The following is a 57,671-nucleotide window of genomic DNA, read 5'->3' on the forward strand; positions in this document are numbered from 1 at the left end:
TACTCTTGGATCGCACGCCCCTGAAAGGCTTAAAAAAGGTAAGGGAACATGGCAGAAAAATCGAACTTCGATATATTGTATACCATTGTAGACGAAGCGCCGGAGCTGGCGAGCGCCTCGTTCCTGCCCATCATTCGCAAATTCGCATCCGCTGCGGGTGTCAGTGTCGGCACCAAGGATATCTCGCTGGCCGGTCGCATTCTGGCGACCTTCCCCGAGAATCTGACCGATGAGCAGCGTATCACTGATGATCTGGCCGCGCTGGGTGAACTGGTGAAAACCCCCGATGCGAATGTGATCAAACTGCCCAATATCTCAGCCTCGGTCCCGCAGCTGGTAGCGGCCATCGATGAGCTGCAATCGCAGGGCTATGACATCCCCACCTATCCCGAAGAGCCTTCGACCGATGAGGAAAAGGCCATCCGCGCGCGCTATGACGCGATCAAGGGCTCGGCCGTGAACCCGGTTCTGCGCGAAGGCAACAGCGACCGCCGCGCGGCGAAGGCGGTGAAGAACTATGCCCAGAAGAACCCGCATTCGATGGGGGAATGGGCGGCATCCAGCCAGACCAAAGTTTCGTCCATGTCGGGCGATGATTTCTATGCCAACGAGAAATCGGCCACCATCACCGCCGCGCAGGCAGGCGATGCAAAGATCGAATTTGTTGGCAAAGATGGCAGCACCACCGTTCTGAAAGACGGCTGGCCGCTGGAAGAGGGCACCGTAGCGGACGCGACCTTCATGTCCGTCAAAGCTCTGTCGGCATTTCTGGCCGATGCCATCGAAGACACCAAAAAAGACGGCACGATGTTTTCGCTGCATATGAAAGCCACGATGATGAAGGTCAGCGACCCGATCATCTTTGGCTATGCGGTCAAGGCGTGGTTGGCCCCTGTGTTCGACAAGTATGCCGCTGAACTGGACGCGTTGGGTGTAAACCCGAACTCGGGCCTGGGTGACCTTCTGGAGCGGGTGAAAGGCAATGCCGAGATCGTGGCGGCCATTGATGCGCTGAAGGGCGACCGCCCGTCGATGTATATGGTCGACAGTGACAAGGGCATCACCAACCTGCACGTGCCATCGGATGTGATCATCGACGCCTCGATGCCTGCCGTGATCCGTGCGGGTGGCAAGGGCTGGGATGAAACCGGCGCCAAGGGTGACACCAATTGTGTGATCCCCGACCGCTGCTATGCACCGGTCTATGATGAGGCTATCAAGTTCTTCAAAGCCAATGGCGCGTTGAACCCCGCGACGGCTGGTGCGGTTGCCAATGTGGGCCTCATGGCGCAGAAAGCCGAAGAGTACGGCTCGCACCCGACCACGTTCCAAGCCCCTGCGGATGGTACAATCCGCATCGTTCTGGCCAATGGTGAGACGCTGCATGCGCATGAAGTTGAGGCCGGTGATATCTGGCGCGCCTGCACCGTCAAGAAAGCGCCGATCGAAAATTGGATCCAACTGGCGATGGACCGTCAGCGCCTGACCGGGTCCGAGGCGATTTTTTGGCTGGACGCAAACCGGGCCCATGACGCCGAGCTGATCAAATACGTCAAACCGGCGCTTGAGGCTGCTGGCGTGGCCGACAAGTTCCAGATCATGGCCCCGCGCGAAGCAACGCATCAGACGCTGACAACGATTACGGCCGGTAAAGACAGCATCGCCATCACCGGCAACGTGTTGCGTGACTATCTGACCGACCTGTTCCCGATCCTGGAACTCGGCACGTCGGCCAAGATGCTGTCGATTGTGAAACTGATGCAGGGTGGCGGTCTGTTTGAAACCGGCGCGGGTGGCTCGGCACCGAAGCACGTGCAACAGTTGGTCGAGGAAAACCACCTGCGGTGGGACTCGATGGGTGAGTTCTGCGCACTGGGTGAATCGCTGAACTTCCTGGCCGACAGCAAAGGCAATGCCAAGGCCGGTGTTCTGGGGGCTGCAGCCGAAGCGGCAACGCAGCGGATCCTGGACAACAACAAATCGCCCAGCCGCAAAGTGGGTCAGCCGGACAACCGCGACAGCCACTATTGGTTCGCCCGCTATTGGGCCGAAGCCCTGGCGGCGCAGACGGAAGATGCCGATCTGGCAGCGGAGTTTGCACCCATTGCCAAAGCGCTTGCCGACAACGAACAGCAGATCTTGTCGGAATTGGCAGCAGCCCAAGGTCCTGCGGTTGATCTGGGGGGGTATTACCACACAGACGCAGCAAAAACGGCCAAGGTCATGCGCCCCAGCGCCACGCTGAACGCGATCATCGACTGATCTTGCCAGACAACGAAAACGGAAAAGCCGGCCTGCTTGGGCCGGCTTTTTTCGACCGTTCCCTCAAATACACACGAAAAAAGGCCGGCCCCCATAGCCAGCCTTTTTCTGAGTGAGTGGGGCGGCCCTAAGCCGACACCGGTATTGTTAAGCCCAGTCTAGAACATTGGACCCGAAAAAATATTCGGGGTTTCCCGTAGACATGAACGTTGTAGGTTCGCGGAAAGACCAAAATTCGTCCGAATTATGGTTAAAGTTTGCCGCTGCAACTTTTGACTGTTCTCGGCAGAACGTCTTGTTCATGAGCGAAAAAAGGGCCGGTTCAACAACCGGCCCCAGTGAATGCGTAAACCGAGGGATCAGTTCGACGCTGCAATCAGTTTTTCGTTATGCTCACGCAGAGTGTCAGAGATGATGGCGTACCATTCTCCTGACTCGCGCATTTCGTTCAGACCTTTGTTCATCATCGCGATGTACTCTCGCGCGAATGGGTTTGTACGGTGCGCCAGGAAGCTCATCGACGACAACGTCGACACATAAGGATTCTCGACAATGTCAGACGAGGTCAAGCCCATGTCCTTCATCGTTGCCGCAAACAGTTCCACTTCGAACGCTGCAACATCGGCTGTACCTGTTAGAACAGCGTCGAGGCACTCGCGTGCCGAGTTAGGCTGGACCACAGTCGTGTTGTTGTAATTCAGGCCAACCTCTTCCAAAACCACCATGCTCCACCCTTGCATGCGGCAGATCGTTGAACCTTCAAGATCGCTGAACGTGGTCGCATTGGTATATTCGCTCTCAGGCAGAGTATAGAAACCGCCGACAACGTCATAAACTGGAACTGAAGCAACAAACTGCGTGCACCGTGCTTCGGTCTCTGGGGACCACTCATAAGACCGGTTTGTACAGTCTGGCACGGTCCACGCGATCGAAATGTCAAACGCGCCCAGGGGCAGAAGCGTTTCCAAGTGCGAGGTCCAGTCATCAACAAAGCTGACCGAATAGTCACGGCTGTTGCCCGCCCGCTGCAAGCTCGTTGTAGCCAGGCGTGTCATGATGCCACCACCAGCAAGCGACTCTGTTGTGAACGGTTCCCAGCCGTTGCCTGCAACCATCTTGATTGGCGGAGCATAAACGTTTGAGCGTTGCACGCTCGCGGCACGCTGCTCTTCTGCGGCGATGATGTCCTGAGCCGAACGGCCATCCGGCAGGCTGCCGTCTTCGCACGGCAAGGCTAGAACAAGACCCGGCTCTAGCGACCCAGGGTTCGTTATTGCGTTCCGATTTGCGTTAAAAATCGGCTGATAGTTCGATGTTCCATAGGCCGCGATCGCGATGGTGGCCATCGTATCTCCGTCCTGAACCGTGTAGTTAGTGCAGGCCTCTTGTGCTGCCGCTGCGCTTGCACTGAGAGCGGTGAGGGCAGATGCCGACAGTACTGCTTTCTTCAGTTTTTTGTTAAACATGTCCACTTCCTCCAGACTATTGTTTTGCCCGGCCAACTTGGGCCTTAGCCATTTTCCATTTGGTAACGAAGAGCTGTTGACACGATGTCGCGCCATTCGCCCGATTGCTGCATGATCGCCAGACCCTGGTTTAGCGTCTCAAGGACAGCTACCCCATCTGGATTGTCTTTGTGGGTCATGACGTTAAGTGACTTGATTGCCGCCAGATTGGGGTTTTCGATTATCTGATGCTCATAGCCCAGACGGCTGATCGCCTCGTCGGCCAGATGGGCTTCGATGGCGATGATGTCAGCCTCACCTTGCATGACCGCGTGGAAGCAATCATCCGGAGAGACTGGCCGCATCAAGGTTATGACGGGTTCATACAAGCTGACCGCATCCATATGAGACAAAGACCAACCTTCGGGGCGACAGATCGTTGTCCCTGCGAAATCCGCGTAGCTGAGCGTCTGTTCATAGCCAGAGCCTGACAACGCGAAGAACGTATCAACGACTTCATAGAAAGGGTTCGAGAAATTGTAGGTCTCGCAGCGGTTACGGTCGTTTTCAGACAGGCTTTCGGCTGCTTCGCAATTTGGGCGCGACCACGGGAATGTGCCGTCAAAAGCCAGTGTCGGCATGAGCAAATCGAGATGCGAAGACCAGTCATTGACGAACTGGATCTTGTATCCCTGCTCGGGCGCGGCCCGCAACATGGCGGTCTCAACAAGCTGCGTATACAAACCGCGATGGGGCAGGGCTTCATCCGTGAACGGGGCGTAGTTTCCACCTGTGATCAACAGCAGCTGACGATCACGGATTTCAGGACGTTCACTGTTGGTTGCGTTCCGGATCAACGCAGCACCTTCGACCCGCGCGGCCTCAATCTCGGCCTTGGCGGCGGCCTTGGCGGCAATGACCGCGTCTTCGCTTGATTTTTTGGCAGCTGCTTCGGCGGCGGCGACACGGGCTTCCGCCTCAGCGATTGCCTTCGACGCGCGCTCTTCTGCAGCTTTCACCAATTCCGAAGCCATTTCGACCGCCATGCGTTCTGCTTCGGTATCCGGCTCGGGCAGGGCCCGTCCCACGTCTTCCAAACAAGGAAAAGTCAGCACATCACCGATCCGGATGATGTTGGGGTTTGACCCGATGACGTCACGGTTCGCGTCATAGAGAAAACCATAGTCTTCCGTCGCATAAACCGCGATTGCCAGTTCGCGCAGACTGTCGCCACGCTGAATTTCGTAGGTTGAGCAGGCTTCTTGTGCCGTTGCTGCGCCAGTTGCGGCTGCGAGCGCAAGGCTGGATATGATCAGATGGTTTCTCATGTGTCCTGTATTTCCACCAATTTCACGAAAGGGCCGGCTTAACGACGGCGATTGATATGTTGTCCTGATCCGGGTCGTTTTTTGCGTGAAGCGCTTGCAACAAAGCATCTGCGATGTCGCGCGCCGGGGCATTCAGATGCGCATGCATCAGTTGCTCAATTTCGGTGTCACTCAGAAACTGAAGCCCGTCGCTGCTCAAGACCAGGATGTCGGAAGATTTCAGTTCAAACGGAACTTCACGGCTATCGACCTTTGGAATCTCTGCACCCATGATCACCGAAGTCAGCTGATTGCGATCCGGGTGCGCCTTGGCTTGCGCCTCTGTCAGCGAGCCGTCGGCAACTTGGGCATCGATGACTGGGGCCATCGAGTGATCTTCATTGATCTGCTGCAATTTGTCGTCGCGGAACAGGTAGAGCGGGCTGTCACCAATCGAGATCCAAAACACGTTTCGATCTAGCAGCAACACACCCAAAAGGGTCGACCCAAGCTGAATACCGTGATCTTCGCTGTGGCTTGCTACGGCAGCGTTGGCCTGCATAGCAGCCAAGGGCAAGACATCGACAAGAGCGTCCTGCGAAAGCTCTTGGTCTTCCAGCAATCCGTCGAACGCCGCACGCCAGGTCGAGACACATAGGCCAGATGCAACTTCGCCTGCATCGTGACCTCCCATCCCGTCGGCCACAACGACATAGCCCGCCTGCGCCGCGTCGAAAACACGGGCTGCAATCGCATCCTCCTGCGTATCTCGCTGACCCTTATCCAGGATCAGCGCAACATCATATGCAGGGGTTGCCAGCATCAGTCGGTATCCCGCCAGTCAAAGCCATCGTCGCAGAAGGCTGCAAAGCGGAGAGAGGTTTCACTGATGCGGATCAGGTCACCGCTGGACAGTGCGATGGTGCTGAGGACAGGCTTGCCATTCAAACGCACAAGGTTGGCCTTGCCACCATGGCCCAGATAGCATTTGCGATCTTCAGGGTCGTAGGCAATCACCGCATGGTTACTGCGCGAGATGCCGGTATCGCCGAAATCCAGCTGAATGGCCTGATCATCGTTCCGACCGATCTGCATCAGACCTTCGGTCAAGGTAACAGCTGCGCCGCGACCCGGGCCCGAGGTTACAACAAGCCAGCCGACGGGGAATGTGGGCTCTGCCGCTTCGGTCTTGGCGACCGGAGCTGCCGTTTCCATCAAGTCCTGTACCTTGGTGTCACCGCGCTCGAACCCAAGGAAGGTAGTTTTGACGCGAGACCGGCGGTCACCAGTCGGAGCAGTTGCCGGGATCGGCGTTGGCTCTGGTGCTTTTGCGAGAGGCTCGGGAACACTCAGCTCCTCTTCTTGCTCGACTTGCTCGACGATTTCGGCAACCTCTGTGATGCTTTCAATCTCAGCGGTTGGCTCCGCTTTCTCTTCAGCCACCTCTATCGTCGCTTCGGCAACGGCTGCCATGACCTCTTCTTGGCTGGAAACGCCCTGTGCCTCGGTCAAATGCAAGGTGACAACCGGATCATCTTCTGACGCGATTTCGCTTGCAGCAGGTTCCTCTTCCACGAGGTCTTCCTCGGGAAACTCTTCCATCTTCTCTTCTGGAAGCAACTCGTCGGCGTCGTCATAGCTCTCTGAGCTAAGATTGCCACCAGCAAGCGCGTTTCGCAGCGCGTTGAAATCCGCGATGGGCTCAGGCTGGCTGTTGTCTTCGGCCTGTACCTCGCTGACGTCTGCGAGATCATCGTCCTTGGCTTTGCCGGCACCTTCCAGAAGCCGGCTCAGAGGGCTTTTATATTTGAACATGGTGTCGACACCTTCTTCGCTAATGATGCGGGGCAGAGCCCGCGGGTTAATTCAGTTCTCAGCGCCGAAGCGCGGGGTTGAGGCAGACGCGCCGCGCGCTCAGTTTCCTGCCAGTTGCATGGTTGCGGTTGTTTCGGTTCCGTTACGCAGCACGGTGAATTTGGCTTCGGGCGTGTTCTCGGCCACCAGCGTCGCCAACACGGCGTCCAAAGCTTCGGGCTGGTCAATCGCTGTATCGGTGTTGCTTTCACGCAAGACGATGTCGCCGACCTGAAGACTTGTCTGACCTTCATTAGCAATCGAGTTCACGACAGTTTGCCAGCCGCTATCCGAAACATGTGACGCCTCAAAGGTCAGGCCGTTCTCCAACCCGATGCTGCGCTGTGCGGGAAGCGCCAAAAGGCCGTTCTGAGCACGCGTCTGCCCAAGTTCGCGATAGCGCGCGGCCTTGCGGATATGGCCATCAGGATCAACGGTAAAGCTGTCCAGAAAGTGAGCGGCAAGAGAAAGATCTGCGCGCACCGGGTCACCATTCAGCGTGAAAATGGTCGCGCCACGCTGCACCCATTCACCAATGACCGACATGTCCAGGTTTGGGTTCACAGCGGTGACCGCGATTGTATTGCCAGTGGACGCGCGCCGAAGCGCCGTTTGGAACGGAATGGTCACATCCCAATGCGCGAACGACACCTGTTTTTCGGAAAGGTTGACCGGTGTTGACGCCGCCTTTGCAACGGGCGTCACGTCTTCAGCCACGGTTTCATTAAGCTGCGGTGCGGCCGCAGCTTCGATGGGAAGATCTTCGGCCGCTGTCTCGTCGGACGCTTCTTCCAGCGCCCGCGCCAAAGCAGCGGCCAAAGGTTCTAGCGTTGCCGCAACCTCGGGAGTAACAAACTCTTCCTGCTGGGCAGGCTCGGTCGGTGCAACATCTGAATCCGCCGCCGGGGCCGGCTCGGCCGGTTTCGGCTCTGTGATGGCCTCGGCGGTCTGCTCGATCGGTTCCCCGGCGACCGCAATGGCATCGTTGGCCACTGCCGCTTCGGGGCTTGCCTCGGGCGTACCAGTGTTGCCCGACATCACATAAAATCCGCCTGCGGCCAGCGCAATCAACGCAACACCTGCAAGCAGCACAAATTTCTTGGTACCCCCGGTACCACTTCGGACGACGGTATCTACCGCCACCTTGTTGTCATCGTCCGAGGAAAATTTGGCCAGATCTTGATCCGCCTTATCCTCGTTTCCGAGGGTCAAGTCAGCGTTTCCGGCCAGCAGCGCAGTGACGACGGCCTCGGCGTTTTCGCTCTCGGCCTTGATCCGCGCTGCCTCTTCTTCCTTGTCCTTGCGGTCCATCCCGACAATGACCGAGATCGGGCGATGCTCGAACGTGTCGAACATGACGTCCGGGCCACGGAACATACGCAGCCAATCCAGCGCCGATTGCAGACGGTCGGTGGCATGTACCTCCATCGCCTTGTCGATCGCTTTCAGAAAGTCTTTGGGATAGCCGACAAAACGGCCGTCGAGCGGCGAATAGGGATCGGCATGGCCACTGTTGAACGCGTTCAACCGTGTCTGACCGTCAATCGGACGCTCACCGCTGATGGCGTGGTAAAGGGTTGCCGCAAGCACATAGAGGTCGCTGCTGGGCCCTTGATCTGCACCCCGCACGTAGAATTCGTGTGGCGAATACCCGTCCTTGATCACCCGCAACGTCATCAGCGCCGCGGATTTATGGGCCGCCTGCTCGCGCGCCGCGCCAAAATCGATCAACACCGGCTGATGATGCTCGTCGATCAGAATATTGTCCGGCGAAATATCACGGTGCAACATTCCGCTTTGGTGGATGAATGCCACCGCAGACAACATTTTTTCGGTCACCTGAACGATGAAGTCCGGGCCCCGGTCGTTTTCGGGGTTCTCGACATATTCAAGCAGATCACACCCACGGATCAGGTCCATCGCGATGTAGGCGGTGTTGTTGTCTTCAAACACCTGATGCACGTTCACGATATTGGGGTGCACCAAACGCGCGTGATTGCGCGCCTCGAGAATGAACAGGTCTATGATGGCGCGCAGGTCTTCTTTGTATTCAGGATCGGCCGGTTCAACCAAATCACCGCTGCGTTTACACAGCGCCCCGGGGAAGCACTCTTTGATAACCACGTCACGTTCAAGGCTGTCGCGCGCCAGATATGTGATCCCAAAACCGCCATTGCTCAGAAAGCGCAGGATTTCGTATTGCCCGCGCAACAGTTTGGCGCCTTGTTGCAGACCTTCAATTTGAGGTTCGTCGTGCGTCGTGCCGACAGCCTGGTTGTGGCTCATTTCTTCCCGCCCATTTAATACACATTGCGGCAAAGCTAACTGGGCTTTCAGCCCGCGAACTCACAACCAAACACAGCCGCAGAAACTTAAGACTGTTAGACGGTTCAAATCTGACTTTATTGGGGCCGCCGCATGGCTTCACTATGGACTTAAAAATGGGTGAATCAATATATTGAGATATCGACCTTTTCGACGCCATATATAGTGTTGCTGAGTTGGGTAAACCGCACCATACCCCGCATTTCCCGGCTATTGGTCACTGAATTCGAAACAATAGCAGCCCGATTCTTGACACCGCGAATCGGGCTGTAACAGTGCAATCTATGCGGGAGTTCAGGTGCCTGTTCGGGAAGCCGCAGAAGCTTCGGAGCTGCCAGCCCAGGCCAGAGTATCGCTCAACTGGGCCAGAATCCGTACCGCATCTTTCAAAGGCGCGGAACCGGTTTCGAATTGCAGCAGCAGCAAAAGGTCCGTCGCCTTTTCAAATTCAGCTGGAACCCAATCTGCGTCTGGGTTGATTTCTTCACTTGCCTCCAACCGCTCGGCAAAATCCTCAACAATCTCCTGACAATTCTGCAGAAATGCTGCAGGCTCGGTCTCGGGGCTTTCGCTGAGATCATGGTGAATGCTGGCAATCGCTGCCAGCCAATCCTCGAGGATCGGGTTTTGCAAGGGCGAGTGATTTGCCGCGACGCCAGGTTGAACAGATGCATCGTCAAGCTGTTCTTCTGTTTGCGCGTCGTCAAACTGTTCCTGATAGGGCTGGAACACAGTCTCGATGTCTTTTCGCGCCGCGTCCAGATCGGCCTGGCGATGAACCGATGCCATGCGCAATACCTGCTCGGCCAAATCCTGACCACCGCAGTTGTTCCAAAGATCAAAGTCAGGCTCAGGTTCTTGTGCCATCGCGCGTACCGCGACCGGAGTGCCAATCGGAACAACGGCTTGAAACAGGCCGTTCTTTTCTTTGTCCAGCCGCGCGGTGACACGCTCGAGCGCGGATTTGTCCGTCAAAAGATCAGCATGGGTGACCGCAAGCACACTGTTGTCACGCAGCTTTTGCGGAACCTTCATCCACAGGTGACGCTCAGTCTCACGCCAAGCGGTGGTTCCATTGGTGCACCAGATCGCACAATCGACGTAGCTCAACAGGTCCAACGTCTGCTTATAGGTGTCATCCAATGCGCCGGCACCCGGCAAGTCGAACAGTGAGATTTCCTGCAGGGCAGGGGTGTTTAGCCCAACCGAGATGAAATCTGGTTCTTCCTTGGCGGCTTTTTCGAGAACGATCCCCGAGTAAACTTTGGGCTCTCGATCCCACCAGCCAACTGTGGTTTCCGGAGACTCGGAATAAGCCACAATCACCAGCGGCAGTTTAAGATGCTGCGGACCTGTCGGCAGAATGTCGGCACCTGCCAGCATATTGGCAAGGCTTGATTTTCCAGCGCCGAACTCACCCGCGAAGCCGATTGAAACGGCGTTCGAGAGCTTCTCGGCATGTGCCATCGCTTTGGAACGCAGATCGTCCAGCTCTGGTGTTGCCGGCAATTTCTCAGTTGCAGTCAGAAACCGTTCGAGCTGTCTTACCTCTGCATCGGTTCCGGGGAAATCGATCATTCTGCGGCCTCTGGCTGAAGATTGTCTGACAGGGCAGCGCCCATGGTGCTGTTCAATTCATCGACGATGTGGCGGGCGCGGTCAACCGCAGCTTGTGCTTCGACACGCGGGTTGCTGCTTTGCGGCCCAACGCGATGCTCTAGATGGCCTGTGAGAAGGGCCAGGTAGTGATCCAGCACAGTTTTCATCCGCTCGACCAGATCACCGCGCGCGGTGTCGATCAGATCATCACCGATCATCTCGAATTCCTGAATGATCATTCGCTCAGCCCGATTGACGACGCTTTTGCGCGAAATCAGACGCGACAGCCAGGTGACGCGAAGTTCGACTGTTATACCTCGGGTCAGAGCGGTCATGTTCGGGCGGAACCAGCGTACAGCACTGGTATTCATGCGATTTTCAGATTGGTCGCGCCATCCAGGCAAGGCGCGGAGTGCCGCGTTGCTTTGCATATCAATCGCATAAAGCTCGCTCAACATGCGTTGGCGTACCACTTGAGTTGCGCCTTGAACCAATTCGCGCATGCGTTCGCGCAGCGGTCCAAAATTCAACTCGGTCTCGTTGTTCTTAGCAAGCAAAGGCGATTGCCCGTCAGGTCCACGGACCACCAAAGAGACAGCCTCGGCCACTGTGTCATCCATGACACCCCGCAAATTGGCCAGAACGTCGTCCATTTCATTGGTGATCGTCTCCGACTTTTCGACCACAAGCGCCTTGAGGTCTGAAAGCGCCTGATTGCTTTCCGTGATATCTTTGGTTTCGGGCCCCTCTTTCGCTTCCAGCGCGCGCAGGTTCGCTTTGCTGCGATCCAGCTCGCCCTGAGCGAAGCTGTTCAAGTGCTGCCACGCCATACGCAACTGCTCATTACGCGGCCCATTTGTCAGGGCCTGAGTTACATGGTGCCGCAGGTCTGGCAGACCCGAAGCAACCATAGCGGCATAGCGCAAAATAGCGGCGCGGCTAACAGGGCCCGAGCCCTGCTTGATCTCTTCCACACCAGACAGGTACTGACGCATCTGCTCAGGGTGCGCCCGAAGCCAGGCAAGGATCTGGTCGTGATCAATCCCGGTTTCATCACCTGTCAGAGCGTAGTGCGCCCATTGTGCGCTTCCCATCAGAACATCGATGTCCGAGTTGCCAAGGGCACGTTCGAGCCCTTCCAATACATCGGCACGTACTTTCGTCGCGTCTTCTGCACCACCACCCAATTCGTCGACACGGTTGATGAAAACCACGATCTGACCAAGTTCCAACGCCTGCATCAGGCGGAACAGCTTAAGGTCCGCCCGCGAGAGTGCTTGGTGAGCAGACAGAACCACGACGAAGAAGTCCGACTCTTTCAGGTATTGTCGCGAAATCTCTTCCCGGATCAGCAAAGGGTCGTTGACGCCGGGTGTATCTGTGACCGTCAGGGGAAACGGAAAATGGCCGAGGTCAAAGTAAACTTCGGCCTTGCGGGTAATGTCGCTATAGAGGCCACGATCAGACCCGGGATCATGCCCGTCCTCTTCTGTCGGGTCGTCGCCTGCGCAGACATACCGCGCCAAATCCTCGGATGTCAGATCTTCCAAATCATGGTGTTGACCCAGCAGGTGTTTATAACTTTCACCCAAACGCAGCTTGGCGCGCGTTTTCATCGCCTCAACCTGCTCTTCGATCATCTCGCGCTTATAGCTGTCCTCCTCATCGGGGAACATGTTGCGCAGCTCTTCGCCTTCGGCGATCAGCGATTGCCATTGGCGGTTGTCGAAGAAATGAAATTCGGCGCCAGACGTTCTGCCCGAAGGGTGACCGAAATGCATGTCGGTAATCACCGTCGTCCAAGGGTTTACGTCCGAGGGCAAGTATTCGGCATGACCGGTAAACCCGTTGATCAGGCGAGACTTGCCGGCTTTGATCTGGCCGACAAACGCAATCGAGGGTTTCAGGTTTGTCAGGTCGTCAACAATGCGTGAGATGAAATGACGGGTTTCGTCATTGCTCATCTCATTCATATCTTCAGCGATGCGAATAAGTTCGTTGCGTTTCTGCTCGCTCATTAGGTTCACCTGGTAACTCATATGCACTAATATTAAAGAATAAAGAACAGGATAGGGCAGGATCGCGGTTATTCAGCGACACCCTGCAGTGATCTCCATAGGTTTACGACTGCACCCAGCTTGCGCGCCTCGTGCAATGTGATTGCTGTTTGCGCACCGTCGCACAGGATCGAAAGGCCGGTGCCTTGCCCGCCCGAAGCGCGCACAACAATCAGTTGTGGTTGGGTCAAGGCACCTTCGCTGTCCGATTTCCAGCCGGCAAGGTCCTTTGCAAAGCTTTGCAAAAGCTCTTGTTCGGGAAAACCGCTCTGACCTTCGGCGCAAAGCCCGTCGAGTTCGAGCCCTTCGCCGTCGTCGTCACTTAGAAGGATGCGACCCTCTGCAAAGCGATCAGAGGCCGTGTAGAAACCATGCGCCATACCCGAGGGGCTGGTGGGTTCGGTTTCCACGGCTTCAACCGGTTCCACGTTTGGCTCGGGCTCGATTTCTTCCTCGGGCGCGTCGGGCACGATCGTCATTATAGGTTCTTCGGAAATTTCCATCCCGGCACAGGCTGCAGCGATCTCGGAATAGGTGATCCCGACATCGTCAGCCTCAAGCTGGTTGTCCGGGCGCAGCGATACCAATTCGAGGGGGCCAGGGGCCATCGCGATGTCCGTCACCATCCGTGCCAGAACCTCGGTCAGTGCTTCGCGCGACTCCGTTTCAAAATCGGGCGTTGGCTCGTCGCCAAAGCTAAAGATATCGGTGATGCGAGAGCTATTGACCTCAATCGCCAGCACCAGGTCGTTGGCGGCCGTAAACTCCAGCCTGCGCGGAAGAATGGTGCCACGAATGGCTTTCAAAACGCCGTTTCTGCGGTCCTGTGCGGTGTCACCGTTCAGGTAGACAGCAGGCGTCAAACGCGCGAGTGAGTTGCGTCCAATACTGTCGAGCATCTCAAGAATGTCGGTATCCATCGTGTCTTGACCCCCTTTGGACCTGTCTAAACCGCCGCCGCAACTGGCCCGAGGCTGAGATGTGATTTCGTCAGCGCCAAGCCCGCTTTTTCGTCACTGCGGCAGACATAACAGACTACGTGATCGGGATATTCCCGCGTCCGCAAAAAGATATGCAGCCGATCATCCGAGAAAACGGCAATTTCCCCAAAGCCCGGGTTGTCATCTTCTTGGGTGCCGATCATGCGCAACAATGATTCAAAGCCACGAACACCGCGCCCTTGAAACAAGTTCGCAACGGCCAATGCCAGGTTCTCGAGCAGGTTCGTGTGATCCGGTTGATCCGATTTCAACCCGAGCAACATACCCGTTTCCATATCAACATACCCGGCTGCAACGCAGTCGGGTATGGAGTCCATGGCAGTGGAAAGCGCGTTCTCAATTGACATGTTCTAACCTGCCTTTGGCGCGAGCGAACCGGAACAAACTACAAAGCATGTCGTTCCGCCGCCGAGTTTTCTTCAGATCGTCCAATTGGGCTTACCGGCTGATCTGAATTGGGTTGGTAATCACGGGATATCTGATCGAACTCGGTCAGGAAAGCCGAGAAGACACTGCGCAGCCCATTGGCATCGTCGGGCAACTTCTCTTTCGAAACAAATTCGTTCCAGAGATCGACCGCGCTGATCGGCGTTCCAGGCACAACCTGAATGAGTGATTTCACGTCCGGTTCTGGGGCGTCCGCGATGTCATCCTCAAGCTGCATTGGTACAACTTGCCCGTCGGTCAGCGCATTGGATTCGGGTTCGGGCTCGTAGTCTTCTTCAGACTTTTCAGCCAATAGGGCCGTTATCGAGGATACAGACCGTTCGATATCGGATTCGACGCCGCGCGCGATTTCCACGATTTCGATCTCTTCTTCAACCGGATCATCTTCACTGGTGTCCGAAACGGTCAGTTCATCTTCGGGTTCCGCTTCTTCTTCGCCTTGGAACTCGAACTCGTCAACATCCGTGGCCGGGTTCGGCAGGAAGTCCAGATCCATTGCCTCGTCTTTGTCATCGCTGAACGAAACATTCTGATCCTTCGCTGCGACCTCGTCTTCTTCGACGATCATCTCCTGCCGCAGCTTTTCGGCTTCTTCGGCATCGATCCTCGGACGCTCGATCTCGTCCGAACGCCGTTCGACACGCGCAGGACGCACCGGAAAGCTTGTCACGGTTTCGGTGTCCGCGTTTTCGGGAGGGATCACTCGGACAGTGGTCACGTCGTCCTTTGCCTCGCCCGGCTTGGCCGGGCGCAGCGGCTTGATCTTTTCGATCCCAGGTAGGGTCGATTTTTCCATTTGGTAGCGCGACAGCATTTCGGCGCGGCTTCCCATAATCTGCTCGGTGATCTCAAGGAAGCTGTCGACCATCTTGCCGCCACCGCTGCGGCCCCACATCTCGGCATCTCCGGTCTTGTCCCGGGCAATGATGGCATCGCGTGCCGAGAAAAGGATAGACCGATTGAACAGATGTCCGGCCTCGCGGTTCACGCGACGCAGCACCTTTTGGCGATCTTTCGTATTCAATGCGTCAGCACGGGTGACCAACAAAAGCGAGTTGGCTTGCAGACGCTCGGGCAAGGACACCCAAGTGGCACGCTCGGTCTCGCGCCATGCTTGAGTAGAATGTGTACACCACAGCACGCCATTGGCCTGACCAACCGCACGACGCCAGACATCGTTCGAGATCTTGGGATCAGATATACCGGGGGTGTCGATCAAGTCGACGGCCTCAAGAATATCTGCCTCAAGGAAAATGCGCACGAACTGCACATCGTTGACGCCAACCTGATCAAGCTGATCCAGAGTGATCATTTCTTTGCTGCCATCATGACGCAGAACATAGGCCGAGCCTTTTCCAAAGCTGAACCAGACCGGCGGCAACTGCGTCGCTGTGACTTGTGTCGGCAACGTTTGTTTGCGCAAGAGAAAGTTCATCAATGTCGATTTACCGGCACTGAATTCCCCCATCAGCGCAAACACGGGCTTGCGGCGCGACCACTTTTCAATGCGGTCCCAGGCTTTGGGGGTAACGAAACGGGTTTGTGCTGTATTTATCATAACTCTTCTTATGCCGCTTCGTTGCTAAGATCTTTGAGGATGTCACCGAGGATATCGTCGCGCGATTTCTGAGGCTTCTGTTCGGCCATCAGCTCTGCACTACGGGCTTTGCTTTGCTCTCCGGATTGAGAGATGCTGAGCAATGTCTCCTTCTGCTCGCGCAGGAAATCAGACAATGTCGCCCGGACATTTTCCAGAACGGCTGCGATCTGGTTTTCTTCGATGTCCTTGGTGATCGAGTTCGCCTCAGAGGCGATCAGACGGGTGTAATCCGCGGCATAAGCTTCAAAGCCCTTGCGCTTTTGCCACCAGCGGCGCCACCAGGTGCTTTGCAGGTCAAGCGCAATGGTCTTGCCGATGCCCAATGGCGGCGGTACGCGCGGCACAATCGGCGCTTCGATCGTGAACTCGCCCAGATGGTTACCCAACAGCTTATGGTACAGTTCACCGATATCCGCTGCAGCGGCTTCATAGAGCGCACCAGCATCTTTCCGCATCGCGCGGGCAAAGCTGAAATAGGCCGCTTTCTGTAGGGTCCGAAGGCCAGCGGGATCGTATTGCCAGGTCCCCTGCTCGCCGTTTTCTTCCAGATGCGCGATCAACGAGTCCGTCGCGCGTTTGACAAAGTTCGTCTCTGCCGAGGTCAGGCGTTCGAGTACCTTGTCGCGCAGTTTTGCGGTCAACTCGGCCGCTTTCTTCTCGTATTCGTCTGAAACGGTGGCGATCGCCTCTTCGGGGCTGGCGCCTTCCAAGTTGTGAACGACCCCTTCGCTGTCCGACAGCTTTTTGGCAACCGAGGTGGCACGAATCTGGCTGGCGATGTTGCGCGCACGGTGGCGCACGCGGTCGATCAATCGCTTGCCTGTACCTTCAGCGATCCGTTCATTCATTGCCAACAGCAGATCCGGCAATCCGGACAATGCCCAAATCTTATCCAACGACGCGGCTTCATCCCCAAAGCCGGCCGCCAGATAGAACGTGTTCAGGGTCTGCCGCGATTCTTCCGTGAGGATGTCAGGATTTCCTGTCAAAGCGGCTTCTGCCCAAAGGGCACTTCCGAACACGATACTTGTTGAGGTGTCGATGTTGTTCTGTTTCAGCGTTTCCTGAATTCTGTCACGAATTTCAGGCACTTGGTTGATCGGATCCGACAGTTCATCAATCCGGTTCACGAACAGGATGATCTGACGGTTCTCAAATTGCGCGATGATCCGCATCAGCGCCATATCCATCGTGGTCAGCGCCTGACTGGCGGCCAGAACCACGATACACACTTCAGACCCGCGCAGGCTGCGCAGGGTGATTTGTTCGCGCACCATGAACGTGTCGTTCACACCCGGCGTATCACAAAGGCGCAAAGCCAACGGATACTGCGGAATATCCATGTAAAGCTCGGCCGACTTGGTCACATCGGCAAAACGACCTGTCTTCGGGTTGATGTCCGGATCGTCTTCATCGCCCAAACAGACATAGCGTTGGATCAACTCGTCGTCGAAATAGTCGTACTGGTGGCTTTGCCCCAGGATCAGGTCAAAATGCTTGCCCAGACGTTCTTCCGACTTGGCCTTCATCTCGGCCACCTGGCGACGGATGTCCTCCATCTCGTCATCGGCACCGGCCCGGTTAGCCAGTTCGCCCAGACGGCCGCCACCGACCATCAGGTTGTCCCACTCTTCTTGTTCAAAGAATGTGAATTTCGACTTTGTGTCGCCTTCGGTCCGAGTGTTGATGTTGAGCGTGGTCACCACCGAGGTCCACGGGTTTACATCAGAAGGCAGCAAATCCGGGCGCCCTGCCAGAATGTTCACGATCGACGATTTGCCCGCCTTGACCTGCCCCACCAACGTCACGTTGGCGGTGAAGTTTTCCATTCGCGTCTTGAGTGTGGCCAAACGTGCCGAGGAGCGCGCATCCGCCACCTCTGTCAATTGGTCAATCTGCGCCGTCAGGGAAGTCATCGCTTCTGTCACGGGGGACAGAGCTTCGTTTCCAACGGACAAAAGATGGTCGTTGCGCGCCATTATTCAGCCTCCGGTGCCAGTTGCGGCAATTTCTAACGGCTGGCCACCTTTCGGCAGGCCCGCCAATGTGTCGATTCGCGCGATCAGATCCAGCGCATTGCCCAAGATCTCGGCCTCGGTCAGAGGCGATATCGATTCATAGGCCAATGAATCGGCCAGAACTTCGATCGAGCTGAAATGCTCTCCATTTTCCATACGCGCGACGCGACGCCCTGTTGGAAAGTCCTGGGATTTGTGTGCGGGTAACGGCATACGCGCATTGGCCAGCAAATAGCGGTCACCCGAAAGGGTTTTCAAAGCAATCCCAAACCCTGTTCCAGGGTGATGACGATTTAGAACTTTGAGCTCGTCGACAAAGCTCTCACGCGCAAGATCGATGACATCCTGCTCGCTTACGGCGTTGTTCATCTGGTTGGTCACGACAGAGACCCCTGTTGTTGGAGTTGAGCGGGAACTGGCAAACGCGCCACGCGGCAAAAAAGACTCATTAACTCGTTGTCGTTAAACAAGCGCGATTACCGCGGTGTTATTTTGACGCGAATAAGATTTTTTGGCGTTTGAATTGTGGCGCGATTGTGATGGCTCTTCGCATAAATGTCTCAACCCAGGGTGGAGTTGCGTGAATACGCCGGGAAAAACACGGACCAAACACCGTAACTGGCTGGCCGGAATGAAAAAAAATGACCGAGGCACCCACTCGGTCAAAGAAACACTTCTGATAACCCTGCTCGTCCCGGTGAGGGTCATAACGTGATACACAAACTTGCGCTGGTCTTCATTTTCCCTCTCGCACTCGACAGGAAGCTTTGTTATTCAGCGCGTCATTGCGGTGCACATGCACCACGGTTGCGGGTGTGGCGAAATTGGTAGACGCACCAGATTTAGGTTCTGGCGCCGCAAGGCGTGGGGGTTCAAGTCCCTCCACCCGCACCAAAATTTTCGAAAAATATTAAACGCCGTAGCGCGACATGAACATATCGACCGCCTGCGTCGCGACGGCCTCGATTTCGTCCTGGGTGAAGGACACCTGAATGCCAAAGACCGACCGATTCCAAATCCGGACTTTGCAGAGCTCGGACAGCTGTTCAGCTGCCAAGTGGACATCGTCGATCTTCAACTCACCTTTGGCGACGGCCTTGTCCAAATAGGCTGCCATATGTTCCTGGCCGTTTTTTGGGCCAGCCTGGTAGAACGCTTTGCCAAGTTCGGGGAACCGGTCACGTTCGGCCACACAAATGCGAAAGACCTGCTGAGCAAATTCAGAAACCAGAAACCCGGTCAATTGCGTGGCAGCAATCATCAAGACTTCGCGCGCCGGTTTCGTTTCATCGATCATCGCGATCACCCGCTCAGCCATCCGGCTGCATTCGGTCTGGGCGACTTCGGAAAACAATAGGCGTTTGTCTGGGAAATAGCTGTACAAGGTGGCCTTCGAGACCCCGGCGGCGCGGGCGATATCGTCTACGCTTGCGCCTTCGAACCCGTCTGCCATGAAAACCTCTCGCGCGCCGCGCAGCACCTGATCAAATTTGCGCCCGGTGCGTAGAATCGTGGCAGTTTGGGTCATGACACCTCCTTGAGTATCCGTCGAGAATATAAACCATTTAGTTTAGTATCAACGATTTTTGATAACCACGTGTCTCGTTTCAATGCGGTAAAGGCCCTTGCGGCACGCGACAGCTGTGCTAGGGACACTTTCATGGTCGAGATTTTTTTGCGCACTCTGCCCTTCTTTGCGATCATCGGCTTGGGCTATTGGGCTGGGCGCACACGGTTTTTTCCGGCCGAGGCGACGGCCTATCTGACGAAGTTCGTTTTCTATTTCGCCCTGTCCGCCATGCTCTTCCGGTTTTCGGCTACGCTGCCCTTTGACGAGATATTCGATGTGAAACTGGTGATCGGGTACCTGGTTGGCACATTGGCGGTCTATAGCCTGGCAACGCTGGTGGCCTATCTGCGCGGGCTCGACATCCCCACCGGAGCGGTCGAGGCTCAATGCGCAGCTATTGGGAATGTGGGCTTTTTGGGCCTGCCGATGCTTGCGCTATTGTTCACCGAAGCCGCGATAGGCCCGGTCATGGTCGTTTTGACCGTGGATTTGGTGGTGTTTTCTTCGCTGATCGTCATCCTGATAAACGGTGGCCGGGACGGCCGGCTGTCATGGCGCATGGTGCGGCAGATCGGGAAAGGGCTGCTGACAAACCCAATGATCCTGTCGATCTCGGCAGGTGTGGCATGGTCTGCACTAAAGTTTCCGGTTCCTGCTCCTCTGACCGACTTTCTGACAATTCTGGGCGGAGCCGCTACCCCCGGTGCTTTGTTTGCCATTGGCGCGTCGTTGGCCGGGAAGTCCGCTGAACGCATCCAGGTTGCGGGTTGGCTGAGCTTTTGCAAGCTGGTGATCCACCCGCTTTGCGTCGCCATCATGTTGCTTTATGCGCTGCCAATTGCCCCGTTCTCGGCGGCTATAGCAATTTCTGCGGCCGCCCTGCCCGTGGCAGGTAACGTCTATATTCTGGCAGCGCATTATGGCATTGCACCGCAACGGGCATCAGCTGCAATTTTGCTTTCAACAATGCTCAGCATTTTTACAGTCCCGGTCGTCATCGGCTGGATTAGCGCTCTCTGATCTTCACCAATGGTAAATTATGCGCGCTTTCTGCACCTGCACTTTACCTTGCGCTTGCAGGCCGTTAGCCATGTCCCAAACTCATTGCAAGGAAGAGCGTGATGGAAACCCTTTCGGAAAATGCATGCTTTGGTGGTGTACAAGGCGTCTATCGCCATGCGTCGTCAGCCTGCCAATGCGATATGACTTTCGGGCTATTCCTGCCCGCCGAAGCAAAAGACGGCCCTGTCCCGATTCTGTGGTATCTGTCTGGCCTGACCTGCACGCATGAAAACGCGATGACCAAAGCCGGGGCGCAGGTCTGGGCTGCGGAACAGGGGATCGCAATTGTCTTTCCTGACACGTCCCCACGTGGCGCGGGCGTCGCCGATCACGACGACTATGATCTGGGACAGGGTGCCGGGTTCTATGTGAACGCCACACAAGAACCCTGGGCCCCGCATTTTCAGATGTGGGACTACGTCGCGACCGAGTTGCCCGAACTGTTGGTCGAAAACTCCGCCATAGACGCCGATCGCCAGGCCATCACCGGGCATTCGATGGGTGGGCACGGCGCCTTGACGCTGGCGATGAACCTGCCAGGTCGCTACCGTTCGGTCTCGGCTTTTGCACCGATCTGCAACCCGACCGGGGCCGATTGGGGCCGCAAGCAGTTGAGCGCGTATCTGGGGGATGACACAGCGGGCTGGAACAAACATGACGCCTCGCTGTTGATGAAGGAAAAGGGGTTTGACGGGCCGGTGCTGATAGATACCGGTGCCAAAGACCAGTTCATGGATCTTTTGCGCCCGGAAACGTTGGCACTGGCCATTGCCGAACGTCGCCAGCAAGCCATTTATCGGCTTCAGCCGGGTTATGATCATTCCTATTTCTTTGTGTCCACCTTCATGGAAGACCACATCACCTTCCATGCCGATGCGCTATACGGGGACTGAAGCATGAGCGATTTTGACTATGATCTGATTATCATTGGATCGGGTCCCTCTGGGCGTTCAGCGGCAATTCAGGCTGGGAAGCTACAACATCGGGTCTTGGTCATTGACCGCCATGACCGGTTGGGTGGCGTTTCCGTTCATACAGGAACAATACCGTCGAAAACCCTGCGGGAGACTGTTCTCAACCTGTCTGGCTGGCGCGAACGGAGCTTTTATGGGCGCTCGTACCGTGTGAAGGACCAGATCCGGGCAGAAGACCTTAAGGCACGGCTGCATATGACGTTGGATCATGAAGTCGATGTTTTGGAACACCAGTTCAACCGCAACCATGTGGACACGCTGAGCGGTCTGGCGAAATTCATCGGCCCGCACGAGGTTGAGGTTGCCACCGATTCCGGCGACACCACGCGCCTGACGGCGGCCAAGTTTCTGATTGCAACCGGCACCAAGACCTATCGCCCGGATTATGTGCCATTCAATGGCAAGACGGTTGTGGACGGGGATGATTTCCTAGAAATGGCGGAAATCCCACGCTCGCTGGTGGTGATTGGCGCAGGTGTGATCGGTGTGGAATATGCCACCATGTTCTCGGCGCTCGATGTACGCGTGACGCTGATCGAGCCGCGCGAGACGTTCCTTGATTTCATCGATACCCGATTGATCCACGAGTTCACCCATCAGATTCGCGAAAATGGTGTGGATCTGCGGCTAGGTTCGGCGGTCGAAAAGATCGAAGATGCGGGCAGCCATGTGGAGGTGACGTTGGAAAACGGGCGCCATGTGCGGGCCGAGATGCTGCTATTTGCAGCCGGTCGCATGGGTGCCACTTCAGCGCTGAACCTGGAGGCTGTGGGGATCGAGACCGATCATCGCAACCGGATCAATGTCGACCGCAAGACCTATCAAACTTCGGTTCCGCATATCTATGCGACCGGGGACGTCATCGGTCATCCATCACTGGCCTCGACCTCTTTGCAGCAAGGTCGTGTGGCCGCTTGCCATGCGCTGGACACGCCAACCTTGCCGGAAAGCCCGTGGTACCCCTATGGCATCTATTCGGTACCCGAGATGTCGACCTGCGGCATGTCCGAAGAAGAGCTGCAGGAGCGTGGAATACCCTATGAGGTCGGCGTGGCGCGGTTCCGCGAAACCTCACGCGGGCATATCATGGGGCTGGAACATGGCATGCTGAAGATGCTTTTCTCGCTCAAGACCCGCCGCGTCTTGGGGGTGCAGATCGTGGGCGAAGGGGCGACCGAGTTGATCCATATCGCCCAAGCAGTGCTGAACCTGAAAGGCACCGTCGACTATTTCGTGCAGAACACGTTCAACTATCCGACGCTGGCCGAGGCCTACAAGATCGCCGGTCTGGACGCCTTTAACCGGATGCCGATCCCGGACGAGTTCAAAGTGCGCAAGAAGCCCGCCGCAAAGAAAAAGGCCAAATCGGCGTGACAACACTTTATATCGACGGCGATGCCTGTCCGGTGAAAGCCGAGGCAGAGCGCGTGGCAACCCGCCACAAAGTGCCACTGGCCCTAGTTTCGAACGGAGGGCTGCGCCCGTCACCCAATCCGCTGGTGCAGGTTGTCATCGTGTCCGAGGGTGCCGACGAGGCGGATAAGTGGATCGCCGAGCGCTGCGGTGCGGGAGATGTGGTGGTGACATCCGACATTCCTCTGGCCGCCAAATGTGTCGAAGCCGGCGCACGGGTGTTGCGACCCAATGGCGAGGCCTTCACCGCCGCCAATATCGGCCAGCAATTGGCGATGCGTGATCTGATGGCCGATCTGCGTGCAGCCAACCCTCTGGGACAGGGGGGCGGTGGCAAACCCTTTGGCAAGGCGGACCGGTCGCGGTTCCTTGACGCTTTGGAGCGAGAGCTGCGAGCCGCCAAGCGAGGCTGACACTCCCGCCGGTCATCGACGCATCAAAGATGCGCCTCTTCCCGTTGGGCCCGGCAGCGCTGCGCGCTGCAGTCGGTGCTTGCATCCCAGGCTTAGGATTGGTTCAGTTCCGGGACCAATGGCATTCAGGCGCCAAGGCGCTGTCGGGCAGAAAGCGAGGCGAGATGAAGGTTCTGCAAATCCCGTTTGAAGAGGGACAAGCCAATCTGGATTGGCTGGAGCTGACACAGGCGTTGGCAGAGGGGCATACCCGCCCCAAGGCCGAGATTCAGGACAGCTTCCTCTATCGCGGCAAAGATACGCTGCTGTCTCGGGCGGCCTGGATCGATGGACTGGGGCTGGCCGTCAAATCCGCCACCGTGTTTCCAGGCAACGCCGAAAAGGGGCAGCCACCGATCAACGGGTCGGTCAGCCTGTTTGATGACAAGGACGGGCAATTCACGGCGCTTTTGGATTTCCACCTTGTGACCAAGTGGAAAACCGCCGGTGACAGCCTGTTGGGCGCGTTGCGGCTGGCCAACCCTGACAGCCAGTCGGTGCTGATTGTGGGGGCCGGGCCGGTTGCCACCTCGCTATGTGAGGCGTTCTCGGCAGGTTTTCCGAAGGCGCAATTGTCCGTTTGGAACCGGACAACCGCCAAAGCCGAAGCGCTGGCGCGCGAGATGGGGCGTGTCGACGTGGCCTATGATCTGGCAGAGGCGGTACACCAAGCCGATATCGTCCTGACGGCCACTATGAGCACCGAACCCCTGATCAAGGGCGAATGGCTGCGCCCGGGGCAGCATTTGAACCTGATCGGCGCCTATCGCCCGGATATGCGCGAGGTCGACGACGCGGTGCTGAGGCGCTCGGCGATCTATGTGGACAGCTTTGAGTCGACCGTGGAGCATATTGGCGAGATCAAGACCCCGATTGCCGAGGGGGTGATCTCGCGCAGTGACCTGATCGGCGATTTCTACGGGCTGGATCAGTTCCGCCCCGACCCTTCCACCGTGACGCTGTTCAAGAATGGCGGTGGGGCGCATCTGGACTTGATGACCAGCCACTATATCCAAAGCAAATTCGCCCCGTGATCACGCAGCGGCGGGGATCGACGGCCTGTTCTCGCGAATGGGAAGGTGGACAATGGCGCTGAACGCGCCGATGGCAACGCCGATCCACCAGACCAGAGAATAGTCGCCGAACTGATCATACATGCGCCCGCCCAGCCAGACGCCCAAGAAGCTGCCGATCTGGTGGCTGAGGAAGATGATGCCATAAAGCGTACCCATATAGCGCACACCGTATAGATGCGCCACAAGGCCCGAGGTCAGCGGCACCGTGGCCAGCCAGAGCGAGCCCATCACCAGCGAAAACACGATGACCGACATGGGCGTGATCGGGAACAGGATGAACAAGGCGGCGGCAACGGTGCGGCCCGTGTAGACAGCGGCCAGCAGGTATTTCTTGGGGAAGTGATTGCCCGCCCAACCGGCCAATAGGGTGCCACCGATGTTGGCCAAACCAATCAACGATATCGCCACAGCGCCCAGAGCAGAGGTCGAGGTAATTCCCATGGAGTGCAAAACGCCGCCGGGTTGAATCGGGCCGCACATTTCGGTCACGAAGGCGGGGAAATGGGCGGTGATAAACCCCAATTGATAGCCACAGCTGAAAAAGCCAATGAAAATCAATGAATATGAGGGATCGCGGAAGGCGCGGACAAGGATTTGCCCCATGCTTTCTTGCAGTTCGGCCTTGTTGGCGGGCTGCGGCGCGCGCATCAGCGGCAGGGTCAGAACCAGCGCCAGAATGGCAACGGCAAAGACAATGAACACCTGCTGCCAAGGCATGAAGGTCAGCAACCACTCTGCTGTCGGCGCCCCGATGACCTGACCAAAACTGCCTGCGGCCGTGACAATGGCGAGCGACATTGAACGGTTCTCATCCGTTGCCGCCCGCCCGACCACCGCCAGCACAACCCCGAACCCGGTGCCTGCGATTCCGAAACCGACAAGCCAGGCGTACATCTGATGTTCAAACGGGGTGACAGACCACGCGGTCAGCACCATGCCCGCCGCATAGGTCAATGCCCCCAGCACAATGGCACGGCGGTCTCCGACTTTTTCGGCGATCGCTCCGAAAATCGGCTGTCCGATGCCCCAGGCCAGGTTCTGGATCGCAATCGCCATAGAGAATTCCGAACGCATCCAGCCGAATTCTTCGGCGACCGGGATCTGAAACACGCCAAAAGAAGCCCGCACAGCAAAGCTGACGGTGATGATGATGCAGCCGACAATCAGGATCGGGTTCAGAAGACGCACGGTATGGGGCATGGTGTCCTGCGAATGAGTGGTTTGGTGAGCCTAATTGCTAGTTAGGCCGCGTCAAATCAGTATTTATGGGCGGTCAGATCAGAATTTCTGATGTCACGCGGAAAAGGCCGCTTTTCAAGGCTGGAACGGCGCGTTATGGCTCGGGTCCATGACCGATCTGATTTCGCTTTATGAAGCCCGTATCGCGGATGGCAGCCTGACGCGCGATGACGCACAAGAGGCGGTTCTTCCGCATTTCGAGCGGATCAGGGCCGAGCTTGCGACCCCAGTCAAACGCGGTTTCTTCCGTAAAGCTCCTCCGCCCCCAAAGGGCCTGTACCTGTGGGGCGGTGTCGGGCGTGGCAAATCCATGTTGATGGACATGTTTGTTGAAACTCTGGGGGATATTCCTGCCCGGCGCGTGCATTTTCATGCCTTCATGCAAGAAATCCATTCAGGCCTGCACAAAGCCCGCGAAGACGGCGTTGAAGATGCGCTAGCCCCGGTGGCCGAGGCGGTCGTGAAGTCGGTTCGCCTGTTGGCATTTGACGAAATGCAGATCACCGATATCACCGATGCGATGATCGTCGGGCGGCTGTTTGATCTGCTGCATGCGGGTGGGGTTGTGGTGGTCACCACATCGAACCGGCATCCTGATGATCTTTATAAGGATGGACTGAACCGTCAGCTGTTTTTGCCCTTTATCGCCCATATCAAAGAGCAATTGCAGGTCTGGGAGCTGGTCTCGCCCACCGACTATCGACAAAACCGTCTGGAAGGCTCTCCGGTGTATTTTTCACCCATTGGCCCGGAGGCGCGCGACAAGATCAGGGCCGTCTGGGCCGATCTGTCCGGTGGACCGGCTGAACCGTTGGCGTTGCAGGTCAAAGGCCGCGAGGTTGTTCTGCCTGCATTTCGAAACGGGGTTGCGCGGGCTTCATTCTATGATCTGTGCGGTCGGATGCTGGGTCCGGGGGACTATCTGGCAATTGCTGAGGCCGTGAAGGTGCTGGTTCTGGAGGATATCCCGCGGCTGTCGCGCAACAATTTCAACGAGGCCAAACGGTTCGTTACGTTGATTGACGCGCTCTACGAGGCTCGGGTGCGGTTGATCTGTTCTGCGGCAGCGGAGCCAGAGATGCTCTATGTCGAAGGCGAAGGGACGTTTGAATTTGAGCGCACGGCCTCGCGGCTGCGGGAAATGCAGGATCAGAACTGGGGAACTTAGGTGGTTCCAACCTTTCTCGCTGCGCGCGGATCCGTCTAGCCGTTTTCGCGCAGGATATTGCCCGCCAGATAGAGCGAGCCGCAGATCAGCACGCGGGCTTGCGGATCGTTTTGCGTGATTGAGGTCAATGCTTCTGACACGGTCCCCGCGGTGGTTGCAGGCAGCTTGACCCTGGTGGCGGCAGCGGCGGTTTCATCCGCGCTGAGCGTTGCGGCCTCGCCCGGAATCGAGACGGCGGTAAGGCTTTGGGCCTGAGTGGACAGCGGGCGCAGATAGCCGGTCACATCCTTGGTTTTCAGCATTCCGCAGATCAAATGGGTCGGTTTTTTTGGCAGTTTCGCCAACAGATCGGCCAATGCGCTGCCTGCGGCGGCGTTGTGGCCACCATCCAGCCACAGCTCAGCCTGTGGCGCCTGGTCGACCAGTGGACCGGTTTTCAGGCGCTGCATACGGGCAGGCCAATCGGCTTTGGTCACGGCGGCCTCATAGGCGTCATCGCCCATTTTCAGGTGGCGCAACACAGCCAAAGCAGCACCCGCGTTCTGAAACTGATGCGCACCCAGCAGGTTGGGCAAGGGAAGATCGCGCAGCCCGGTTTCATCCTGATAGATCAAACGTCCGTTTTCTTCGTGCACATGCCAGTGCTGGCCATGGACCAACAACGGCGCACCAAGGCGGGCGGCGGTGTATTCAATGACTTCAAGCGCTTCGTCTTTTTGCGGCCCCACGATACAGGGCACACCAGGCTTGATGATCCCGGCTTTTTCGGCAGCGATTTTGCCCAAAGTGTCACCAAGAAATTGCTCGTGATCAATCGAGACCGGAGTGATCACTGTCACCGCCGGCTGTTCGATCACATTGGTGGCGTCGAGACGCCCGCCCAGTCCGACCTCTAGCAAGGTGTAATCCGCCTGGGTGCGGGCAAAAGCCAGCAAGGCGGCGCAGGTTGTGATTTCGAAATAGGTGATGTCCTGACCGCCATTTGCGGCATAGCATTCGTCCAGAACAGCCGTTAGCGCAGGTTCCGAGATCAGCTCTCCGGCCAGACGAATACGTTCGTGGAAACGTGCCAGATGAGGCGAGGTATAGGCATGAGTGCTGCGCCCTGCCCCTTCCAGCCCCGCGCGGATCATCGCCTGTGTTGATCCTTTGCCATTGGTTCCGGCAATATGGATCACCGGCGGCAGGTCAAGCTGCGGGTTGCCAAGCGCGGACAGAAGACGCCAGACGCGATCCAAGGTCAGGTCGATGATCTTGGGGTGCAAGGCCATCATCCGTTCGAGGATGACGTCAGATGTCTGCTCGGTCATGTCTGATCGGGCTCTGCTGCCTGTGGCCCGGGGGTGGTGTCTTCGGGTTTTGGCGCTGGCAGATCGCCCTTGATCGCAGGAGGCTGGTTCATCAGCATCCGGGTGATGGTGATCAGCTCTTCGCGCATCTCGGTGCGTTTGGTCACCCGGTCCAACATCCCGTGATCCAGCAGGTATTCGGCGCGTTGGAAACCTTCCGGCAGCTTCTCGCGTATGGTTTGTTCGATCACGCGCGGGCCTGCGAAACAGATCAGCGCGTTGGGTTCGGAAATATGAACATCGCCCAGCATGGCGTAAGACGCGGTTACACCGCCTGTGGTCGGGTGGGTCAGGACAACAATATAAGGCAGGTTTGCCTCTTTCAGCATCTCAACCGCAACAGTCGTACGCGGCATCTGCATCAGGCTCAGGATCCCCTCCTGCATACGCGCGCCACCTGCGGCGGAAAACAGGATCAACGGGCGCTTTAGCCTAACTGCCTCTTGTGCTGCAGCAATAATGGCATTGCCGACATACATGCCCATCGAGCCACCCATGAACGAGAAATCCTGTGCGGCGGCCACAATCGGAGTGCGCCCGATCTCGCCAGTGGCGACCAGCATCGCTTCTTTCTCACCCGTCTTTTTCTGAGCAGCTTTCATACGGTCGGGGTATTTCTTTTGGTCCCGAAACTGCAGCGGATCGTCCTTGGGTGCGGGCACTTCGATTTCGGTGAAGATACCGCCATCGAACAGATGACCGAACCGGTCGCGTGGCGTGATAGCCATGTGGTGACCGCATTGGGTGCAGACATTCTGGTTCTCGGCCAATTCGCGATGGAACAACATCGTTCCGCATTCGCTGCACTTGTGCCAAAGGTTTTCGGGCACTTCGCGGCGCGAAAAGATCGAGTTGATCCGGGGGCGGACGTAGTTTGTGATCCAGTTCATGTCGGAACCTTGTTTTACGGTTTTGACGTCAAATAAGACTCTGGGGACAGAAATGCAATCAACGCCTGATGGCAAGCCGGACGGTTAGCCAACTAACAATCATGATCGCGAAATCGACGTAAAGCCAGGGCCTGAGGCTTGCTGTATCAGCAGAGTCGAACGGCCAGTGGTACAGCGCCAAGCCACTGAGCATATCTGGCATCGAGGTGCCCAGGATGACCCAACAGTTGTTGAAGAAATGCAAGGCTATCGCGGGCCCAAGTGTGCCGGCGCGTGCGGTTAGGTCCGCTGTGATCAGACCGAAGATCATGGCCCATACTGCGACGATCATCGCGTTTCCACCGGCCACAGACGGCGTGTAATGCCCAAACCCGAACAGGACCGAAGGCACCAGCATCCAGATCCAGGGCGATCGGAACCGCGCCGCAAGGCTTTGCTGAAGATAGCCTCGAAACAGGATTTCTTCGGCACTGGTCTGGATCAGGATCGCTACCAGCCCCAGAGGCAGCAACAACACCCACTGACCAAAGGCCAGATTGGGCACCAAAGGTGCACCGAACCCGTAAGGCGGCAGCAATAGCAGGATCACTTGCAGCGCCAGCAATGCCACAAGCACTTTTACGAATTGGCGCATTGCCCTTGAAGAAGGCCCGATGATCGACCGCAACGCTCGACGCTGCAACAGACGTGCGGCCAGAGCCACCCCCATGGTGACGAACACAAAGCTCGCCAAAATCACGAGCACAGCGACAGGGAAAAGCCCGTTCAGAAAACCGTCAACCCAAGTCGGAGGGCCCTGATTTGCGACAACCGAAAACAAGGCGAAATTCGCCAATATGGTAAAGGCACCCACCACCAACACGCCGACCACCAACCGCCATATTTGCGGATAGCGACGCGCATCGGCGACCAATTCTTCATGAGCGACATAGGACTGAGGCCCTTCAACTCGCATTGTGTTGCTCGACTGTGTCTGGGTGTGGATGCAACAGAGCATTCGAATCTCGCAGCCGTTCTGCAACAGATGTCAAATGGCCTGCGACCCGTTCCAGCAACTGTACGGCAACAGTTGCGTCGCTTTCGATCACCGCGCGCAATTCCTCGGCTCCGATCCGCAGGAATACACAGGGTTCGCTTGCGACAAGATCCAATTGTCGTGTATCGCCGGTTATGATTGCCAGATCTCCGATCAGCCGACCCGGTTCGATAACGGAAATCGCCTGCGGTGCACCGTCACGAGTGTCCATGTACAATGTCGCCTTGCCGGAAATACACAGATACGCGGCATCCGGCGACTCTCCTCGGGCGAAAATCGTTTGGCCAGCGCTGGCCTCATACCATTGCGCCGAAAAGGCCAACAGTCGTTGGTTGCGACCGTCGAGTCGTGAAAACAGCTCGGTGGTGGATATGATCTTTAGCTTGCGGCTCAGATCATCGGACGGTCTGTCGTCGGACTCGGCCGACGTGCGAGACACACCGTCGATTCGACCGTCTTTGATTTCGATAAACAGATCGTAAGCTTCGGGATGGGCAAAATGATCTTCCATAAAGATCATGATCGAATCCGGCAGCAATTCCCGCAGTTTCAAACGTGTCCGCAAACGGCTTTCGGAATCGTGACTGGCCAGCGCTTTGTCGAGGATCAAAATATCTGGGCGTTTGATACTGGCACGCGAAAAGGCCGCGCGTTCCTGGAATACGGTGGGCAGGTTGTTCCCACCAAGACCTGAGGGCAAATCAAAGATGATCGCTGCTGCCCGACGGCGCAATCCGGCTTCGTTCAATACCTCGGCCACGACGTCCTCGATTTCGTCCGCTCTGGCACCCGCGGTTAACGACACCCGCCCGTAAAGCGCGTTCTCCATCGCGGTCAGCCGCGGCAGATACACATCGGGAGAGACCGGAGTGAACATGTCCCCCAACGCTGCGCGCAGCTGTTCCGCCTGGCTTTGGCGGATCGCAAGGATCTTGTCCTTGTATTCATCCGGAAAACTTGGGCCAACCTGTTCAGCGGTCAGCATGAACGGAACCGCAAGCAAAAGCGCCCGGTCTCTTTCACTGATCGCATCGGCGCCTTTCGAGATGCGTTCTTCCTCGATATCCAGCAAACGATGGTACATATCCTTGGACAAGCCAAGACGCAGGAAGAGCGGGTGATCGGCACCATCACGTCCAAAGGTCTGGCGCAGCGTGTCAAGAACTGCTGTCGCGATCACCAAAGCATCATCGTCAAGGTCGTGATCCTTGAGCATCGACAGGAAACGGCCATCCTCAACAAGATTGTCAGCCGAAATTCGGCGCGACGGGGCCGAGAAGAGAAGGTTTCCGCCCAGGGGTACGGCCGGGTTGAAACGATCGGGATCAAACCGATAGACATATTCATCCAGGCCCTTTTCACGCAAACGATCTGCGACAACTTCCCTTAAATTGACGATTTCTTGGGCCAGAACCGGGTGCAGCTTGGGGTCGAACTGCGACCGCAAAGTGCGACGGAACATAAACTCGTCAATCCCCATCGCCTCGACCAGTTGGAACCACCAGTCACGAATACCGTCAGTGTCGTCCAACCCCGCCAGTCCGGGGTCAATCCAATCGGTATCGAGCAGATCGGAAGAATTCCCCGACCGCACCGCTTCGATCTGTCGCTGCGATGGAACTGACAGTTCCTTCGAAGGATGCGGGTGGGTTCTGAGCGGCATCATCAAGTTGTCGCCCAGCGTGCCGTCAAACAGATAAGGGCGGGAATAGGCATAGCCGATCCGCGCCGCGATGACTTTTTGGTGCATCTCGTTCAGATCATGGCCTGCCATGATCACCTCTCCCTGCGCGGGCAAAACCTCTCGGGTCAGCAATTGCGCCAGGGCCGAGCGTTCCGAGGCATGGGTCGATTGGATCGCAACCCGCGCGCCTTGGGGGATCGTAAGGTCGATATCTTCGAGAATGGTCTTCCCGTCGTCATCGCGCACGGTGACGTTCCGCAACTCGATATCGCCAGTCAGGCGTGGAATGGTTTCGGGCTCACCTTCAAAAAGCTCTTCGCGGATCATGTTCGAAGGGGCAAACCGCTCGGTCACCACCTCCCAGCGCAGCGACATGTCCTGCACCTGGTTGTAGTAGGTCAGAAGATCCTTCCAAGGGCCGCTCAGATCTTTGTAAGCCCCTAGCGCCGCGACCAAAGCCCCGACCGTTACCTCACCCTTGATCGCCAGATAACCACCGACTGAATAGAACAGAAACGGCGTCATCTGAGTGATCAGATTGTTGAGGAACTTCATGAAGAACTTCTTGTTGTAGATCTTGAAGCGGATCTCGAACAACGTGCCCAGCCTGTGGCTGAACTGCGCCAGACGGTAGCGCCACCCACCGTTGGTGCGCAGATCACTGATGCCCGCAGCGCTTTCGCCAATCTCGGAACTCAGATGGCGTACTTCCTGAATACGCTCTTTGTTCAACAAGTTGATCTGGCGTTGCAATTTGGGGATCAACCAGGCCTGAAGCGGGATCAGCGCGATACTGGCCAGACCAAACCAGACGCTTTGCATGAACAGGAACGTCACAATGGTCATCATCTGACCGAACTGGAACACCGGCTGCGCAATGGCATCGCCCATCAGGCCGCCCATCGGCTCGGCCTCTGACGTGATCATCGAGACCAGCTCACCCTGGCTGGTCGATGCAAAATAGGATTTCGGGAAGCGCATGGACCGGCTGATCAGCGTATAGCGCAACCGCCGCAGCATCCGCTCGGCCAAGACGCCCTTCATCGTGTTGATACGCATCTTCATCAGACCGCTGGCAATCACAGTGGCCAGGAAGGCAAAACACAGGATCAACAGGTACTGTACCTGCGAAACCGAATAGCCAAACAATGACACCTCGTTCGAGGGCGCGCCGATGGCGTCATTGATGATTTGCTTGGGCAGTTCCAGCGAAGCGTAGAGAAACGGGAACGACAATACTGTCAGGACCAGCAGCACCAGCTGCTGTTTCTTGGAATATTTCCAGATGAACGAGAATAGGGTGGGTTCCATGCCCTGCCTTCTTATTGGAAAACGCTTGTATAGGAAATGATACACGCCGGACAGCGGAACTTAGGGCGCACCCCGCGCCTTTACAAGAACTGGTACAGGCCCAGACCTCGATTTTCTCATGCCCCGAGAGAATTCAGGAAATTTTTACCACCTGACGCGCAGTCTCGGGCTACCCCTTTGCGTAAAAATAGCTAAACAGGGCTGAAAATCGGATCAGGCGCAATGGGAAAACTTCTGGATCGCTATCTTCACCGCAAAGCGCTGGCGCGCTGGACGCGTCTGGATCGCAATGCCGATCTGACACCCCTGCCCGACCTGCGGCGACAAAGGGACCAAGCGCGCCAGATCAAAACTGCTGTTGAACGGTTGATCCGGAACGCAGACGGGCGGTTGGTTCAGCCCGAGATCGGATCGACGCGATTTTCCAAACCCTTAGGGTCGGATTGGTCATGGAGACCGGATCTTTGGCGATTGCCGCTGAATTCCCAGGGTATTGCTTCGGCCCCGCGCCGCGCACCAATCGATGGTCAGTCCACCTTGTTCCATGACTGTGAGCTGCGTGAGATCGCGCTGCGACAGATCCGGAACCGAAGTGACAAAGACCTTGCCCCGTTCAGCCTTGCAATCGAAGTTTTTGCCTTTGAGGGGTCGTTTCTGTCCCTTGCCGTTGAGTTGCCAGCCGAGGCCGCGAACCAACTGACCCAACAGCATCTCATTCGATTGGACATGCTGACCGAAAGCGAACGGCCTTGCCGTATCTTTGCCAGGCTCAATGTGCAGCACGGTCCCAATACCGACCATGTTCTGCGGGAACTTGATCTGACCAAGACAGAAGCCTCAATCGACTTCGATCTGGCGCATCTGGATCTGAACGAACGGCGGATCGAAAAACTCTGGTTGGATATCATCCTGGAACACCCCGCCATGAATCGAGTGATCTTGCGCGATATGACCTTTTGCCGCCACCACAGAGCCGATTTGTAAGAGGGCCAAAGCATGACCCAACCCATTCTGACTCCAATCCGGCTGAATAACGGCGTTTGGGAAGGTCGTCTCACAAGCGACACTCCCCCAGAAGTCGAAATTCTGTATTGCGGCCAAACCCTGACCGATTTCGAACTTAAGCAAGACGGTACCGAGTGGGTTTTGCAACTAACCGTGCCGACTGAAACGTTATCGGACGGGGTTCACACGATCCTTATCCAAAACGCGGCAACACATGAAAAGCTAGGGGACATCACCATCATCGCTGGCCAGCCCGCCGACGACAGCCTGCTGGCAGAGCTGTCCCTGCTGCGAGCCGAGGTTGATTTGCTGAAACGAGTGGTCCGCCGCCTGCACGTGTCCGACAGCTGAGGTAACGGCAAATCCGGGTTTTATATGTCTTTTTGACACGTTTCCGTGCATCAATAGGACATCACGTTCAATCCGGGTGGACCTATGGAACGCAAAAGCATCGTAATGCTCATCGCCCTCATGGTGACGGGTTTTGGCATTGGCATCGACTTTACTGGCGCCTTGATGCTGGTTCCGGCGATTGAAAACAGTTTTGACTCGGACATCACGGGAACCCAGTGGGTTCTGAACATCTATGCCTTGTTCTTTGCCATGACGATGGTTGCCGGAGGACGGATGGGCGACATGTTCGGGCATCGGAAGATGATGATTATCGGACTGTCGATCTTTCTGTTCTCGTCGATCATGTGTTTTGTCGCGCCCGGTTTGGACTATCTGATCGTCGCGCGGGCCCTTCAGGGGATTGGTGCAGGCTGCGTTTGGCCTTGCACATTGGCGTTTGGGGCCACCAAAGTCTCGAAACCCGAACATCGGGCTCTGATCATGGGGATGATCCTGGCCGGGGTGACCACCGGGAACGTCTTTGGACCGATGATCAGCGGTGCGGCTGTCACCTTGGGCGAATGGCGGCTGTTCTTTCTGGCCAATGTTGTGTTTTCAGCGATCTCGATGGCCACCGCGATCTTTGTGATGGAGAAGGAAACCCAGCACAAACAGGGCGAACGGATCGATTTTGCAGGCATGGCAATCCTGTCCTTCGCTGTTCTTCTGTTGCTGTATGGATTGGACATCGGCGCAGATTGGGGGTGGACCTCGGTCCCATTGCTGCTGCTTTTCTTTGCCAGCGGCGTTCTCTTTTTCATGTTCCCAAGGATCGAAAAAAAGGTGCCCGAGCCTCTGCTTTTGCCGCAGCTGATGCAGAACCGGGAGTTTCTGATCACGCTGGGACTGAACATGTTCAACGTGTCCGCGGCCTTCGTCGGCTTGCTGTATTTCCCGCAATACATGCAAAAGGTGCTGGGCTGGTCGACCTTTGAATCCGCTCTGGGATTGGCCCCTTTGACCGTGTTGCTGGCGGTCGGATCTGTGGTTTCGGGGACATTATACAACGATTTCGGGCCCAAACGGCTGTTGTTCTGGGGATATCTCAGCGCCACTTTGGGCTCGGCGAGTATTGTGTTGATGCCTGACGGCCTGGGCTATTTCCAAATCTTGCCGGGCATGGCTTTGATCGGCCTTGGGGCAACTCTGACCGTGGGTCCGTCAGGCACAGCGGCAGTATGTGCCGTGAAACCGGAACGCGCAGGCCTGGTTGGCGGGCTGAGTTTCATGACCCATCTGGTCTATGGCGCCATTTCCGTCGCCTGCGCCACAGCGGTCATGTATGTCAGCAGCTTGAACAGTCTTGGCAAGCAGCTCAAGGCAGATGGTATTGATCTGTCTCTTGCAGATCAAAAGGCGATCAATGGGGGCACTTTGACCACCGATACGGCCAAGGCGATCATGCAAAAACTCAGTTCTACTGAGGCCGAAAAAGTTCAGACCGCGATCGCTAACGCCTTTGACAGCGGAATGAACATGGCCTTTGTCTTCGCCACAGTCTCGGTGTCTTTCGGGCTTGTTCTGGCGCTGTTGCTGGATGAGAAGAAACTGCACAAGGTCGAAGGCTGACCGGCAGGGAAAAAGGGCCGCATCTGCTGCGGCCCTGATCTGGTTTACTGAGACGGCCCGTTTGGCCGGAAGGCGGACAAGCCTTTCAGAATATCGATGGCATAGGCCAGTTGATAATCCTCTTCGCGCAGTTCTGCCGTGGCTTCGGCCTTGGCGCGGTCCTCTTCGATTTGACGGATTTCGTCTTCGCTGAGGCTGTCATTGTTCAGACTGCCGCGCAGATCGGCCTCCGACCGCGTGCGTGTGTTCGAGGCTTCCTCTTCTTCGGTTTCAGGTGCAGGACGCGGTTGTTCGACGATGATGTCCGGGCTGACACCCAGCGCCTGAATCGAGCGACCAGACGGCGTGTAGTAGCGCGATGTAGTCAGGCGCATCGCACCGTCACCCCGCAGCGGCATCACGGTCTGGACCGAGCCTTTGCCAAAGCTTTTTGTACCCACAACAATGGCCCGATTGTGGTCTTGCAGCGCACCGGCCACAATTTCCGACGCCGAGGCCGAACCGCCATTGATCAACACCACGATGGGTTTGCCATCTGCCAGATCGCCCAGCGTCGCGTTGAACCGCTCGCCTTCGGCGGGGTTGCGGCCACGGGTCGAGACGATCTCGCCTTCGTCCAGGAACGCGTCCGACACTTTGATCGCCTGGGTCAACAAGCCGCCTGGGTTGTTGCGCAGATCCAGAACGATGCCATTGATGTTTTCGATACCACCGGCCTCTTCGATTTGCTTTTGCAATCCGGCTTCGAGGTTGGGATAGGTCTGGTCGTTGAATGTGGTCACCCGCAGCACAACGCTGGTGCCTTCGGTCCGGGCCCGCACAGCGGTCAGCTTGATGGTGTCGCGGATCAGCGTCACGTCAAACGGGTCTTGTTCGCCCTCGCGGACCACGGTGATCACAATCTCGGAGCCAACCGGGCCACGCATCAGATCAACGGCCTTGTCCAGCGTCAGGCCCAGAATGCTTTCGCCATCCACATGGGTGATGAAATCGCCCGCTTCGATCCCCGCCGCATCGGCTGGCGTATCGTCGATGGGCGACACAACTTTGACAAACCCCTCTTCCTGAGTGACCTCGATGCCAAGCCCGCCAAATTCGCCGCGGGTCTGCACCCGCATCTGTTCCGCGTCATCGGGCGACAGATAGCTTGAATGCGGATCCAGCGACGTGAGCATCCCGTCAATCGCCGCTTCGATCAGATCTTCGGTCTCGACCTCTTCCACATATTGCGCGCGAATGCGTTCGAAAATATCGCCAAACAGATCCAGTTGCTCATAGACGCTGGCCTTGCTTTCGGCCTCTTGCGCCAACAGTGGGCCTGCGACCTGCGTTGTTGCGATCACACCTGCCACGGTTCCGGCCAATCCGGCCATCAGAAAATTCTTCATACTCGTTTATCCATCCTTGTTCGTCCGAAACCACGCTTCCGGATCCACGGGGCTGTTCTCTTGTCTTACCTCTATATAGAGCGTTTCTGAGCGATCAGTTCCAGTGCCTTCACCGCTTGTTGACATAATAGCGCCAATTTCAGGCGTTTCCCCCGGCATCAGCCCCACCGGAGTGCCCTCTGGAATGACCTGCCCGGGCTCGCCATAGACATCCTGCAAACCAGAAAAAACAAAGAGAAGACCGGGTTGCGGTTCGAGAATGATCAAGTTTCCCAGGTCGAGAAGCGGCCCGCGATAGCGGATCGTTGCAGCGGTGGGCGCTGTCACAAGCGCGCGGGGTCGTGTGCCCAGAACCAGACCGGGGCGGGTCACGCCAGCGGCATCCGTTTCACCGGCGCGGTGCAGAATCACCCCTTGGGCCGGCAGCTCAAGCCGCCCCTTGAGGTAAGAGATGTCGGCATTGCTGGCGATGATCTCACCATCCGAAATCTCGGACAGCCCGCTGGCGAAGCCGTCCAGCGTTTCTGTTGAAGAGATCAGGATCGCGGTGCGCACGGGGTCTTCGACAAAGCGGCGCGGCAGGTCGGTGCGTTCGGCAATCGCCTCGCTCAGCTTTGTGCGGGCGTCCTGCACGCCGGTCAGACCCTCGGTCAGTGTCGCTTGCGCGTTTTCCTGCAGCTTGCGCAGGGTCTGAACCTCTTGCAGATCAGCGGACAAGTCCTGCGCCCTTGCGTTCAGCGCTGGGGTGACATCCGAAAGGATCATGCCCGTGCGGGCCGCGCCCAGGGGCCCCGACGGATGCAGCATCAGGATCGGTGGCGCTGTGGTCTCAATCGTTTGCAACACGCCCAGCAACTGCGCCACTTCGGCCTCACTGGCGCGCAGCTCGGCCACCAGTTGCGCCTCGCGCAGCGACGCCCCGCGCAACCCCTCGCGCATGGCCGCAAGACCGGCCTCATAGGCTTGCACAGTTTCCGTCAGTGCGCGAACACGGTCACGCGCCGTGTCGGCCTGAGACAAGGACACAGACGCCTGTTCCAACTGCTGCGCCGCCGCCAAAGCCGCATCCGCCGGGCTGGTTTGTGCCGACGCGGTCCCGGCGAGGAGGGCAAAGGCAACAACAAGCGCGGCAAGCCTCATGACAAAAGGCTTTCTCCGGTCATTTCAGGTGGTTTGGGCAGTTCCATCAGATCCAGCAGCGTGGGCGCCAGATCAGACAACCGCCCCTGCCGCAATGTGGTGCCCTTAGGGCCGCCAACCAATGCCACCGGTACCGGGTTCAGCGTATGCGCTGTGTGCGGGCCGCCGGTTTCTGGATCAACCATTACCTCGCAATTGCCATGGTCTGCGGTAACAATCATCGCGCCGCCGACCTCTTCCAATGCGGCAACAACCTGCGCCAGCCCCTGATCCACCGCCTCGCACGCCTTGATCGCCGCCTGCAAATCACCCGTGTGACCGACCATATCTGGATTGGCATAGTTGGTGACGATCAGGTCATAGCCGCCCTTGATGGCTGCGACAAATTTCTCTGTCACCTCAGGAGCAGACATTTCCGGCTGTAGATCATAGGTTGCCACTTTCGGCGATTTCGGCATGAAACGGTCTTCGCCCGGTTCGGGTGTTTCCTTGCCACCATTCAGGAAGAACGTGACATGGGGGTATTTCTCGGTCTCGGCCAGACGGAACTGGCGAAGGCCCTGTTTGGCCACCCATTCCCCCAACGTGTTCACAATCTCACGTTTCGGGAAAACGGTGGTCATATAGGCGTTATGACCATCCGAGTATTCGACCATGCCCAACAAAGCCGACAGGTTCGGGCGCGGGCCGGTGTCGAAATCGGCAAAACCCGGCTCGGCAATGGCTCGCAAAATCTCACGCGCCCGGTCGGCGCGGAAGTTCAGGCAAAAGAACCCATCGCCGTTTTTGACGCCGCCAAAGCCATCAAGGACGGTTGGAACGACAAATTCATCGGTTTCCGACTGGTCATAGGCCTGTTCGATCGCCGCCAAAGCTGTGGGCGCTTTACGCCCCTGCCCTTTGATCATCGCCTCATAGGCCTGAGACACCCGTTCCCAGCGATTGTCCCGGTCCATAGCGTAGTACCGCCCGCATACCGTCACAACACAAGCGTTTTCCGGCAGAAGCTTTTCCAGCTGGGCAATGAACGCATCAGCCGATTTAGGTGGCACATCTCGACCGTCGGTCACCGCATGCAAGGCCACGGGCACGCCTGCGTCAGTAATGGCCCTGGCGGCGGCCACGATATGGGTCAGATGGCCGTGCACACCACCGTCCGAGACCAAACCCATCAAATGTGCCGTACCACCCGCCGCTTTCACCTTGGCAATGAAATCCTGCAAAGCCGCGTTTTCAAAGAATGACCCGTCCTCGATTGCCAGATCGATCTGCCCCAGATCCATCGCCACCACGCGACCCGCACCGATATTGGTGTGCCCAACTTCGGAATTGCCCATCTGACCGGTAGGCAGCCCAACATCCGGGCCATGAGTGATCAGCTGTGACGACGGCCCTTTTGCCATGATCGCGTCAAATGTAGGCGTTTTGGCCAGCGCCGGGGCGTTGGCTTGCGTGTCGTCAGACAATCCCCAACCATCGAGAATGCACAAGACTACGGGTTTGGGGGCGGTCATGAGGGTCTCCGTCTGCTGCTCTGCGCCGATCTTCTACCCTCTGGGTGACCAAGGGTGAACCGGCATTCAGGGTCTTGCCCTGATTTATTCTGTCTTGCCTCTGATTTCTTGGTATGGGCGCGCCTTTCGGTTGCGATATTTCACCGTCAGCTCAAGTGGCGTGTCGTTTTCATCATAGATACCGATCACCACACCTGTGCCACTGCTTTTGGTGCGCCGTTCCATAAGCTGCTCTGCGGATCTTGTTGTCCGCTGTGACGGGCGACGAGCCCAGGCAAAAAGATGATCATACATCTGCGCAATTACATCTGCATGCTTAGCGCTGTCGCCCAGATCGACCAGCTCATCGGGATCGTTCTCAAGATCAAACAGCAAGGGCCGATAGCCGCCCTCGCAATGGATCAGCTTCCAGCGTTTGTCGGCCACCATGAACATCACTGCATCACGCACCGAAGCGTTCAGCATCGTCGCGATGGGCGAGGCCGAGTAATCATATTCGCAGATCGCCACCTCACGCGGGGTTTCCTTGGCTTGCCCGCGCAAGATCGGCAGCAGAGAGTGCCCTTCAAGAATATGGTCTGGAATCTGCGCACCGGCCACATCGACGAAGGTCGGCGCCAGATCGATGGATTCGACCAGCGCGTCACAGGTGGAGCCACGGGTTGCGTCCGCGTCCGGGGATGGGTCGTAAATGATCAGCGGAACTTTGGTGGATGTATCGTGGAAAAAGGTCTTTTCGCCCATCCAGTGATCGCCCAAGAAATCCCCGTGATCCGAGGTCAGGACAATCATCGTGTCCTTCATCCGGCCGGTTTGCTCCATCCAGTCAAAAAGCCTGCCCATTTGGTCATCTGCCTGCTTGATCAGGCCCATATAGGCCGGGATCACCGCCTCGCGAACATCCTGACGCGAAAAGGTTTTGCCGATTTTCGTGTCCATGAAGGCGCGCAGAACGGGGTGGGCGTTCTGATGCTCGGCCTGTGACCGGACAACAGGCAACACGTGTTCTGGCCCATACATCGAGGCATAGGGTTCAGGCACGATATAAGGCCAATGCGGTTTGATATAGCTCAGGTGACAGCACCACGGGCCGGACTGGCTTTCCATGAACTCCATGCCGCGGGTCGTGAGGTAGGGCGTTTCGCTGTCTTCCTCAGCGATATTGGCGGCCTCAGAGGAGTTCTTGAGAAACCAGCCCGACAGGACATTGCCGTCCTCATCCAGACCGGAATTCGCAAAATCGTGCCAGGGATTGTCACCCTCATAGCCTTTGTCATTCAGATAGGCGTTGTAGATTTTGGCACCATTGGGGTCATAGAAACCATTGGGGCCTTCGGGGCGCATCCCGTCATCGCGCTCGAACACGTCAAACCCGCATTCCGCAACCCGCGCGCCGATCAGGCTGTCGGGCTCAAGCCCCAAACGTTCCATCCCCTCGGCATCCGCGACCATATGGGTCTTGCCCACCAGCCAACAGCCCATTCCCGCCTTGCGCAGGTGATCGCCCATCGTCATCTCGCCAACTTTCAGCGGAATGCCGTTCCAGGACGCCCCATGCGAATGCACATAGCGCCCGGTATAGGTGGACATGCGCGAGCTGCCGCAGATTGGCGATTGGATATAAGCGCGGGTAAAGCGCACGCCCATTGATGCCAGCCGGTCGACATTGGGGGTGTGAAGATGCGGGTGGCCGTTGCAACTGAGGTAGTCCCAGCGCAACTGATCGAACATGATGAAGAGAATATTCTTGGCTTTGCTCATGCCAAGAGGGTTATCCTAGCCTTCCATCCGTTGCAGCATCTTTTTCGCTCGCTTGCACTGCAACTGATCGCGCAGAGGACTGTTCGGGTCGACGTCCTTCTGACACACAACGCATTTATCCGCGCCCGAGATTGCGTTCAGGCCACCGCAGCTGCCTTTGATGGTCTTGCCCATCAACATCACACCCAGCGCCATACCGACCATGACGATCAACAGCAGGAAGAAGGCGAGAATAAAGGTGCTCATAACGGTTCCTAGCGGTCAGTTGGTGTCCAGCACGTCTTTGAAAGCGCTGCTTTGGACGGTGATATAGGCATCTTCGCCATTTGTCACATCCCGCGAGATGAAAAACACGGCAAGTTTATGCTGCTCGGCCAGTTCCAGCCCCCGCTCCTGGCCCAGGGCCAACATGGCTGTCGCCCAGGCATCGGCCATCATCGCGTTTTCGGCCAGAACAGTGACCGACGTCGTGTGATGGGTGATCGGACGCCCGGTGGTGGCGTCAATGATATGGGAGTAGCGAATGCCATCCTGCACAAAGAAATTCTTGTAATCGCCCGAAGTTGCCATCCCGCGATCATTCAAGGGCACAACCAGTTGGATCGCCTGTGTTCCGGTTTCCGGTTTCTCGACCCCGATACGCCAGCTTTCGCCCTTGTCGTTTTCGCCTTTGGCCACAAGATCGCCGCCGATCTCAACCATATAATCCTCGATCCCCGCATCAGCCAACGTGGCCGCAACCGCGTCGATCCCATAGCCTTTGGCGATGGCTGACAAGTTGATGCCGACGCCAACATCAGACTTGGCAAGTGTCCCGGCCTGACTGTCCAGGGTCAGCAGCCGATCTTGCCCGACCGCATCCAGCGCAGCTTGAATGTCGGCATCGCTGGGCACCGGGTCTTCGGGTTTGCGCGGGCCAAACCCCCAAAGCTCGATCAGCGGCCCCAAGGTCACATCAAAAGTGCCCCCGGATTTGCTGTGCACCTCATTCGCCGCAGCCAGCACGAGCGCAAATTCGTCCGAGACCTGCACGGGATCGGTGCTGCTTGAGGCCGAGAATGTCGAAACTTCGGAATTGGGATCCCAGTTCGACATCTTGCCATTGACCCGATCCAACGTGGCCTGCACATCAGCGGCCAATGCATCCTGATCCAGGTCTTCCCCGATTGCGACAATATTGAAGGTCGTCCCCATGGTTTCGCCAGACAGCCGAACAACGTCGGGTTCTTTGTCGAACCAGCAGCCGGTGACCAGAAAAACCCCAGCCAGTGCTGACAAGATACGCATGTTTGACCTCCTGCGGGACGTGGTGCCCGGCATATGCCAGCGGGCTTTGGCAGAGTCAAACGACCTCAGATCTTCATCGGCAGAAAGGCCAAGGCCATAAGGCCGATACCCGCCGGGACACCAAAGAGCCAAGCGCGCTTTTGCCAGCCTTCGGGCTGATGCTTCCACAGCATGCGAAAGTTGTGGCCGCAAATGACCACACCGATAAAGATCACAACCGCCAGGGTTGGGGTCAGATAGAGTTGGCTCACGTCTTCGCGTTTCCTTCTGATGCGCCACCTTGGGAGATTCTACCCTATACAGGGCTCATCATCACGCTAAGGTAGAGGAACCCGCCATTTCCGGTAAAGGAGGAGACCGCCCATGGCCCCAAGCTCTTACCAGCCCCCGACACGCGGCGACAAGCCCGCTGCACCCACCCGCAGTCAGTCGGTTGAATCCAACCTGTCGCACTCCAATACGACAGTAGCCAAGTTGCTGGAAGGCAAAGGGGATGCGGTGTTTGCGGTACGGCCCAACGACACGATCCATTCGGTGGTGAACCTGCTGCGCGACAAACGTATCGGTGCTGTTGTGGTGACTGATCAGAACGGTGCGCTACAGGGCATCTTGTCCGAGCGTGACATCGTGCGTCGCATGGCCGATACGCCGGGTCAGACCCTGCCTCAGTCTGTCGAAGAACTGATGACCCGCGAGGTTCAGACCTGCGCGCCCGAAGACAGCCTAAATGCTGTTTTGAAAACCATGACCGAGGGACGCTTTCGCCATATGCCAGTGATGTCCGACGGACATCTGAAAGGCGTTATTACCATCGGAGATGTGGTGCAATTCCGTTTGAAAGAGCTGGAATACGAGGCGCTGCGGATGAAGCAGATGATTGTCGGCTAACGCTCAGACCGTATCGTAATATTGTCCATAGGTGCCATAGACCAGATCGGTTTTGGCGCCTTTGGTCGCGCTGACACGCGACATTACCAACCCCCTCACCTGCAGGTTCACGCTTGAAAACTCACGCAGCGCGTTTTCGACCAGGGAACGGTTTGTGTCAGAGGCGGTAACGGTCAGCATGATGGCGTCGGCAGATTGTCCGATGACGCGAGCGTCGGGCACCACCAGAACCGGTGGGCAATCGATGACGATATGATCATAGCGCTGCCGCAGGTCTTCAAACAGCGCGTGGAATTCGGGAGACGAGAACAGATCAGCCGCGCTGTCGGCGCTGCGCTCGCCCATCAACACGTCCAGGCCGGTTCGCGCATCGCGCTGGATCAGATCCTGCACAGGCACTCGATACGACAAGGCGGTCACCAATCCGCCTTTCGGATTCTCAGGGAAGTAATGCTGGAACGATAGGCGGCGGATATCAGCCTCGACCAGCAACACCCGTTTGCTCAACCCCGCCAGGCTGTGAGCCAAGATGATCGCGGTGGTCGTCTTGCCTTCGCCCGGCACGCAGGAAGAGCACAAGATCACCTTCGGTGGATCCGTTTTGTTGCGCCAAAGCAGCGAGGTGCGCAGGTTGTGCGCCGCCTCGACCAAAGGTGAGGTCGCGCGCGCGGTTAGATAATCGATCAGTTGAGCCCGAGACCGGACCGGCGCTTTGGGCAGTTGGCCAATCACGGGGCGGCGTGTCGCAGCCTCGATCGTCGCCAGTGTTGGCGCTCTCGCCTGTTGGGCCTGCCGCAGCAGCAAGGTAGCGATCCCCGCAACGGCCCCCGCCAAAACGCCGAAAACGGCCAGTTTTGCGGTGTTCGGCGCAGTTTCCCGCCCCTCAATGGCCGGTGAAATGATACGGCTGTCAGGTGTTTGCAAACCACGGCGCAGGGCAGTTTCCTTTAGGCGCGACAAGAATGTCTGGTGTAAAAGTTCGGTTGCCCGTGCATCGCGTTCAACCTGACGCAACTGCGCCAGTTGATCGGTCTGCGCCCGATAATCTGCCTCAAGCTGGCGCAGCCCCGATTGCAAAACGTTGGCTTGGCGGTCGGCCAGCGCCAGTTCGCGGATGGTCTGGTTTTGCAGTTCGGCCACCCGCACAGCAAAGCCATGCAGGGCTTTGGTATCCCCGGCCAGCGCTGCTGTGGCTTGACGCTGCAACAGCTCATCTTCGAAAGATGCGGCACCAGTCGGGTTGTCTGCAAGCGCCTCAAGCCGCCGCGCACGCTGTTGCAAACTGCGCTGACGGTTCAACAATTGATCCAGCCGGGCCCGCGTATCTGACAGCTGCATGGCCAAGGCCTCGATACTCTGGACGGCGATCGCCGCGCCAACCTGTGCGGCCGCATCATCCTGCTGTTCGATTTCCTGTTCCAGAGACACAACCCGGTCGGACAGCCAGTTCACGGCCGTGTTGATATCGCGGCGTTTTTCCGCAACCTGCCCGTCCATATAAAGCGTCGCCAGGGTATTGACGATCTCTGCCGCCTTAGCCGCATCCTCGCTGCGGGCCGACAGAGTCAGGACATGCGAATTACGAATATTGGTGACCGAAACGCGCGCAGCCAAGGCTTTGGCAACATCCTCTGCCCCACCGCCGCGCTGGCCGATAAGCGACAAAGGCGGTCGCAAAGAGGCATTGAACTCGGGATCTGCCGCCAAATTCATCCGCTCCGCCAGTCGGCGCATCATCTGGTCCGAGCGCAGGATCTCGATCTGGGTGTTGATGGCAGACACATCCGTTGCCAAACCGTTCAGGGCACCTGCGGTTGCCTCAAAACCATCAGAGCCGGGATCCAAGAGCAGTGTCGTTTCAGCTTGGTAGACCGGTTTGATCACATAGGTCGCGGCCAGAATGGCAAGGGTCAACCCAAGCACCGTCGTTGCCGCAAGCAGCCATTTGCCCGCCCATAGCAAGCCCAATAAACGGCCCAATTCATCCTGTTCAGCTTGCATCTCGGGCGTCATCTTATTGCCCTTTCAAACACAGCACGGTCAGGATCGTGCGCCAGAAAATCCGTATCTCCTGCATTGGACCCATTGTTCGGATATACCTCAGGTCAGCTTGCACCTTGGCCTGCACCGTGTCGGCGCATTGGACATAACCGATCTCGGTCTGTGCCAAACCACTGATGCCTGGACGCACGCTGTGGCGGGAGCGATATCCTGGCATGGTGCGGTTATAGTGTCGCGCATGCCCCACATAATCAGGGCGCGGACCGATCAGGCTCATCTCGCCTTTGATCACGTTGAGTATTTGCGGTAATTCATCCAACCGGCTGCGGCGGATAAACCGCCCCAGCGCTGGAATGCGGTCCGCTTCCAGTGGGTCAAACGGCCCGCGTAAAGCCCGCTGCCTGGGACTCATCGATCGGAACTTGTACGCCAGAAACGGCCGACAATGGCGCCCCATTCGGATTTGAGCAAAAAACACCGGGCCAGAATTGAAAAACGGGTTCAGCAGCAGCAGCATGACCGAAGTAACGCAAAGCAAAGGCAATAACATCACCGAAAACCACAGGTCAAATCCGCGCTTTGCCACCAAGAATACAGGCGACGGCCCCTGCCGCAGTGGTCGATAGAAAGTAGCCTCTTGTCCGATACGCGTCGATGTGAGCTCGTAATCCAACATTCCTGTCCCCTTGCGTCCTTGTGCGCCGGAAAACAGCGCGAAGCTTTGGGCAAGGGTCACGGGACATTGGTAAATTATTGGTTAACCTTAACAGTGGGTTACCCAAAAACATGCGATTTTTCTAATATTCGGAGAACGCGGACTCCTGCTATGATCGGAATTTTGTCACAAGCTCACGCGGTCAGCTGGTCGAAATGTAATGAACACCTTTGGACGAGATGTCTGCTGCTGTCAGGCGACCGGTAAAAACCGCGCCTGTGTCGATCGAAATCACCCCGTTTAACGCGTCGGGCTTATCAACGATTACATGGCCGCGCAGAACCCAGTGCCCGTCTCGCCGAGCCGTTTTCGGAAACTCCGGATGCCCCCACAGACAGGTCTGACGCTGTTGCCGCGCCACCGCGCGATTGGGATCCAGCGCAGCATGGACAGCTGTGACATTGCCGCTGGTCCAGGTCAGAGGACGCGCCCGCAGCCAGTCCAGCAGCGCGTCGCCCATGGCTTCGCGCAACCGGGTGGCGGCACCTTCTGCATCTCGGCCGATGGCAGCCCCGTCCAGGTCTCCCAGGCCGAAGGATGCAATCGTCTGCAAGCCACCGTTCAGCATCCAAAGCTGCGCATTGCGTTTTGGCTCATCAACAAAACGCAGCAACATCTCTTCATGGTTCCCCAGCAAACACGTCACCGGACGATTGTCGTTCTGTTCAAGCTGACAGAGATGGCGCAACACATGGGCGCTGTGGGGACCGCGATCAACGTAATCCCCCAGAAATACCAATGGGCAATCGGGGTCCACCCGGTCCAGCAACGACTGCAAAAGATCCATCCGACCATGGATATCACCAACCGCGATAAAGCGTTGATCCGGTGCAATTACGTCCGGCTCTGCTGCATTCGATGCAGGGCGCGAGATCAAGGTTTTGAGCCATCCGGGTATCATGGAACAGACCCCTATCTTGTCTACCAGGCAGGGGCAATTGGCAAAGGTCGCAGCGCCTTAACACAGGGTTATTTTGCCGTGCGGGCAACGGTGCGGGCGCTGCCCCTATGGTGGCGCGGTCTAACCACAGGAGTTTCCCATGCCATCAACTGCTTACAAGACCGCTGCAGGATGGATCGCATCCAACCGTCACACCGCGACCGCTGACGAAGACATATTGCTGAGCAATGTGGGCGGTGACACAATCCATTTTGAGATCACAACCGACGATGCAGTGCCCGCGCTTGACGTCTCGAAAGGCCATCCGGTTCAACCGGGCCGGTCGCAGGCCATGCAGATCAAATCGGGCGAGCGCCTGTGGATCGCGGGCAATGACGTCCCTGTAACGCTTTTGGTCGGGTGACAAATGGTGACAGGATCACGGTTTCAAAGCGGACGGTTCGCGTTCAGCGGGCGCACCGCGCCGCTGCGTGACCCGTTTGCCGCGTATGGCGTCAACGGGATGGTGCCGGATGTCGTCGCGGATTTCTCATCCTCGGCCTATCGGGGTACCGGTGGGCCGGTTTCCTTTCACGATGCCTTTGACTTTGCGCGCGGCTCAACAGCGACCTATGTGAATTCCTCGGGCCTTTTAAGCCAGGCCGTACCCGGTGAACCTCGGTTTGACCATCGCCTGACGGGCGGAACCTGGCAGAGCGCCGGTCTTTTGTTGGAATCCGAGGCGCGCACAAATCTGCTGCTACACGCCTCGGGCTTTGACACGTCGGTCTGGTCGCGGTCACGCGCCGCCATCTCGCCCAACGATGCCATAGCCCCTGATGGCACCGGCACTGCATCCCGGCTGACCAGTACAGCGGATACCTTTGACGGAGCGGTGCAACAATCGGTTGCTTGTCTGATTGGAGATGTCCTGACCTTTTCGGTCTACGCCAAAGCCGGTGACCGCGAATTCATCTTTCTGCGCGAACGCACGCATGGCTTTGCCAAAGACAGCTATTTCAACCTGACCGCAGGGATCACCGGTACGGTAAACTCGGTGCACACGGCCGCGATGGAGGCGCTTGGCAATGGTTGGTATCGCTGTGCCATCACGGTGCAGGCCACGCGCTCGGCGATTTCGGCATTCGAAATCTACAACTCCGAGGAGGATCTGAACACATCCTCTGCACAGCCCGGATTTACCTATATCTGGGGTGCCCAGCTGGAACACGGCGGGGCACCGTCATCCTTTATCCCAACGCAGGCAAGTGCACAGACACGTGCGGCTGAAAGCATTACCCTGAAATCGGCCTATCTACCCGATAGCAACGCGTCACAAGCGGTGTCGATTGCGTTGGAAGGGGCGCTTGATCGGGCCGCGGTTCCGGGTCGCGCTGTGTTGCTCGACTGGTCTGATGGGCTCACCGAGGGGCTGGAATACGCCGTGGCGGCAGGCGGTCGGAAAGAGGTTTTGCATTTGGCTGGCGGCACCGGAACCACCGTAAGCTCCGCCCCCGGCAGTGTGGGTCTTTCCCGCCACGAACCGTTTACCTTTGGGTCGCGCCACACCTCTTCAGAGGTCGCTCTGGCCGACGGGTCTTCATCTGCGGTGAGTGGCATCCCGGTGCTTGGATCACAAGATCTGATCCTTGGGTCCGGGATGATGGGTCATGTGGAAATGCTTCGTCTTTGGGCAAGCGACATCGGAAATATGGGTCTGCAAACCCTCTGAACGATGGATCAGGCGGGTTCCGGCCGCGAAACTCGCTCGACCACGTCTCGCGAAACCGTAGCGCGCACAGCGCGGCCCAGTATCTGGATCAGCACTTGCAATCTCTGGTGCTGATCCAGCTTTTCGATCCGGGACAGTTCCCCCGAAAACGGGCCCGAGAAAATCCGCACCGTGTCACCCGGGGCCAGCCCCTGATCGGGTTGCAAGACACCCTCTGCATCACAGCGTGCCCTTAACGCTGTCATGAAATCGGGAGGAATGGGCGCAGGGTTCAACCGTGCATCGGTTATCAGCCGATTGACGCCGCGCGTGTTGTTGATCACCTGCCAGCGCGCTGACTGCGGCGTAAAGCTGACAAAGAGGTAGCCTGGGAAAAGCGGTTGCGTCTTGGTTCTGAGCTTGCGACCGACCCGCGCCGTTTCCCAGCGTGTGGGGCAAAAAGTCTTGAACCCCTGTCGTGTCAGGTTGCGCTCGGCGATCAGGCGCATGTTTGGACGCAGTTGCACAGCAAACCACTGGCTTTGATCTCGGGCTGAGGAAGAGCGGACCTGCGTCATGAAAGAAACCTTGTATTTTCAGAGAATTGCAAACTTATGCCGTTGTTAATTCCCCGACCGCACAGTGTGAAAATCTATGGGCTTTGTCAGGGGAGTGGGAAAGTGCCGAAAGGAAGTATTGCCCGGTTTTCCGGGTGTCTTGTTGTGTGTTTTGCGATGCTGATCTCTGTGGGTTCTGCGCCTGCGCTGTTGGCCCAGCCTTCACGAGTCGTACACGTAATCGGCAATGATCTGGGTGGGCGGATCGACCGCAGGGTCGCGCGGGTCGAACGCTTGCGCCAACACGGGGATCGGGTCGAGATTCGGGGCCGGATCTGCCTGTCCGCCTGTACCCTCTATCTGGCCGCAGATGATGTGTGTGTCGACGCAGATACCATGTTTGGGTTCCACGGGCCCAGTCTTTGGGGGTTGGCTCTGGATGCGGCCAGTTTCGAATATTGGAGCCAGCTGATCGCAAGCCAATATCCCGCGCCATTGCGGCAATGGTATCTGGAGGTGGCGCGACACCGGGTGAACGGGCATCACCGATTGTCCGGGCAACAGATGATCGAACTTGGCTATGCGCCATGTGCTGATCCTGCCTAACCATTCAATTGCTGCCGGTGCTGTTGGTTGATGAGGTTGACGACGTTCCTGCGGCCACCGCCGCTGCGGCGGCCCCCAAGCCAAGCGCAGGCACCAGCAGCCCCACCACGTTTGTCGCCCCCGGCGTCACTCCGGGGGGCTGGTCTTGTCGTTGCCTTCTGTTTTGACGCGCACACGAGACCTTTAGACTGCCGTCGCTGAGAACTTTTGCACGCAAGACCTTCGCCCCGGAACAGGCATCCAGACTGCGCGCCAATTGCAAAGCGTCAGCGCTTTGCGAAACAACCGGGAGTGGTGCGATGCTTGCACCGAACGCAAGCAAAACAGTCCTGAGGTGCATGATCCAACCTTCGCCATTTACCTGCCAAACTTGAAGCAAATGGTTAATACTTTGCTAACCTTGCTGAGGTTTTTCTGATTTTAAACGGTTGACGCAAATTCTGTCACTGAAACCCAACAGAACTATCTAATTTCAATTATCTACAACTTTAGCGATTGAAATTTACTCTTTTCCCTGCCAAGGCTCTGATCATGAAACCACCTCCAGAAGTCAGACATTCGTCACTTCCGGTGCGGTAGCCGTTGATCAGGCAATTTTACTTAAAATGAAGCATACAGAAAATCACGCTGAGGGCGAATTATCCTCAGTCGCAGGCAAGCAACTGCGCGCTGCGCGCGGGGCTTTGAACTGGTCGGTCCGATGTCTTTCGGAAAAGTCCGGGGTCGGAGCAGCCACTATCACGCGTTATGAGGCCGTGGACGGCGTACCCCATTCGCGCAAAGGCAACCTGACAAAACTGCGCTCGGTTCTAGAGGCCCAGGGAATCCGTTTTGTCAGTGACCGGAAGATGGCTTTTGGGCTGTTGTTCGATATTTCGGTAGACTGACGGTTCAATATGATGATTTCGATTGTGATGCCGGTGTTGAACCGGGCAAGTTCGCTACCGGATGCGCTTGGGTCGATTGACCAGCAAACATATGAAAAGACTGAGCTTGTTGTTCAGGACGGTGGTTCAACCGACGGCACGTTGAAGCTTTTGTTCGACCGGAAGAACAGTCATCCGATGCGTGTTCAGTCTGCCCATGATGGTGGTCTTTACGATGCCATCAACAAGGGTGTGGCGCGCTGCCACGGAGATGTCATCGGCTTGCTCAGCTCCGATGACATGCTGGCGGATGATCAGGTGCAGGCCGATATCGCACGGGCCTTTCGGGATCCATCGATTGACGCGATCTATGGCGATCTTCAGATCCTGTCAGAATCGGGGCGTGTGATACGCCATTGGCGCGCAGGGCCGTTCTCACGCAGGCGTCTCAGCTGGGGCTGGATGCCACCGCACCCTACGCTTTACGTGCGCCGCAGCGTTATCGAACGCTTTGGTGCCTATGACAGCGCGTACCGGATTGCCGGGGATTATGACGCGATGTTGCGCTGGATCGGGGCCGGTGAGATCAAACTGGGTTACGTGCCACGGGTCTTGGTCAAGATGCGCCATGGCGGTGTCAGTACCCATCCGGGCGCTGGACTGCTGACAAAGGCGCGCGAAGACTATCGTGCTTTGCGCGCCAACCAGGCTGGGGGCGCTGGCACATTGTTGGCAAAGAACCTGCGTAAACTGGGGCAATTGGCGCCGCTTCTTCGGAACCCAGGCCATTAGACGCAGCCGTCTGTTTGTCGGTATTCTGGCATTGATTGCACCGACCCCTACCATGTCAGAACCTCAGATCCAGACCACCTATAACACCTATGGTTATCCGGGGCTGGTCGAGCTTCCCTCGGCCCATAGCCGCCCGGACGCGGAACTGGCGCTGAACTTCAGCCATTTCAGAAACACCACGCGCACGACGCTGACCTTCCAGGTCACCCCGCGCCTGTCGGGAAGCCTGCGCTATTCGGCGCTGCGCGATGTGCGCGGCAATACACCGGGCGCCGCTGTGCAGGATGAGATCTTCGATCGCAGTTTCTCAATCCATTTACGGTTTCTGGACGAGTCCAGCCGCCGCCCGGCCATGGCCATCGGGCTGAACGATTTTCTGGGCACCGGGATCTACCAGTCGGAATATATCGTAGCCTCAAAGACCGTGCGCCCCAACCTGCGCCTGACAGGTGGCATTGGCTGGGGTCGACTCGCGGGGTTAGGGTCTTTTCAGAACCCGCTGTCTTATATCTTTGGCAGCCGGATGGACACCCGACCCGGCCGTGAAGGCGATGAGGGTGGCACATTGCAATCGCAAAACTGGTTTCGCGGTCCGGCCGCCCTGTTTGGCGGGATCGAATGGCAGATCGGTGACCGGTGGAAGCTGCAGGCCGAGTTCTCGCCCGATGCCTACCCGCAGGAGGACGGCACGGCGTTCGACCGCAAATCCTCGTTCAATTTTGCCGCGCAGTATCGCATTCGTCCCGACATTCATCTGTCGCTGACCTATCTCTATGGCTCGGAAGTCGGCGTGAACCTGAGTTTTGCGTTGAACCCCAAAGACCCACCCGCCGCAGGGCTGCGCGGTAATGCACCGCCACCAGTCTTGGTGCGCGGGGTCAACCAAATGCCCTCAGGCACCCCTGCCGACAGTCGGCGTCGTTTGGCAGCGGCGTTGCAGCAAGAAGGGCTGCGGCTGCAAAGCCTTGAAACGCATGGCGACATCGCGGTGGTCGGCGTACAGGGCACCTCGCGCACCCGGACGGGGCAGGACATCGGGCGCACCGCCCGGGCGATGAGCCGCACCCTGCCTGCCCATATCGAACAGTTCGAAATTGCACTGGTTGTCAACGGCCTGACCCCGACCAAGGTCACAATCCAACGGCGGGATATCGAACAGCTGGAACATGAGCTGGACAACAGCTGGTCCAGCTATACGCGCGCGCGCATCGAAGAGCTGGATCAGGCCATTGCCGGACCGCGCGCTGCCTATCCGGTGTGGAACAACCGCATCTCACCCTATATCCAACCGGCCCTCTTCGATCCTGACGAGCCGGTGCGCGCAGATTTCGGCGTTCAGGCCTCGACCCAGGTTGAACCGGCCCGTGGTGTGATCCTGCGCGGCATCCTGCGCCAGCCATTGCTGGGCAATCTGGACGATTCTGACAGGCCTTCGGATTCGACCCTACCGCGCGTGCGCAGCGATGGGGCGCTCTATGATGCCGAAGGCAGCCCCGCGATCACCGAGCTTACGGGTGCCTATTATTATCAGCCTGCTGGCGATCTGTTCGGTCGGATCACGGGCGGTTATCTGGAGCCGATGTTCGGCGGCCTGTCCGCAGAGTTGCTGTGGTTTCCGCTGAAGTCGCGGTTCGCGATGGGGGCCGAATTGAACTATGTCCGCCAGCGCGATTTCAACCAGTTGTTCGGCTTTCAGGATTACAGTGTCGCCACCGGTCATCTGTCGGGCTATTGGCAGATGCAGAACGGGTTTCACACACAGATCGACGCGGGCCGATATCTTGCCGGTGATTGGGGCGCCACCTTCACCCTGCATCGCGAGTTCAAGAACGGCTGGCGCATTGGGGCCTTTGCCACGCTTACCAATGTCTCGGCCGAGGATTTTGGCGAAGGGTCGTTTGACAAGGGCATCATTGTAACGATCCCGATTGATTGGCTTTCGGGTTCCCCTACCCGCGATGACTTCACCACCGTGCTGCGCCCCGTCCAACGCGATGGCGGCGCGCGACTGGATGTGGCCGGGCGGCTTTACGACACTGTACGCGGGGTGCGTGGGCATGACCTTCAGGTCAATTGGGGGCGGTTCTGGCGGTGATCCGTCTGATCGGTTTGCTGGCCTTGATGGGGTGCGCGGCGCAACCAGTGGTCCCTCGGGATTTGCTCAGCCGCGCGCAGCTGGACGCGCTTGGACGTCCCACCTTGCTTGCTGAACTGCCCGAGTTGAAAGTAGCAGCAACACTTGAGCCAACCGCTCAGAATACGGGTGTGCGCACCTGGTCGTCGGGCGATCAGGCCTCGCTGTCGTTCCAGAGCGGGCTTCTGGTGGCCAGCCGTGGATTGGGCCGCGACCTGATGACGGCGGATATATCCGAGACGCTCTTGATGCTGCGAGACGGCCAAACCGGCTATTACCTGAAGCTACACAGCTATCTGGACGGCGAATTTCAGACGGAATTTCAAAGCTTTCAATGCCAGCGCACCGGCAAGACCCGCGAACGCATCACCATCTTCGACCGCCCCCATGACACGGTGCGCACCGAAGAAACCTGCATCACGCCCGGCCTGACCGTAACCAACCTCTATTGGCTAAGCCCTGACGGGTTCATCTGGAAATCCCGCCAATGGGTCAGCGCCAGTGCCGGGTACCTATGGGCTGAACATCTGGTCCGCTGAAACGACAGTTCAGGAGAATGACATGACGCCGATCCTCCGTTTTCTTTCGCATGTTTTGCTGGCGCTGCCGCTTACGGCTTGTGGGATCACCTATACCAGCCCGCGCGTGTCGAACCAGTTGGACAGCGTTGCGGTGCGAGAGGTGGATTTGACAGCTCAGACGGTCCTGTTGGCCAATCGGTCTACCCCCTACACGCCGCGTAGGCTGCCGGCGTCCTTCTATGACACGGCCGGTACAGGCGCGCCGGTGCAGCGTCTGGCCACGCTGCCGGACCGCCCTGAAGTGCCGCACCTGACCCCTCAAGCGCTGGAACTGCGCGCGCCACCTCAGGTCAAACCGCCGCCCTATCGTCTGGGCGTGGGCGACGAGGTTGCCTTGGTCCGGGCCGGAGCAAGTGCGTTGGGCGCCCAATCTGCACCCCAGCGCGAGACCTATACGGTGCGCGCGGACGGCACCATTTCACTGCCTGATATCGGCGCGGTCCGCATCGCGGGCCTTGGCCTGCAAGATGCCGAGGCCGCGCTGTTCGACGCTTTTGTCGACCGCCAGATCGACCCGTCTTTTGCACTGGAACAGACCGGCTATAACTCGAAACGCGTGGCTATTGGCGGGTTGGTCGCCGCACCTCAGAATATCGCGGTCAAACCCGTGCCCCTGACCCTCAGCCAGGCGATTGCCGCCGCTGGGGGGCTCAGCACGCGGGATCGCGACTATGGCACCATTCGGATCTATCGAACAGGCGACCTCTATCAGATCCCGCTGAAAGACTATTTCGCGCGGCCTGATTTGCAACGGCTGAGCCTGCTGAATGGTGACGCGGTCTATGTGGATACCAGCTATGATCTGGACCGCGCGCTTGGGTTCTACCGAGATCAGGTTGACGTGATCAGCCTCAACCGTCAGGCCCGCACTGATGCCCTGGCCGAGCTGGACTCGGCGGTGGGGCTACAACGCGACGAACTGATCGAATCCCGCAGCAATTTCACCGCCCGCACCGAATTGGGGGCCGAAGCCCGCGATTATGTCTATCTGGGTGGCGAGTTCCGCAGTAACGCCCGCCTGCCCCTGCCCTATGGGCAGCACCTGAATCTGGCAGATGCGCTGTTCGGTCAAGGCGGGTTCAGCACGCGCACCGCTGATGCGTCCCATATCTATGTGCTGCGCGCCTCCCCCAACCCGGCCGAGTTCGGTGCGGTGACCGCGTGGCATCTGGATGCGCGCAATCCTGCAGCGCTGTCGGTGGCCTCGCGCATGCAATTGCGCCCCAATGATATCGTGTTCATTCAGGAACAACCGATCACCACATGGGGCCGCGCGCTGGATCAATTCCTGCCATCTCTGGTCAATGCGGGGTTGGATGCAGCGGGTGGCTGACAAAATCTCCTTGACCTTCGCAGGCGGAAAGGGTCCCTGATGGCGCGACGTCAAGACTATGATCGAGGGTGATATGAAGCGGGTTCTGGTCACAGGTACAGCTGGGTTTATCGGGTTCCATCTGGCGCGGCTTTTGCTGGCCGAGGGGTTCCGTGTACACGGCTATGACGGGATGACCGACTATTACGACGTGGCCCTGAAACACCGCCGTCATCAGATGTTGCTGCAAAATCCGGGCTTTGCCGCGACCGAAGGCATGCTCGAGGATTACGATACCCTTGTCCGTGTCGCCGATGAGTTTCAACCTGATGTGATCGTTCACCTCGCCGCGCAAGCCGGTGTGCGATACAGCCTCGAGGAACCGCGCAGCTATATCCAATCCAATGTCGTGGGTACGTTCAACGTGATGGAGATCGCGCGGCAGCATAAGGTCGAGCATTTGCTGATGGCCTCGACCTCATCCGTTTACGGCGCCAATACCGAAATGCCCTTCACCGAGGTGGAAAAGGCCGACACTCAGCTGACGATCTATTCCGCGACCAAAAAGGCCAATGAATCGATGGGCCATTCCTATGCCCATCTGTGGGATCTGCCGACCACCATGTTCCGCTTTTTCACGGTCTATGGCACCTGGGGGCGACCTGATCTGGCGCTTTATAAATTCGTCGATGCCATTCTGGATGGCCGCCCGATCGACATTTACAATCACGGCGACATGTATCGCGACTTTACCAATGTCGAAGACCTTGTGCGCGGGATCCGTTTGCTGATCGACACGCCTCCGGTCCGGCCCTCCAGCCCTGACGAGATCATCGAGGGCGATAGCCTGTCGCCCGTCGCGCCCTATCGGGTGGTGAATATCGGCAATGGTGAGAAGATACGCCTGCTGGATTTCATCGAAGCCATCGAAGAGGCGCTGGGTCAGAAGGCGATCCGCAATTGCATGCCGATGCAGATGGGCGACGTTCCGGCTACTTGGGCAGATGCGGATCTGTTGCAGCGCCTGACCGGGTATCGCCCGCAGACCGACTTCAAAGACGGGATAGCCCGTTTCGTCGAATGGTTCCGGGATTACCACGGCAAATGACGCCGGGGCCGCTCTGACCTCACGGTCCGAGGCGATTTGGGTCGGGCTCGGCCAGCTGTTTCTGCTGGTCGGAGGGCTGGTGCTGTTGCGGTTACAGACCGAGATGCTGGAACCGCAGACCTATGCGCAGCTGGCGCTGGCGATGACACTGTTCAGCTTTGGGCAGGTCTGCATCTACGGCGCGCTCAACCATGGGATTTTGCGATTTTTTGCACTGGCGCCACGATATGGCGGATACGGCGCCTATCGCCGATTTGTCACCAGCCAGTTGATCCGGGTTTCGCTGCTGTGGACCGCAGCGGTTCTGGCATTCGCTGCGTTCAT

Annotated in this window: 51 protein-coding genes and 1 tRNA gene (1 of these 52 cut by a window edge); 22 read left to right on the forward strand and 30 right to left on the reverse strand. The window is 57.5% G+C overall.

Translation table 11 applies throughout. The features are described from left to right. The first annotated feature begins 48 nt into the window (after window positions 1-48). Entirely contained in the window at window positions 49-2,262 is a 2,214-nt protein-coding gene (locus GOV38_RS17590) for an NADP-dependent isocitrate dehydrogenase (RefSeq protein WP_171208026.1), read from the forward strand. Between the two features lie 359 nt (window positions 2,263-2,621). Here the strand turns inward: GOV38_RS17590 and GOV38_RS17595 are convergent, their stop codons facing one another. The 12 genes from GOV38_RS17595 to GOV38_RS17650 all read right to left on the reverse strand — a co-directional run bounded on the left by GOV38_RS17595 (window position 2,622) and on the right by GOV38_RS17650 (window position 18,296). Continuing rightward, window positions 2,622-3,728 (reverse strand): transporter substrate-binding domain-containing protein, encoded by a 1,107-nt coding sequence (locus tag GOV38_RS17595; protein ID WP_171101985.1) that lies wholly within the window; start codon window positions 3,726-3,728, stop codon window positions 2,622-2,624. A 44-nt stretch (window positions 3,729-3,772) separates the two neighbouring features. Then, a complete protein-coding gene (locus GOV38_RS17600; RefSeq protein WP_171208027.1) occupies window positions 3,773-5,035 on the reverse strand; it encodes a transporter substrate-binding domain-containing protein in 1,263 nt (420 codons plus the stop codon). 22 nt (window positions 5,036-5,057) lie between these two features. After that, window positions 5,058-5,837, reverse strand: coding sequence for a PP2C family serine/threonine-protein phosphatase (locus GOV38_RS17605; RefSeq protein WP_171208028.1), 780 nt, complete (start codon window positions 5,835-5,837; stop codon window positions 5,058-5,060). Then, window positions 5,837-6,829, reverse strand: a complete 993-nt coding sequence (locus GOV38_RS17610) for an FHA domain-containing protein (protein WP_171208029.1) — start codon at window positions 6,827-6,829, stop codon at window positions 5,837-5,839. The genes GOV38_RS17605 and GOV38_RS17610 overlap by 1 nt, the downstream gene beginning before the upstream one ends. Window positions 6,830-6,928: 99 nt before the next feature. Next, the gene (locus GOV38_RS17615) at window positions 6,929-9,154 is read right to left on the reverse strand and encodes a serine/threonine-protein kinase (protein ID WP_171208030.1); all 2,226 of its coding nucleotides are present in this window, start codon (window positions 9,152-9,154) and stop codon (window positions 6,929-6,931) included. A gap of 333 nt (window positions 9,155-9,487) precedes the next feature. After that, complete coding sequence (locus GOV38_RS17620) at window positions 9,488-10,771, reverse strand: dynamin family protein (protein ID WP_171208031.1); 1,284 nt, start codon at window positions 10,769-10,771, stop codon at window positions 9,488-9,490. After that, on the reverse strand, window positions 10,768-12,810 hold the full coding sequence (locus GOV38_RS17625; protein WP_171208032.1) for a dynamin family protein: 2,043 nt from the start codon (window positions 12,808-12,810) through the stop codon (window positions 10,768-10,770). Before GOV38_RS17625 ends, GOV38_RS17620 begins: the two co-directional genes overlap by 4 nt. 68 nt (window positions 12,811-12,878) lie before the next feature. Further along, window positions 12,879-13,769: a hypothetical protein gene (locus GOV38_RS17630; RefSeq protein WP_171208033.1), complete on the reverse strand. Its 891-nt coding sequence runs from the start codon at window positions 13,767-13,769 to the stop codon at window positions 12,879-12,881. Between the two features lie 26 nt (window positions 13,770-13,795). Continuing rightward, the gene (locus GOV38_RS17635) at window positions 13,796-14,197 is read right to left on the reverse strand and encodes a hypothetical protein (RefSeq protein ID WP_171101977.1); all 402 of its coding nucleotides are present in this window, start codon (window positions 14,195-14,197) and stop codon (window positions 13,796-13,798) included. A gap of 38 nt (window positions 14,198-14,235) precedes the next feature. After that, window positions 14,236-15,855 carry a dynamin family protein gene (locus tag GOV38_RS17640; protein ID WP_171208034.1) on the reverse strand — a complete coding sequence of 540 codons (1,620 nt, stop codon included), beginning with the start codon at window positions 15,853-15,855 and terminating at the stop codon, window positions 14,236-14,238. Between the two features lie 8 nt (window positions 15,856-15,863). Continuing rightward, window positions 15,864-17,876, reverse strand: coding sequence for a dynamin family protein (locus GOV38_RS17645; protein ID WP_171101975.1), 2,013 nt, complete (start codon window positions 17,874-17,876; stop codon window positions 15,864-15,866). A 3-nt stretch (window positions 17,877-17,879) separates the two neighbouring features. Next, window positions 17,880-18,296, reverse strand: a complete 417-nt coding sequence (locus tag GOV38_RS17650; RefSeq protein ID WP_171208035.1) for a hypothetical protein — start codon at window positions 18,294-18,296, stop codon at window positions 17,880-17,882. A 428-nt stretch (window positions 18,297-18,724) separates the two neighbouring features. On the opposite strand from GOV38_RS17650, the gene GOV38_RS17655 reads away from it, so the two are divergent. Beyond that, window positions 18,725-18,809: transfer RNA gene (locus tag GOV38_RS17655), tRNA-Leu, on the forward strand. Between the two features lie 16 nt (window positions 18,810-18,825). Here GOV38_RS17655 and GOV38_RS17660 read toward each other — a convergent pair. After that, window positions 18,826-19,443 (reverse strand): TetR/AcrR family transcriptional regulator, encoded by a 618-nt coding sequence (locus GOV38_RS17660; RefSeq protein ID WP_171101973.1) that lies wholly within the window; start codon window positions 19,441-19,443, stop codon window positions 18,826-18,828. Between the two features lie 132 nt (window positions 19,444-19,575). On the opposite strand from GOV38_RS17660, the gene GOV38_RS17665 reads away from it, so the two are divergent. The 5 genes from GOV38_RS17665 to GOV38_RS17685 all read left to right on the forward strand — a co-directional run bounded on the left by GOV38_RS17665 (window position 19,576) and on the right by GOV38_RS17685 (window position 24,420). Next, window positions 19,576-20,505 (forward strand): AEC family transporter, encoded by a 930-nt coding sequence (locus GOV38_RS17665; protein ID WP_171208036.1) that lies wholly within the window; start codon window positions 19,576-19,578, stop codon window positions 20,503-20,505. Between the two features lie 101 nt (window positions 20,506-20,606). Further along, window positions 20,607-21,440: an S-formylglutathione hydrolase gene (gene fghA, locus GOV38_RS17670; RefSeq protein WP_171208037.1), complete on the forward strand. Its 834-nt coding sequence runs from the start codon at window positions 20,607-20,609 to the stop codon at window positions 21,438-21,440. 3 nt (window positions 21,441-21,443) lie between these two features. Then, the gene (gene sthA, locus GOV38_RS17675; RefSeq protein WP_171101970.1) at window positions 21,444-22,895 is read left to right on the forward strand and encodes a Si-specific NAD(P)(+) transhydrogenase; all 1,452 of its coding nucleotides are present in this window, start codon (window positions 21,444-21,446) and stop codon (window positions 22,893-22,895) included. Further along, the gene (locus GOV38_RS17680; protein WP_171132754.1) at window positions 22,892-23,347 is read left to right on the forward strand and encodes a YaiI/YqxD family protein; all 456 of its coding nucleotides are present in this window, start codon (window positions 22,892-22,894) and stop codon (window positions 23,345-23,347) included. Before sthA ends, GOV38_RS17680 begins: the two co-directional genes overlap by 4 nt. Window positions 23,348-23,511: 164 nt before the next feature. Beyond that, window positions 23,512-24,420 (forward strand): ornithine cyclodeaminase family protein, encoded by a 909-nt coding sequence (locus GOV38_RS17685; RefSeq protein ID WP_171208363.1) that lies wholly within the window; start codon window positions 23,512-23,514, stop codon window positions 24,418-24,420. Here GOV38_RS17685 and GOV38_RS17690 read toward each other — a convergent pair whose 3' ends face one another. Next, window positions 24,421-25,662, reverse strand: coding sequence for an MFS transporter (locus tag GOV38_RS17690; protein WP_171208038.1), 1,242 nt, complete (start codon window positions 25,660-25,662; stop codon window positions 24,421-24,423). It lies immediately after the preceding gene. A gap of 148 nt (window positions 25,663-25,810) precedes the next feature. Between GOV38_RS17690 and zapE the strand changes: the two genes are divergently transcribed. Next, complete coding sequence (zapE, locus tag GOV38_RS17695; protein WP_171208039.1) at window positions 25,811-26,869, forward strand: cell division protein ZapE; 1,059 nt, start codon at window positions 25,811-25,813, stop codon at window positions 26,867-26,869. Between the two features lie 35 nt (window positions 26,870-26,904). Here the strand turns inward: zapE and GOV38_RS17700 are convergent, their stop codons facing one another. Genes GOV38_RS17700 through GOV38_RS17715 form a run of 4 tightly spaced genes read right to left on the reverse strand, consistent with a single transcriptional unit; the run spans window position 26,905 to window position 33,139 of the window. Beyond that, a complete protein-coding gene (locus tag GOV38_RS17700) occupies window positions 26,905-28,179 on the reverse strand; it encodes a folylpolyglutamate synthase/dihydrofolate synthase family protein (protein ID WP_171208040.1) in 1,275 nt (424 codons plus the stop codon). Continuing rightward, complete coding sequence (gene accD, locus GOV38_RS17705) at window positions 28,176-29,108, reverse strand: acetyl-CoA carboxylase, carboxyltransferase subunit beta (protein WP_171213024.1); 933 nt, start codon at window positions 29,106-29,108, stop codon at window positions 28,176-28,178. Before accD ends, GOV38_RS17700 begins: the two co-directional genes overlap by 4 nt. Window positions 29,109-29,166: 58 nt before the next feature. After that, window positions 29,167-30,063, reverse strand: a complete 897-nt coding sequence (locus GOV38_RS17710) for a CPBP family intramembrane glutamic endopeptidase (protein WP_171208041.1) — start codon at window positions 30,061-30,063, stop codon at window positions 29,167-29,169. After that, on the reverse strand, window positions 30,053-33,139 hold the full coding sequence (locus GOV38_RS17715) for an ABC transporter transmembrane domain-containing protein (protein ID WP_171208042.1): 3,087 nt from the start codon (window positions 33,137-33,139) through the stop codon (window positions 30,053-30,055). Before GOV38_RS17715 ends, GOV38_RS17710 begins: the two co-directional genes overlap by 11 nt. Before the next feature lie 222 nt (window positions 33,140-33,361). Here GOV38_RS17715 and GOV38_RS17720 point away from each other — a divergent pair, with 222 nt between their 5' ends. The 3 genes from GOV38_RS17720 to GOV38_RS17730 all read left to right on the forward strand — a co-directional run bounded on the left by GOV38_RS17720 (window position 33,362) and on the right by GOV38_RS17730 (window position 36,106). Continuing rightward, a complete protein-coding gene (locus GOV38_RS17720; RefSeq protein ID WP_171208043.1) occupies window positions 33,362-34,123 on the forward strand; it encodes a DUF6478 family protein in 762 nt (253 codons plus the stop codon). 12 nt (window positions 34,124-34,135) lie between these two features. Continuing rightward, window positions 34,136-34,495, forward strand: a complete 360-nt coding sequence (locus GOV38_RS17725; RefSeq protein ID WP_171208044.1) for a hypothetical protein — start codon at window positions 34,136-34,138, stop codon at window positions 34,493-34,495. A gap of 84 nt (window positions 34,496-34,579) precedes the next feature. Beyond that, a complete protein-coding gene (locus GOV38_RS17730; protein WP_171208045.1) occupies window positions 34,580-36,106 on the forward strand; it encodes an MFS transporter in 1,527 nt (508 codons plus the stop codon). A gap of 44 nt (window positions 36,107-36,150) precedes the next feature. Here GOV38_RS17730 and GOV38_RS17735 read toward each other — a convergent pair whose 3' ends face one another. The 7 genes from GOV38_RS17735 to GOV38_RS17765 all read right to left on the reverse strand — a co-directional run bounded on the left by GOV38_RS17735 (window position 36,151) and on the right by GOV38_RS17765 (window position 43,447). After that, a complete protein-coding gene (locus GOV38_RS17735; RefSeq protein ID WP_171101959.1) occupies window positions 36,151-37,494 on the reverse strand; it encodes a S41 family peptidase in 1,344 nt (447 codons plus the stop codon). A gap of 6 nt (window positions 37,495-37,500) precedes the next feature. Then, window positions 37,501-38,634, reverse strand: a complete 1,134-nt coding sequence (locus tag GOV38_RS17740; RefSeq protein ID WP_171208046.1) for a murein hydrolase activator EnvC — start codon at window positions 38,632-38,634, stop codon at window positions 37,501-37,503. Continuing rightward, complete coding sequence (gpmI, locus tag GOV38_RS17745; RefSeq protein WP_171208047.1) at window positions 38,631-40,148, reverse strand: 2,3-bisphosphoglycerate-independent phosphoglycerate mutase; 1,518 nt, start codon at window positions 40,146-40,148, stop codon at window positions 38,631-38,633. Before gpmI ends, GOV38_RS17740 begins: the two co-directional genes overlap by 4 nt. A gap of 84 nt (window positions 40,149-40,232) precedes the next feature. Beyond that, window positions 40,233-41,909: a sulfatase-like hydrolase/transferase gene (locus tag GOV38_RS17750; RefSeq protein ID WP_171208048.1), complete on the reverse strand. Its 1,677-nt coding sequence runs from the start codon at window positions 41,907-41,909 to the stop codon at window positions 40,233-40,235. 15 nt (window positions 41,910-41,924) lie between these two features. Beyond that, window positions 41,925-42,155, reverse strand: coding sequence for a (Na+)-NQR maturation NqrM (gene nqrM, locus GOV38_RS17755; RefSeq protein ID WP_171101955.1), 231 nt, complete (start codon window positions 42,153-42,155; stop codon window positions 41,925-41,927). Window positions 42,156-42,170: 15 nt separating this feature from the next. After that, window positions 42,171-43,196: an FAD:protein FMN transferase gene (locus tag GOV38_RS17760; RefSeq protein ID WP_171208049.1), complete on the reverse strand. Its 1,026-nt coding sequence runs from the start codon at window positions 43,194-43,196 to the stop codon at window positions 42,171-42,173. A gap of 65 nt (window positions 43,197-43,261) precedes the next feature. Next, on the reverse strand, window positions 43,262-43,447 hold the full coding sequence (locus tag GOV38_RS17765) for a hypothetical protein (RefSeq protein ID WP_171207947.1): 186 nt from the start codon (window positions 43,445-43,447) through the stop codon (window positions 43,262-43,264). A gap of 112 nt (window positions 43,448-43,559) precedes the next feature. Between GOV38_RS17765 and GOV38_RS17770 the strand changes: the two genes are divergently transcribed. Further along, window positions 43,560-44,084: a CBS domain-containing protein gene (locus GOV38_RS17770; protein ID WP_171101953.1), complete on the forward strand. Its 525-nt coding sequence runs from the start codon at window positions 43,560-43,562 to the stop codon at window positions 44,082-44,084. A 3-nt stretch (window positions 44,085-44,087) separates the two neighbouring features. Here GOV38_RS17770 and GOV38_RS17775 read toward each other — a convergent pair whose 3' ends face one another. The 3 genes from GOV38_RS17775 to GOV38_RS17785 form a co-directional block, all read right to left on the reverse strand. Further along, entirely contained in the window at window positions 44,088-46,097 is a 2,010-nt protein-coding gene (locus GOV38_RS17775; protein WP_171208050.1) for a polysaccharide biosynthesis tyrosine autokinase, read from the reverse strand. Between the two features lies 1 nt (window position 46,098). After that, the gene (locus tag GOV38_RS17780) at window positions 46,099-46,761 is read right to left on the reverse strand and encodes a sugar transferase (RefSeq protein ID WP_171208051.1); all 663 of its coding nucleotides are present in this window, start codon (window positions 46,759-46,761) and stop codon (window positions 46,099-46,101) included. 181 nt (window positions 46,762-46,942) lie between these two features. Beyond that, entirely contained in the window at window positions 46,943-47,701 is a 759-nt protein-coding gene (locus GOV38_RS17785; RefSeq protein WP_171208052.1) for a metallophosphoesterase family protein, read from the reverse strand. A gap of 139 nt (window positions 47,702-47,840) precedes the next feature. Here GOV38_RS17785 and GOV38_RS17790 point away from each other — a divergent pair, with 139 nt between their 5' ends. Continuing rightward, on the forward strand, window positions 47,841-48,104 hold the full coding sequence (locus GOV38_RS17790) for a hypothetical protein (protein ID WP_171208053.1): 264 nt from the start codon (window positions 47,841-47,843) through the stop codon (window positions 48,102-48,104). Between the two features lie 3 nt (window positions 48,105-48,107). After that, on the forward strand, window positions 48,108-49,412 hold the full coding sequence (locus tag GOV38_RS17795; RefSeq protein WP_171208054.1) for a hypothetical protein: 1,305 nt from the start codon (window positions 48,108-48,110) through the stop codon (window positions 49,410-49,412). An 8-nt stretch (window positions 49,413-49,420) separates the two neighbouring features. On the opposite strand, the gene GOV38_RS17800 is transcribed toward GOV38_RS17795, so the two are convergent. Beyond that, the gene (locus GOV38_RS17800) at window positions 49,421-49,969 is read right to left on the reverse strand and encodes a transcription termination/antitermination protein NusG (RefSeq protein ID WP_171208055.1); all 549 of its coding nucleotides are present in this window, start codon (window positions 49,967-49,969) and stop codon (window positions 49,421-49,423) included. Between the two features lie 102 nt (window positions 49,970-50,071). Here GOV38_RS17800 and GOV38_RS17805 point away from each other — a divergent pair, with 102 nt between their 5' ends. Next, window positions 50,072-50,554, forward strand: coding sequence for a hypothetical protein (locus GOV38_RS17805; protein ID WP_171208056.1), 483 nt, complete (start codon window positions 50,072-50,074; stop codon window positions 50,552-50,554). Window positions 50,555-50,558: 4 nt separating this feature from the next. On the opposite strand, the gene GOV38_RS17810 is transcribed toward GOV38_RS17805, so the two are convergent. Beyond that, window positions 50,559-50,894 carry a hypothetical protein gene (locus tag GOV38_RS17810; RefSeq protein ID WP_171208057.1) on the reverse strand — a complete coding sequence of 112 codons (336 nt, stop codon included), beginning with the start codon at window positions 50,892-50,894 and terminating at the stop codon, window positions 50,559-50,561. A gap of 265 nt (window positions 50,895-51,159) precedes the next feature. Here GOV38_RS17810 and GOV38_RS17815 point away from each other — a divergent pair, with 265 nt between their 5' ends. The 7 genes from GOV38_RS17815 to GOV38_RS17845 all read left to right on the forward strand — a co-directional run. Then, the gene (locus GOV38_RS17815) at window positions 51,160-51,441 is read left to right on the forward strand and encodes a helix-turn-helix transcriptional regulator (protein WP_171208058.1); all 282 of its coding nucleotides are present in this window, start codon (window positions 51,160-51,162) and stop codon (window positions 51,439-51,441) included. A gap of 9 nt (window positions 51,442-51,450) precedes the next feature. Next, the gene (locus GOV38_RS17820) at window positions 51,451-52,212 is read left to right on the forward strand and encodes a glycosyltransferase family 2 protein (RefSeq protein WP_171213025.1); all 762 of its coding nucleotides are present in this window, start codon (window positions 51,451-51,453) and stop codon (window positions 52,210-52,212) included. 52 nt (window positions 52,213-52,264) lie between these two features. Beyond that, window positions 52,265-54,307, forward strand: a complete 2,043-nt coding sequence (locus tag GOV38_RS17825) for a YjbH domain-containing protein (RefSeq protein ID WP_171208060.1) — start codon at window positions 52,265-52,267, stop codon at window positions 54,305-54,307. Next, window positions 54,304-54,885: a YjbF family lipoprotein gene (locus GOV38_RS17830; protein ID WP_171208061.1), complete on the forward strand. Its 582-nt coding sequence runs from the start codon at window positions 54,304-54,306 to the stop codon at window positions 54,883-54,885. The genes GOV38_RS17825 and GOV38_RS17830 overlap by 4 nt, the downstream gene beginning before the upstream one ends. Window positions 54,886-54,907: 22 nt before the next feature. After that, complete coding sequence (locus GOV38_RS17835; RefSeq protein WP_174838552.1) at window positions 54,908-56,260, forward strand: polysaccharide biosynthesis/export family protein; 1,353 nt, start codon at window positions 54,908-54,910, stop codon at window positions 56,258-56,260. Between the two features lie 73 nt (window positions 56,261-56,333). Beyond that, entirely contained in the window at window positions 56,334-57,347 is a 1,014-nt protein-coding gene (locus GOV38_RS17840; RefSeq protein ID WP_171208062.1) for an NAD-dependent epimerase/dehydratase family protein, read from the forward strand. Between the two features lie 79 nt (window positions 57,348-57,426). Further along, window positions 57,427-57,671, forward strand: the 5' portion of a protein-coding gene (locus GOV38_RS17845; RefSeq protein WP_171208063.1) for a lipopolysaccharide biosynthesis protein. Its footprint extends 931 nt past the window's final position; only the first 245 of its 1,176 coding nucleotides appear in the window; it begins with the start codon at window positions 57,427-57,429; its stop codon lies off the right edge, out of view.

It is taken from the genome of Ruegeria sp. HKCCA5839 (assembly GCF_013035585.1).
Lineage (GTDB): Bacteria > Pseudomonadota > Alphaproteobacteria > Rhodobacterales > Rhodobacteraceae > Ruegeria.

Excerpts from the sequence above, each read along its gene's own strand:
- GOV38_RS17590 (WP_171208026.1), top strand. The coding sequence starts at position 49 with ATGGCAGAAAAATCGAACTTCGATATATTGTATACCATTGTAGACGAA.
- GOV38_RS17595 (WP_171101985.1), bottom strand. The coding sequence starts at position 3,728 with ATGTTTAACAAAAAACTGAAGAAAGCAGTACTGTCGGCATCTGCCCTC.
- GOV38_RS17600 (WP_171208027.1), bottom strand. The coding sequence starts at position 5,035 with ATGAGAAACCATCTGATCATATCCAGCCTTGCGCTCGCAGCCGCAACT.
- GOV38_RS17605 (WP_171208028.1), bottom strand. The coding sequence starts at position 5,837 with ATGCTGGCAACCCCTGCATATGATGTTGCGCTGATCCTGGATAAGGGT.
- GOV38_RS17610 (WP_171208029.1), bottom strand. The coding sequence starts at position 6,829 with ATGTTCAAATATAAAAGCCCTCTGAGCCGGCTTCTGGAAGGTGCCGGC.
- GOV38_RS17615 (WP_171208030.1), bottom strand. The coding sequence starts at position 9,154 with ATGAGCCACAACCAGGCTGTCGGCACGACGCACGACGAACCTCAAATT.
- GOV38_RS17620 (WP_171208031.1), bottom strand. The coding sequence starts at position 10,771 with ATGATCGATTTCCCCGGAACCGATGCAGAGGTAAGACAGCTCGAACGG.
- GOV38_RS17625 (WP_171208032.1), bottom strand. The coding sequence starts at position 12,810 with ATGAGCGAGCAGAAACGCAACGAACTTATTCGCATCGCTGAAGATATG.
- GOV38_RS17630 (WP_171208033.1), bottom strand. The coding sequence starts at position 13,769 with ATGGATACCGACATTCTTGAGATGCTCGACAGTATTGGACGCAACTCA.
- GOV38_RS17635 (WP_171101977.1), bottom strand. The coding sequence starts at position 14,197 with ATGTCAATTGAGAACGCGCTTTCCACTGCCATGGACTCCATACCCGAC.
- GOV38_RS17640 (WP_171208034.1), bottom strand. The coding sequence starts at position 15,855 with ATGATAAATACAGCACAAACCCGTTTCGTTACCCCCAAAGCCTGGGAC.
- GOV38_RS17645 (WP_171101975.1), bottom strand. The coding sequence starts at position 17,876 with ATGGCGCGCAACGACCATCTTTTGTCCGTTGGAAACGAAGCTCTGTCC.
- GOV38_RS17660 (WP_171101973.1), bottom strand. The coding sequence starts at position 19,443 with ATGACCCAAACTGCCACGATTCTACGCACCGGGCGCAAATTTGATCAG.
- GOV38_RS17665 (WP_171208036.1), top strand. The coding sequence starts at position 19,576 with ATGGTCGAGATTTTTTTGCGCACTCTGCCCTTCTTTGCGATCATCGGC.
- fghA (WP_171208037.1), top strand. The coding sequence starts at position 20,607 with ATGGAAACCCTTTCGGAAAATGCATGCTTTGGTGGTGTACAAGGCGTC.
- sthA (WP_171101970.1), top strand. The coding sequence starts at position 21,444 with ATGAGCGATTTTGACTATGATCTGATTATCATTGGATCGGGTCCCTCT.
- GOV38_RS17685 (WP_171208363.1), top strand. The coding sequence starts at position 23,512 with ATGAAGGTTCTGCAAATCCCGTTTGAAGAGGGACAAGCCAATCTGGAT.
- GOV38_RS17690 (WP_171208038.1), bottom strand. The coding sequence starts at position 25,662 with ATGCCCCATACCGTGCGTCTTCTGAACCCGATCCTGATTGTCGGCTGC.
- zapE (WP_171208039.1), top strand. The coding sequence starts at position 25,811 with ATGACCGATCTGATTTCGCTTTATGAAGCCCGTATCGCGGATGGCAGC.
- GOV38_RS17700 (WP_171208040.1), bottom strand. The coding sequence starts at position 28,179 with ATGACCGAGCAGACATCTGACGTCATCCTCGAACGGATGATGGCCTTG.
- accD (WP_171213024.1), bottom strand. The coding sequence starts at position 29,108 with ATGAACTGGATCACAAACTACGTCCGCCCCCGGATCAACTCGATCTTT.
- GOV38_RS17710 (WP_171208041.1), bottom strand. The coding sequence starts at position 30,063 with ATGCGAGTTGAAGGGCCTCAGTCCTATGTCGCTCATGAAGAATTGGTC.
- GOV38_RS17715 (WP_171208042.1), bottom strand. The coding sequence starts at position 33,139 with ATGGAACCCACCCTATTCTCGTTCATCTGGAAATATTCCAAGAAACAG.
- GOV38_RS17720 (WP_171208043.1), top strand. The coding sequence starts at position 33,362 with ATGGGAAAACTTCTGGATCGCTATCTTCACCGCAAAGCGCTGGCGCGC.
- GOV38_RS17725 (WP_171208044.1), top strand. The coding sequence starts at position 34,136 with ATGACCCAACCCATTCTGACTCCAATCCGGCTGAATAACGGCGTTTGG.
- GOV38_RS17730 (WP_171208045.1), top strand. The coding sequence starts at position 34,580 with ATGGAACGCAAAAGCATCGTAATGCTCATCGCCCTCATGGTGACGGGT.
- GOV38_RS17735 (WP_171101959.1), bottom strand. The coding sequence starts at position 37,494 with ATGAAGAATTTTCTGATGGCCGGATTGGCCGGAACCGTGGCAGGTGTG.
- GOV38_RS17740 (WP_171208046.1), bottom strand. The coding sequence starts at position 38,634 with ATGAGGCTTGCCGCGCTTGTTGTTGCCTTTGCCCTCCTCGCCGGGACC.
- gpmI (WP_171208047.1), bottom strand. The coding sequence starts at position 40,148 with ATGACCGCCCCCAAACCCGTAGTCTTGTGCATTCTCGATGGTTGGGGA.
- GOV38_RS17750 (WP_171208048.1), bottom strand. The coding sequence starts at position 41,909 with ATGAGCAAAGCCAAGAATATTCTCTTCATCATGTTCGATCAGTTGCGC.
- nqrM (WP_171101955.1), bottom strand. The coding sequence starts at position 42,155 with ATGAGCACCTTTATTCTCGCCTTCTTCCTGCTGTTGATCGTCATGGTC.
- GOV38_RS17760 (WP_171208049.1), bottom strand. The coding sequence starts at position 43,196 with ATGCGTATCTTGTCAGCACTGGCTGGGGTTTTTCTGGTCACCGGCTGC.
- GOV38_RS17770 (WP_171101953.1), top strand. The coding sequence starts at position 43,560 with ATGGCCCCAAGCTCTTACCAGCCCCCGACACGCGGCGACAAGCCCGCT.
- GOV38_RS17775 (WP_171208050.1), bottom strand. The coding sequence starts at position 46,097 with ATGACGCCCGAGATGCAAGCTGAACAGGATGAATTGGGCCGTTTATTG.
- GOV38_RS17780 (WP_171208051.1), bottom strand. The coding sequence starts at position 46,761 with ATGTTGGATTACGAGCTCACATCGACGCGTATCGGACAAGAGGCTACT.
- GOV38_RS17785 (WP_171208052.1), bottom strand. The coding sequence starts at position 47,701 with ATGATACCCGGATGGCTCAAAACCTTGATCTCGCGCCCTGCATCGAAT.
- GOV38_RS17790 (WP_171208053.1), top strand. The coding sequence starts at position 47,841 with ATGCCATCAACTGCTTACAAGACCGCTGCAGGATGGATCGCATCCAAC.
- GOV38_RS17795 (WP_171208054.1), top strand. The coding sequence starts at position 48,108 with ATGGTGACAGGATCACGGTTTCAAAGCGGACGGTTCGCGTTCAGCGGG.
- GOV38_RS17800 (WP_171208055.1), bottom strand. The coding sequence starts at position 49,969 with ATGACGCAGGTCCGCTCTTCCTCAGCCCGAGATCAAAGCCAGTGGTTT.
- GOV38_RS17810 (WP_171208057.1), bottom strand. The coding sequence starts at position 50,894 with ATGCACCTCAGGACTGTTTTGCTTGCGTTCGGTGCAAGCATCGCACCA.
- GOV38_RS17815 (WP_171208058.1), top strand. The coding sequence starts at position 51,160 with ATGAAGCATACAGAAAATCACGCTGAGGGCGAATTATCCTCAGTCGCA.
- GOV38_RS17820 (WP_171213025.1), top strand. The coding sequence starts at position 51,451 with ATGATGATTTCGATTGTGATGCCGGTGTTGAACCGGGCAAGTTCGCTA.
- GOV38_RS17825 (WP_171208060.1), top strand. The coding sequence starts at position 52,265 with ATGTCAGAACCTCAGATCCAGACCACCTATAACACCTATGGTTATCCG.
- GOV38_RS17835 (WP_174838552.1), top strand. The coding sequence starts at position 54,908 with ATGACGCCGATCCTCCGTTTTCTTTCGCATGTTTTGCTGGCGCTGCCG.
- GOV38_RS17840 (WP_171208062.1), top strand. The coding sequence starts at position 56,334 with ATGAAGCGGGTTCTGGTCACAGGTACAGCTGGGTTTATCGGGTTCCAT.